We start from the raw sequence: 41679 nt of genomic DNA, 5'->3' as shown, positions 1-41679 counted from the left end.
GAGAAGTCCGGCCAGCGCACCTTCACCGTCACGGTCCGGGCGAACAGTCCTGCCTTCTCCAGGCGCTCCACCACCTGGGCGGCCTGACGCTCCAGCACCCCGTCCAGCACCGCAAGGTCGGCGATGTCGTGCTCGAAGGTGTCCTCCACCGAGATCGACTTCGTCTCACGTTCGGGTTCGACCGGACGGTCGTCGCGTCCGTATGCGAGGTCGGCGAGGGTCTCGCCGGCCGCCTTGCCGAGTTCGCGTACCAACTCGGCCGGCGACAGCCGCTGCAAGTCGGACACTGTGGAGACCCCCAGCCTGGTCAGCCGTTCCATCGTGGCCGGGCCAACCCCGGGAATCGCGCGGGCGGACAGGCCGGCGATGGTCGCCACCTCGTCGCCGGGCGGCACCAGCCGGACACCGTCCGGCTTGGCCAGCTCGCTGGCGACCTTCGCGATGAACTTGGACGACCCCAGCCCCACCGAGGCGGTCAGTCCGCCCGTCCGCTCGACCACCTGCGAGCGGAGGTCCGCGACCAGGTCCAGCAGGTCATCCGGCGCCAGCGAGCGGTCCGGTCCGGCCGCCAGGTCGACGAAGGCCTCGTCCAGGCTGAGCGGCTCGACCAGCGGCGACAGTTCATGCAGCAGTTCCATCACGATGCCGCTGGCCTGGCGGTAGGCGCCGAACCGTCCGGCCAGGAAGGCCGCGTGCGGACAGCGCCGCCGGGCCTCGTGCATCGGCATTGCCGAGTGCACGCCGAACACCCGAGCCTCGTAGGAGGCCGTTGACACCACCCCACGCTGGCCGAGACCGCCGACGATCACCGGCTTGCCGCGCAACGACGGCTTGTCCCGCTGCTCGACGGCGGCGAAGAACGCGTCCAGGTCGAGGTGCAGGACGCTGGCCGTGGTGCGCACCCGCTAGTCCGTTGCGGTTGACACGGTCCGCCGCAGGTAGCGGACGAAGGCGAAGCCGTCGCGCTGCTCGCGGGAGACCTCCTGCCACTCGGTCGGCTCGACCGGAGGGAAGAACACCGTCCCGGTGGCCTCGGCCTCCACCTCGGTCAGATCGAGTTCGGTCAGTTCGGGCCAGGCCGCGCGGTAGATGCTGCCGCCGCCGGCGACGTAGATCTCCTCGTCCAGCGAGCGCGCCAGGTCGAGCGCCTCAGCCAGGGACGAGACGGCGAAGCCACGGGCGGTTCCACCGGACGGAAGCTCGATGTTGTCGGGGTCATGGGTCACCACGATGGTGGTACGCCCGGGCAGCCAGCGTCCGATCGCCTGGTGGGTGCGGCGTCCCAGGATCATCGGGTGCCCCATGGTCACCCGCTTGTAGCGCTCCCAGTCCTCGGCGATCTGGAAAGGCTGGCTGTCGCCGTCCCCGATCACCCCGTTGGCGCCGACGATCGCGATGCCGATGATTCGCATCCCGCGATGCTACCGCCCGCCCGGGGGCGGCTGGTCGTCAGCGGTTGGTGGTGATCTTCAGCGGGCCGTAGAGCGGGCAGACCGCGGTGGCAGAGGTCAACACCATCATGGCTGCCAGCACCAGCAGGACGATCCCGCCGACACTGCCAAAGCCGATCAGGCCGGCCGCCACCACCAGCAGCACGGCCAGAACTGCACGCACGATCCGGTCGATCGTGCCGACATTGCGTTTCATCGAGGTCTCCTTCATCAGCAGGTATTGAGGCTCGTGGCGCGACGCAGCACCCCGAAGGCCAGCAGGACCAGCGCCACGGTTGCGGTGAACGGCGTCACTCCAGGAGCGAACAGGACGCCGGCGGCCAGCATCATGGCGACCGGCATCACAAAGCAGGGCCCGAGCTTCTCCCGCGGCTGTCCGCGTAGCGGCAGGTAGAAGGCCACCAGGACGCCGGCGAGCAGGCCGGCGGCGGCCAGAACGAGGTACCAGCCCCACCCCACCGCCGCCCCACCGGCCGCGCCACGGTAGACACCGAACATCACCGGGGCGGCCGCCGCTGCCAGCAGGGTATGGCGGACCGTCCAGCCGGCACGGACGGCCGCGATCCCAGCAGGCGCGGCCAAGCCGGCATCCACGACCGGGATCCGGCCACCGGGGCCGGACAGGGGACGCTCATCGACCTGGTGTCCATCCATGGTCGGAATAATACCCCCTGGGGTATATTCCTGTCACGCCACCGCGCTTCCCCGGGTTGCCGAACGAAAGATCGCTGATCCTTCGCCACGCTCGGCAATCACCGGCACACGGGCCGCTGATGGACGGCCATCCGGCGCTGGTGTTCGGTCAGGTCGGAACCCCTAGCTCACGACCCGGACGAAGCTCATGGTGTTCTCGCCGGATTCCATCGCCAGCGTGCCGTCAGCCAGCGTGATCGGACCGTCCTCCCCGTCGGGCTGAGGCCGCGGCCTGTGCACCCTCGTGAAGGCGAGAAACCCCGGTAGGTTCAGACCGCTATCGGGGCTTTGATGCCGGGGTGCGGGTCGTAGTCGACCACCTCGATATCGGCCAGCGTCCAGGCGTCGATTGCGGTGACGGCCGGGTTGAGGACCAGGCGGGGCAACGGGCGAGGCTCCCGGGTGAGCTGCAGCCGGGCCTGCTCCAGATGGTTGCTGTACAGGTGGGCATCACCCAGGGTGTGGACGAAGTCGCCGACGTCCAGCCCCGTGGCGCGGGCGACCAGGTGGGTCAGCAGCGCGTAGGAGGCGATATTGAACGGCACCCCGAGGAAGATGTCGGCCGAGCGCTGGTAGAGCTGGCAGGAGAGCCGCCCGTCGGCCACGTAGAACTGGAAGAAGGCGTGGCAGGGCGGCAGCGCCATCTGGTCGAGCTGGCCGACGTTCCAGGCCGAGACGATGTGGCGGCGGGAATCGGGGTTGCTCTGCAGGGACGCGATCACGCCCTTGATCTGGTCGATGTGGCGGCCGTCGGGAGTCGGCCAGGAGCGCCACTGGTAGCCGTAGATCGGGCCCAGATCGCCGTTGGCGTCGGCCCACTCGTCCCAGATGGTGATGTTGTTGTCGTGCAGCCAGCCCACATTGGTGTCGCCACGCAGGAACCACAGCAGCTCCCCGAAGATCGAGCGGGTGTGCAGCCGCTTGGTGGTCAGCAGCGGAAACCCCTCGGACAGGTCGAACCGCATCTGGTAACCGAAGACACTCCGCGTCCCGGTACCGGTGCGATCGGACTTCGCCACGCCGTGATCGAGCACATGGCGCATCAGATCCAGGTATTGCTTCACTGCTCCTCCTTCGCGGTCGGGTGGTTCCCGGGTCAGCCGGCGGTCTCCCGCAGCACCTCGCGGAGCAGCGGCAGCATCGACCGGACCGCCTTGCCGCGGTGGCTGATCGCGTCCTTCTCGGCAGGGGTCAACTCGGCATTGGTCCGGCTCTGGCCGTTGGCGACGAACATCGGGTCGTAGCCGAACCCGTTGCTGCCCCGCGGTTGCAGCACGAGCCGGCCGAGCATCTCGCCCCGCACCACCCATTCTCGTCCGTCGGGGGCAACCAGCGCCATGGCGCAGACGAACCGGGCGGTGCGCTGCTCCTCGTCGGTGTCGGCCAGTTGCCGCAGCAGCAGGTTGAGGTTGTCGGCATCGGACGCGTCCGGCCCCGACCAGCGGGCCGACCGCACTCCCGGCATGCCGTTCAGCAGGTCGACTGCCAGCCCGGAGTCGTCGGCGACAGCGAGGTAGCCGGTGATCCCCGCTGCTGCCCGGGCCTTGATCAGCGCATTGCCCTCGAAGCTGGTCTCGGTCTCGGCAGGTTCGGGATAGGCCGGAAGTTCGTCCAGCCCAAGAACCTCGGCCTGGAGACCCTCGGCCGCGATCACCCGCTGCAGTTCGGTGGACTTCTTGTGGTTGTGGGTGGCGACGACGACCGTCCTCATCGGGCCAGCGCCTCCTGCTGCAATTGGGCGAGCCGGTCGCAGCCGGCCAGCCCCAGGTCGAGCAATTGGTTGAGGACGGCACGGTCGAAGGGCTGCCCCTCAGCGGTGCCCTGTACCTCGACGAACTCCCCCGAACCGGTGACGACCACGTTCAGGTCGACCTCGGCGGTGGAGTCCTCGCCGTAGTTCAGGTCGAGCAGGGGCACGCCGTCGACCACGCCGACCGACACCGCCGCCACCGAGCCGAGCAGCGGCTCGCCGGCCAGGGCGCCCCGCTCGCGCAGCCAGGTCACGGCATCGACCAGCGCCACGTACGCCCCGGTGATGGAGGCGGTGCGCGTCCCGCCGTCGGCCTGCAACACGTCGCAGTCAAGCACGATGGTGTTCTCGCCCAGCGCCGCGTAGTCGATCACGGCCCGCAACGAGCGGCCGATCAGCCGGCTGATCTCGTGGGTGCGGCCCCCGATCCGGCCCTTCACCGACTCCCGGTCGCTGCGGGTGTGGGTGGCGCGTGGCAGCATGGCGTACTCGCTGGTCACCCAGCCCAGCCCGGAGCCCTTCCGCCAGCGCGGCACGCCCTCGGTGACCGACGCAGCGACCAGCACCCGGGTGGCTCCGAACTCGACCAGCACCGAGCCTTCGGCGTGGTCGAGCCACTGCCTCGTGATGCGCACCGGGCGCAGTTCGTCAGGGGCACGTCCGTCGGCTCTGGTCATGGCCCCAACCCTAGCCGTCCGGACCGACAACGGCCGACACCCAGACGCGGGACGGGACGCCGGCGCGATCCGTCCCGGCACACCTCACACCAGCGCGTAAACCTGCTCGACCTGGGTCACAAAGCCCCCCAGCAGGCGGCGCCCGACCCCCTCGAAGAGTTCCGGGCTCCCGGTGGTCAGGAACCGACGCAGCGGCTCGTGCGGCACGGTGCGCAACAGACCGAGATCGGTCAGCGTCGCGTAGGTCTGGCGCGCGCACTCCTCCGCCGAGGAGACCAGCGTCACGTCCTCCCCCATCACGTAGGAGATCACGCCGGACAACAGCGGGTAGTGGGTGCAACCCAGGATCAGGGTGTCGATGTCCGCCTCCCGCAGCGGCAGCAGGTACCCGCGCGCCGCCTCGAGCAACTCGGTGCCACTGGTCACGCCCGCCTCGACGAAATCGACGAAGGCCGGGCAGGGCTGTGTGACCAGGTCGATCCGCGGCACTGCGGCCAGTGCGTCGTCGTAGCTGCCCGAGGCAGCTGTCGCCGTGGTGCAGATCAGGCCGATCCGGCCGTTCCTGGTGGTGCTGACCGAGCGCCGGGCGGCTGGCAGGATGACGTCGATCACCGGGACGTCGTAGCGCTCCCGGGCATCCCGCAACACCGCCGAGGACGCCGAGTTGCACGCGATGACCAGGGCTTTCACGCCCTGCTCCGCGAGATAGTCGAGGCACTCCAGGGCGTACTCGCGCACCTCGGGAATGGTCTTGGTGCCGTACGGCGCCCGGGCGGTGTCGCCGAGATAGACCATGTCCTCGTCGGGCAACTGGTCGACCAGCGCGCGAGCGACGGTGAGCCCGCCGAAGCCGGAATCGAAGACCCCGATCGGGGCGTCAGACGTTGCCACGTCCACTGACTGTAGCCTCCCTCGGTCGGTGTCCGCCCGGCCGGGCGCTCGCCACGGGCTTTCGTGGTTCGGCATGATGGAAACGGCAGCAAGGAGGAGCCATGCAGATCCCGCCGATCGACGTCACTCGCTGGACCCTGCGCGCCCTGAAGCTGCTGGACCAGACCTGGCGGACCATCGTCCCCCAGCCCAGCAAGCAGTCACCGCCCAGCCCGCCCGACCGGCGCCGTCCGGACATCTGGTAGCCGGGCGCCGGTCTGTTACGCCGCGGACGACAGCGGGCAGCCCCTGGCCGCGCAGTCCCGGCAGCCGGTGGGCGCACACTCCGAGGACGCCACCCACTTCTGCACCCGGCCGGTCCGGGTCAGCCGGTCGACCACGGCACGCACCAGATCGGGGGTGAGCCCGGTGCGTGCGACGAGGCCGGGGACCGAGGAGACCCCGTCCTCGATCTCGGCCAGGATGATCGTCATCGGGCTGGCAGCAACACTGAGGGTGGTCACCAGAACAACCGTCCGATCTGGAACACCAGCACCGCCAGCGACCAGGCGACCACCAACTGCATCGCCACCCCGAACAACGTCCACTTCGGCCCGATCTCGCGCCACTGGGTGGCCACCGTCGCCATGCAGGCGGTGTAGGACATCATGAACACCAGGAAGGCCAGCGCCGCAGGCACCGGGTGCCCGCCGGAGGACTCGGTGAAGTCAGCGACGATCCGGTCGCCGAGCGGCCCGGCCTCGCCCTCCTCGGGCTCGTCGAGGGCATAGGTCTGCGCCCAGGAGGAGATCACCGCCTCCTTGGCGACGAAGCCCACCACCAGCGCCGAGGTGGTCTGCCACTTGGCGAAGCCGGCTGGGGCGAAGACCGGGGTGATCGCCTGGGCGGCGACCCCGTAGGCGGAGTCCTCGACGGGGGTGTCGGCGAAGCCGCCGTCGCCCCGCACCGGCACCGACTGCAGCAGCCACACCGCGGCGACGGTGACGACGATGATGCCGGTGGCGGTCTGCAGGAAGCCCTTCAGCCGCACCCAGGTCACCGAGGCGGTCAGCCGCAGGGTCGGCACCTGGTAGGGCGGCAGGTCGATCACCAGTGGCTCGACCTTCTGGCCACGCCACAAGGTGTGTCGCAGGATCAGCCCGACGCCGATCACCACCAGCACCGAGGCGACGTACATGGCGAACACCACCGTGCCGGCTCCGGAGCCGAAGAAGGCCACACCGACCATCACGAACACCGCCAGCCGCGCGGTGCAGGCGGTGAACGGCACCAGCAACGCGGTCAGGATGCGCTGACCCGCGACCGGGAGCACCCGGGTGGCCGAGACCGCCGGGACGTTGCAGCCGTAGCCGACGATCAGCGGGATGAACGCCCGGCCGGGCAGGCCAATCGCCCGCATCACCCGGTCGGTGACGACAGCGGCGCGGGCCATGTAGCCCGAGTCCTCCAGCAGGGCGAGCAGGACGAACATCAGCGCCATCAGCGGGACGAAGGTCAACAGGGCGCCGACGCCTGCGATCAACCCGTCGACGATCAGCGCCTCGAACCAGCCGCCACCCCAGCCGACTGCCGCCAGCAGAGCCTTGGTGCCGTCCGAGACCGGACCGGAGATCAGCGCGTCCAGGCCGTCCTGCATCGGGGCGGCGACGGTGGTGGTGATCTGGAAGACCACCCACATCACGGCCAGGAAGATCAGCGGCCCGATCACCGGTGCGGTCACCCAGCGGTCGATCCGGTCCGAACGGGTGCCGCCGTCCCGGCCCGGCGTCACCGTGGCCGCCTCGACGGCGGCGGCAACCCAGTTGAATCGATCGTTGTCCAGTGCCCACTCGTCGTTCTCGTCGAGGTAGAGCGGTTCTCGTGGGGTGGGGACGGGCAGCCGCAGCGCTTCGCGGACGGCCTCCGATAGCTCGGGCAGTCCGGTCCGCCGGCGGGGATCGAGCGCGACCACCGGAACCCCGGTCAGGGTGGCCAGGGCGGCCAGGTCGAGGTCGATGCCCTGCTTGCCGGCGATGTCCAGCATGGTCAGCGCGATCACCAGCCGGGTGGGGTGTTCTCGTACCTGGGCGGCCAGGAACAGGCTCTGGGAGAGCCGGGAGGCATCGGTGAGCAGCACGCACACGTCCGGGCGTTCCTGGGACGGCCCCTCCAGCAGCAGTTCGCGGGTGAGCGCCTCGTCCGGGGACTCGGGGTCGAGAGAGTAGGCACCGGGCAGGTCGACCAGGGTGAAGTCGATCCGGCCGGCGTAGCAGGAACAACCCTCGCAGCTGCACTCGGCCTCGCCACAGCAACTGCAGGGTGCGCCATCGCTGTGCCACACGCCGCGGGACACCTCGACTGTGGTACCGGGCCAGTTGCCCATCGTCACCCGGGAACCGGTGAGCGCATTGAACAGCGTCGACTTGCCGGTGTTCGGGGCACCGACCAGCGCCACCACCGCAGCGTCCGGACCGGCCGAGACCATCGAGCCGCCGCTGTGGCAGGTCGCCTTGACCGACGGCGGACGGGCGCCGGCCGGTGCCCCGGCCTGACTGGTGGACAGCTTCATGAGGCCACCGCAACCTGGATGTGCTTCAGGACGCCCGGACCGAGCGCCAGCCGGGTGCCGCCGACCATCGCGATCCGGCCACCGCCACAGGTGCGCTGCAACAGCGTCACCTCGACCCCACGACGCAGCCCGAGCGCCGCCAGCCGGCGGGTGGTGCCCACGCCGACAGCATCCTGCAACACCAGGCGATGCCCCAACGGAGCCCGGTCAAGAGTCATGTCCCGCACAGAGGTTAGCCTACGCTTAATTGCGTAGGCTGATTGCCACCCCGGAAGGCCACTCAGCAGGTGCCCGAACCGCACTCCGGCTGTGTCCTCACCGTACTGGCAGGCCCGCCTGCTCCCGAAGTTCACGCAGTCTCGCCCCGACCCCCGCCCGGAGCGAGAACAACGAGGCCAGCCGGGGCGAACCGAGAGCGCGACCGTCCACGGTGAGGAACAGTGCCGCCACCCCGAGCTGCTCTGCCAGTCCCATCCCGCGCTCCAGGCCCAGCACCAGACAGGCGGTCGACAATGCCTCGCTGAGCATCCCGTCCTCACTCAGCACCCCTGCCGCGCAGACGTCGGTTCGCGCCCAGGTCCCGGTTCGCGGATCCCGGACGTGCCCGGCTACCACCTCGCCGGCCCGGATCCGCTGGCCGCGCAACCCGGACACCGAGAACGAGCCGCGGCCGACCTCCAGATAGCCCAGCGTCTCGGTCAGCGGTTCCCAGGGCGAGCTGACCGCAATCCGCCAGCGGTCCCGGACGAGTGGCCAACCGGCCACCGAGATCGACGAGGTACCCAGCGAGACCAGCACCCCGGACGCAGTGGCCCGGTCGCGGACCAGATCGGCCGCATAGCCCTTGGCGATCGCCCCCAGATCAAGGCTGCCTCCCGGGCCGAGCCGGGCCTGCCAGCCGTCCCCGGACCTGGCCCGCAGCTCCAGTCCCGACCCACCGCCGACCGGGTTGAAGACGCCGCCGGTGAGTTCCCGGTAGCGCACCGCTGCCCGGGCCACCGCCACCAGATGGGGCCCGACCGGGAGCCAGCGGCCGGGGGCCGCGTTCAACCGTCCCACATCGCTGTCGGCCCGGAAACGAGAGAGCGCGGCATCCACCTCGGCGACCAGGGCGTGCAGTTCCCCGGCCTGGTCGGCGCGGACATCGTCCGGCTCCTCGCCGACCAGGCAGAGCTGGACGGTGGTGCCCATCGCGGTGGACTCCGACCACCTCTCGTGGCCGGACTCCCCGGCCACTGCGGGTGTCATGCGGTGTGGCTCAGCGCGTCGGTGATCGCCTCGACGAACTGCCGGTGGGACAGCGAGGCGCCGGCGATGACATCGACCTCGTCGGCGTCGCCCACCTCCCGGAATTGCGCAACGTAGGCCTGCTCGGCGGTCACCGCCGCCTGCGCGCGTTGGTAGAAGGCCTGGTCGACCGGCTTCCCGGTGGCCTTGGAGAGGCCGTAGTTCTCGTCGTGCGGGGTACCGTCCGGGTCGGTGACGACGAACGCTGCCTGCGTCACACGCCCGCCGGAGATGCTGAACTCGACCGTTCCGATCGCACCCTGGTCGTCCGGCGCGCTCGAGCCCCGGTAGTCGCCGTCAGGATAGTCGGCGATCTTCATGCTCTGGGTGCAGCCGGCGAAGGCGACCAGGGCCACGGCGGCGGCGAACGCTGCCACCCTGGTCCGTCCCGGGCCGCTCATCGCAGCACTCCCCCGCCCGCCGGCGCCGCCTCGCCCGCCGCGGAACCGTAGCAGCGAATGTAGTCCTCGGTCTCGACCACCCGGGAGATCCGGCCGTGGTTCAGGATGATCTGCCGCTGCCCCTGCGCCGCCACGGTCGCGTCGTGGGTGACCACCACCAGCGTGGTGCCGTCGTCGTGCAGCTGGTGGAACAACTCCAGCACGATCTGCTCGTTGGCCTCGTCAAGGTTGCCGGTGGGCTCATCGGCCAGGACCACCGAGGGCGAGTTGATCAGCGCCCGGGCGACGCACACCCGCTGCTGCTCGCCGCCGGACATCTGCCGCGGCAGGTGGTTGGCCCGGGCGCCCATGCCGACCCGCTCCAGCGCCGCGCGGGCCTCCGCCTCGTCCGGCAGGGAGTGGTAGTACTGGGCGACCATCACGTTCTCCACCGCTGTCAGGTGCTTGACCAGGTGGAACTTCTGGAAGATCAGCCCGATCCGCCGCCGGCGGATGTTCGCCAGTTCGCGTTCGCCCTGTCGGTCGAGGTGCTCCCCGTCCAGCAGAACGGTGCCCGAGGTGGCGGTGTCCATGCAGCCCAGGATGTTCATCAGCGTGGTCTTGCCCGAGCCGGACGGGCCGACGATGGACAGCCACTCCCCTTTGTGGATCGTGAGGTCGACGCTGTCCAGCGCCGCCACCTCGCCGTAGAGCCGGCTGACCCCGCTCAGGCTGTAGACCGTCTGCGATTCCATGTCACTCTCCCCCCAGCACTGCTGCCGGATTGATGCCGATGATGCGTCGGACGGTGAGGAAGCTGCCCAGCCCGCTGACCAGCGCGGCCACCACCATGGTCAACGGCACCACCCACCAGCTTGCCTGCAGGTTGAGGTTGAACACCTCCTGGGTGACCAGGCCGCCCACGGCGATCCCGGCCACGGCGCCGAGCAGACCGCCGAACAACCCCAGGATGACGCCCTCGCCGATGAACTCCCCGACCAGTTCCCGGCTGGAGGCGCCCAGCGCCTTCTTGAGGGCCAGTTCGGTGGCCCGCTCACCCACCACGGCGTTCATCGTGGTGGTCACACTGATCAGGGTCAGCGCGCCGATGATCACGCTGACGATCCAGATCAGGGCCCGTAGGGTGAGCAGCACGCCCGACTCCGACTTCGTGATCCGCTTCACCACCTGGGCGTGAGCGGCCGTATCAGTGGCGTCGATCAGCTGGGCAATGGTCTCCAGTTCGCCCTGATCGGCCAGCACCGAGTACTCGATCATGTCGATCCGGCCGTCCGCCGGGAGGATGGACTCCAGGTCCGCCAGCGAGAGCAGCAGCATGGCGTCCTCGGGGCCACCGGTGCGCAGCAGCCCCGAGACGGTCACGGTGACCGGCTGTGAGTCGACCCCGGCCTCGGCCCGGGCGACAAGGCTGAGTTGGTCGCCGACCTCGAAGCCGTACCGCTTCACCAGGTCGCGGCCGACCAGCAACTCGCCGGGCTGCGCGGGCAACTCCCCGTCGATGCTCCAGTAGGGCCGCATCGCGGTGGCCAGGCCGAAGTCGGTGGCCATCACCGAGAGCGGCTGCTGGTTGTAGAGCAGGTTGTCCTGGCGGTAGGGGGCGTGGCCGACCAACGAGGCACCGGTGCCGGTCAGCGCGTCGTTGATCGTCTCCATGTCGCTGACCCGCAGGGTCTGGGTTCCGGCGGCGGACACCACCAGGTTGGCGCCGTAGGAGCGCAGTTCCCGTGCCATCTGCTCGGGGACGGTGTAGGTGATGATCCCCAGCGCCGACAGCGTGGTCGCCCCGACGACGATCGCCAGCGAGGCGATCACCACCCGGGACAGCCGGCGCACGAAGGCGCGGGTGATCATCCGCAGGTACATCCTGGCGCGGGTCATCGACTCACTTCCCGTGCAGGACGTTGGCGGGCTCCAGCTTCATCAGCGCCCGCAGCGACGGCAGGGTGCCGACCAGGATCATCGAGGTGATCAGCGCCACCATCACCGGGAGCACCAGTGGACGCAGCGTGATCCAGGAGGAGAACACCACCTGCCCGATCACCTGCGCGAGACCGATACCCAGGACGAAGCCGACCGCCCCGCCGACCAGCCCGACCACCATCGTCTCGGCGATGATCAGGCCGACCACCGACGCGTTGCGTGCCCCGATCGCCTTCAGCAGGCCGATCTCGGGAGCACGTTCCATCACCCCGGCGGTGACCAGGTTGGCGATCCCCAGCGCCGAACCGACCATCGCCAGGACGGCGATCAGCACCATGATGAGCTGGGTCTTCTCCAGGATGACGCCCTCGCTGTCGGCGATCTGCCGGACCGGCTTGGCCACCGCGTCGGTGAGCGCCTCCTCGATCTGGTACGAGATCGACGACACATAGGCGGTGCAGTACCAGGTCTCCCAGTCGGCCACCGAGAGGCTGGTGGGATCCCGCTCGGCGCGCTGGGAGAGTTCGTTCTCCGGGGTGGTGATCGCCCGTACCTCGATCCGGTCGACCTCACCGGGACGTCCGGTCAACTGCTGCGCCGTGGCCAGCGGGACGTAGAGCACGTCGTCCTCGTCGCTGCCGGCGTGGAAGACGCCGGCCACCCGGAGTTCTGCGTCCCCGTCCGTCCCGGCGACGGGCACGGTGTCACCGACCGACCAGCCGTGGGCGGCGGCCAGGTTCGCCCCGACCATCGCCTGCTGCGGGTCGGCGTCCTGGGCCCACCCCCCCTCGACATCCCACCAGCCGCGCAACCGGAGCAGACCGGTCTGCACCGGCTCGCCGATGTCGAGGGTGAGGGTGTGGTCGAACCAGGTGCCGTAGAGGGTGACCGGGGCGGAATCGCCGCTGGCGCCGACCTGGACGGTGGTCTTCAGGTAGGGCGCGAAATCCTCCAGGTTGTAGGCCCAGAAGATCGACTTCAGCTTGGGCAACTCGTCCTCGCGCAGCGCGCCGGCTGGTTCGTCGTCGGTGCCGTAGACCTCGGAGACGACCGAGGCACCCTTCGAGGTCACCTCGATGTTGGCGCCGTAGGAGCTCAGCTCCTGCTTGACCTTGTCGCCGACGTCGAGCATGACGGCCATCATCGACGTGGTCAGGGCAGCGCCCAGGCAGATCGTGACGGCGATCATCACCCGCTTGCCGAGCTGCTGGCGCAGCGCCCGGGAGATCATGCGGAAGAAGAACATCAGGCGAACACCCTGGCTTTCTCCTCCAATTCGGCGACCTGGAAGAGCAGTTGCCCGCCCGCCAGCTCGTACTGGATCGGGATCGGGTTGCAGCCCCCGGGGAAGCCGATGGTCTGGGTGTTCATGATGACGTCACACTCCCGGCACACCACTTTGCCGTCCCGTTCGTAGTAACCACTGGGCCCGCAGATCTCGCAGGCGTCCAGGCCGGTGCCGTAGGCGGTCGGGTTCTTCTGGATCACGATGAACCGCACCAGGGTGCCGCCGGTCGCCTGGTAGCCGAAGCGGTGCAGGTGCCCGTCGCTGACCAGCTCCAGGCTCACCTCGACAGTGGGGCCGTTCACCGTGGACGGTTCGATCGCGGACAGCTCCGGGACGGCCTCGGCCACCCGCTTGCCCACCGTGAAGGTGGCCACCAGGCCCACCCCGAGCGCCGCCGACCAGCCCAGCACCCGGCGCCGGGAGACCCCCTCGGCCTTCACCAGGCGGTGTTCGGCCGGTACCGCGTCGGCCGGGGCGCTACGACGGCGGACCAGGTAGGCGATCACCGCCGCGACCACCACCAGGGTGGCCAGGGTCAGCAGGATCGCCACATTGTGGCGCTGCACCCACAGCAGCGTCTGGAAGTTCAGCGAACTCTTCGGCAGCAGCTTCGCGGTGGAGAACTGCTGGTACAGCGGCGGCCAGCCGGTGAGGATCGCGATCCCGATCACCACGGTAGTCAGGATGCGACGGGCCAGACCGGGCATCCGTCCCAGGCTCACCGTCAGCACCACGCCCACCGTCGCCATCGCGGCGATGCCCAGCAGGTAGCCGATCAGGTTGATCAGGGAGTCGCTGGCGAACAGCACCCCGCCCATCGGCACCACCCGGTCACTGGCCAGGTAGAGCGGGATGCCATAGAACAGGTTGACCAGCGACAGCGCGGCCAGGCTCGTTCCCGTGAGCAGTCGGCTGAGCAGCCCCCCACTCTCGTCGGCGACCAGCGGCCGGCGGCCGATCGCCCACAACATCACCAGGAAGGCGATCAGGGCCAGCAACAAGAAGATGCCCGCCCACAGATTGATCATGGGCAGCCGGATCAGCTTGGTGTTCAGCCGCAGGCCCGCGATCGTGGCCGCAGCGAGGGCACCGAGCGCCAGGGCGGCGACCGTCCACCGGCCTACCCGCTGGCGCTGGGCCGGCGGGTAGGCGCGGTTGGCGATCAGGACGGCGGAGAACACGCACAGAGGGAGCGCGAGTTCCGCCGCGGCAACGAACAGTTTGAGCATGGAGTACTGGCCTGGTCAGCTCGTCAGAGCAGCTGGCCGTCCCACTCGAAGTTGTCGAAGGTGACCTTCAGCGGCTCGGTCCAGAACCGGCCCTTCACCCCGCTGGTGTCCTTGCCGGTGTGCAGCATGAAGTCGTCGGCCGGCGACTGGATGGACAACTCGACGGTGTAGAGGCCCGGCTCCAGCTTGATGTTGTTGCCGTAGTGCGGGCCGTCCGAGGCGATCATCGGCATCAGCGTGCCGAGCTCGACCACCTTGCCGGTGTTCTTCTCGGTCAGCTTCGGGGTGATCTTCAGGTAGGGCATGAACTGCTCGGCCTCGAAGCCGATGTCCTTGGCCTTCTCGGTGGTCTTGATGTCGATCTCGAAGTGCATGTCGGATTCCGAGGCCGGCGGCATGGCCATGGTGCCGTGCTCCATGTCGATCGCCTGGAAGTAGACCGCGTTCACCTCGAGGTAGTCGCCGGCCTGCTGCGGGCCGGAGTCGCCCACCGGCAACTCGTTGATGCCCACCACGTTGGGGTCGTCGGTGGTTTCCGGTTCGGTGGATTCGGCTGGGGCCGAGGCGGTGCTGCCCGCCGCGACGGAAGGCGATTCGGCCGGAGCCGCCGAACAGCCGGCGAGCAGCAGCGCGAGCGCGCTGGCGGCGATGGCTGCCTGCTGGATGATCTTCACTTGGTTTCTACCCTTTCCTCGGTGTTTTCATTGGCTGCGGACGCCGCAGACTTCCGGAACTGCCAGACCATCAGGCCCAGCACGATGGCGGTGACGATGCCCTGGACGGTCAGGGTCTCGACGGTGGGGTACAGGCCGAGCCACTCGATCTGCGGGACGCCCGCGACCGGCGTGGCGTCCAGGATCATGGCGTCCTGCAACTCCTTGGCGGCACCGCCGGCGATGGTGATCGCCAGGAAGGCGAGCAGGACCGACGTCCAGCGGAAGAACGGACGCAGCGGCAGCCGGACGCCGAAGTACCGCACCGCCACGAACAGCAGGGCAAGGATGACGACGGCGGTGGCCATGCCCGCCCAGATCAGCAGGTGGTCGGTGGCGGTCTGGGCAGCACCGAAGATCGGGATGAAGAACAAGATGGTCTCGAAGCCCTCCCGTGCCACCGCCAGGAAGACCACCGTGAACAGCGCCCAGCGGCCACCGGATTCGGCGTGCTGGTCGACCGTGCCGCTGATGTAGCGGTGCCAGGCGTCGCCTTCGGACTTGGAGAGGATCCAGCTGCTGATGTAGATCAGCATCACCGCTGCCAACGCGCCGGCGACGCCCTCGATCAGCTCCTGGGCCAGGCCGAGGTCGGCACTGCTGGTGAGCGAGTTGAACAGCACGGCCAGGACGATGCTGAGCGCGATCGCCGCGCCGATTCCGAGGTAGACCCCGCGGAGCTGGTCGCGCCGGCCGGTCTTGACTACGTAGGTGATCACGGCCGCGACCACCAGCAGCGCCTCGACGCCCTCGCGGACCAGAATCAGCAGCGCAGCGACGAAACCGCCCCAGCCGACCGCCTCATCGGCACCGAGCGCGTCCAGCGCGGCTGCGTCCTCTGTCACCATCTGGCTGAGCGTGGCAACGTGGCCGCGGACCTCCTCCAGCGGTGCGCCGTCGCGGATCCCGACCCGGATCTCGCGGAACTCGGCCTCGACCGCTGCCGCCCGGCCGTTGCTGAGGTAGGACAGGGTCGCCTTTTCCAGGCCGTCGGCCTCGTAGTGCTGCAGGTAGGCCCGGGTGGCCTCCTTCAGACCCTCATCAGGTTGGCCCTGCTCGTACAGCGTCAGGGCGTGCTCGACGGCTTCGACGATGCTCTGCGCCACCCGGCTCCAGCGGTCGGTCAGTTCGGGGGCGTCACGCAGTTCGGTGACGTCGGTGGCCAGCTGGGTCACCAGCTGGGCGGTTCGCTGCTCGACCTGCGCCTGCGGAGCCTGGTCGCGGGCAAGGTTGCGGAGCTCGACGACGCCGGTCTGGAAGGCCTTCGCCCGCTCGGCACCCAGCCGGTGCTTGATCTCGTCCTCCAGTCCACTGGCCTGGTAGTGCTCGTAGTAGGCCTTGCGGATGGTGGCCTCGACCGTCTTCAGGTCGCCGTCGCGGTAGTGCCCGGGCACGGCGTCGAGCAGCGCGGTCACAGTGTCGGCCACGGTCTGCCAGCGCTCCTCGGCCGAGGCGGGTGCCGCAGTGACCCAGCCGATCGCGCAGACCAGCCAGGCGGCACACAGCCAGGTGACGACCCGCCGCACCGGGGACCAGTCCCGGCCCCGGGTCACGGATCGGGCGGGCTCACGCAGCTCCGCGTCACCCCGCGGCGATGGCGGGCCGATTAACGCAACTGATTCGTGAGTTATTCCCGGCACGTAGGTAAGGCTACGCTAAATTGCGTAGGGCGTTGACCATTTTCGCAAAAAGGTCAGACCGAATTTCCTGGACGGTCAGGAGCGGCTGAGCAACGCCTCGGTGAGGTAGCCGAGCCACTCATAGACCTGGTAGGTGTAGCGGCGGGGATCGTCGTCGTCCAGCCGGTCCAGGGCCTCAGCATCCTCGGCGTGTTCGATACCGAGCCGTACCGCCAGGCTGAGCCGCAGCGCGGTCAGTCCCTTCAGCCACTGGTCGAGATCGACCACCCGGATCTGGACCGGCCGCCGGCCGCCGTTCGACTCGCGCAGCGCATCCATCACCAGTCCGGCCTGTTCGACCCGTGCCCGGCGCTGCCCGGTCTCGGTGAACCGCCGGAACTCGGCCGAGGCGGCCGGATCCTCCGGATAGGCCTGCGGGAAGAGCCGCTCGATGACCGGGTCGCTGCGATCCAGGGGCGCGGTCTCGGAGAACTCGGCCTGCCAGCGCTCGAAGGGGTCGTCGGCCGGCGGCAGCTCGGCCTCGGTGTCCAGCAGTTCGCTCAACTGGTCCATCAGGGATTCCAGCAGGGTGGCCTCGTACTCGGTCAGCCGCAGCTTGATCACCGGTCCCTTGCGGACGACGTCACTCACGAGGCCTTCTCCAGGGTCGCCCACAGCCCGTAGGAGTGCATCGCGTCCACGTCGGACTCCATCTGCTCCCGGGTGCCGTGCGACACCACTGCCCTGCCCTCGGTGTGCACCTGCATCATCAGCTTGCTGGCCTTGGGTTCGGGGTAGCCGAAATAGGTGGCGAAGACGTGGGTGACGTAGCTCATCAGGTTGACCGGGTCGTCCCAGACGATGGTCACCCAGCCGGCGTCGAGCTGATCCTGCTCGGCAGGCAGTTCGGTGACGGCGGTGCCGCCGGCCGGCTGGCCGGGTGCGTCCGGGGTGGTCATGGGCCCCATTCTGGCACGCGAGCCGAAGCACTACGCTGGCCAGTATGGCCACTGCCTCTGCGTCCGGCGCCAGCACAGCGCTGCTGACCGATCACTACGAACTCACGATGGTCCAGGCGGCCATCGGCTCCGGCACCGCGGCGCGGCGCAGCGTCTTCGAACTCTTCGCCCGGCGGCTGCCCACCGGGCGCCGCTACGGTGTGGTGGCCGGCACCGGCCGTGTCCTGGACGCGATCGAGGCCTTCCGGTTCGAGCCGGAGCAACTCGACTTCCTGCTGACCACGAAGGTGATCACCGCCGAGCTTGCCGAGTGGCTGGCGCAGTACCGATTCTCCGGCGATATCTGGGGCTACCCCGAGGGCGAGGCCTACTTCCCGGGCTCGCCGCTGCTGATCGTGGAGGGCAGCTTCGCCGAGGCGGTGATGCTGGAGACCGTCCTGCTGTCGATCTACAACTACGACTGCGCGGTCGCCTCGGCGGCGTCCCGGATGATCACCACCGCCGCCGGACGGCCCTGCATCGAAATGGGCTCCCGCCGGGCCAACGAGTCGGCGGCCGTGGCCGCTGCCCGGGCGGCCTGGATCGCCGGCTTCTCCGCCACGTCCAACCTCGAGGCGGGACGGCGTTACGGCATCCCGACCACCGGCACCGCCGCCCATTCCTTCACCCTGCTGCACGACAGCGAGGAGGACGCCTTCGCCGCCCAGCTGGCCTCGCTGGGCGAGAGCACGACACTGCTGGTCGACACCTATGACGTGGAGACCGCCGTCCGCACCGGTGTCCGGCTCACCGAGGGCAGGCTGGGCGCCGTCCGGCTGGACTCCGGGGACCTGGCCGACCAGGCCAGCGACGTCCGTGACCTGCTCGACTCGCTGGGTGCCACCAGCACCCGGATCATCGTCACCTCCGACCTGGACGAGTACCAGATCGCCGCGCTGCGCAGCGCCCCGGTGGACGGCTACGGCGTCGGCACCTCACTGGTCACCGGCTCCGGCGCCCCCACCTGCGGCATGGTCTACAAGCTGGTCGCCCGGGCCGCCGACGACCGCGAGGGCTCGCCACTGGTGCCGGTGGCCAAGAAGAGCCGGGAGAAGACCTCGATCGGCGGACGGAAGTACGCCCTGCGCCGGCTCGATGAGAACGGCCGGGCCGAGCACGAGGTGATCGGTATCGGCACCCCGCCGGTGGGCGACGGCAACGACCGTCCACTGCTGGTTCGCCTGGTCGACCATGGCCGGATGGTCGGACGCGAGCCGCTGCAGGCCGCGCGTGACCGCCACCACCGGGCACTCGCCGAACTACCGATGACCGCCCACCAGATGTCCCGCGGTGAACCCGTGATCGACACCATCATGATCGAGAACGACGGCGGGCAGGCCGTCAACCCGTACGCGAAGCAGGTGACCCCGTGAGCAGTGCGCTGATCGTCGTCGACGTCCAGAACGACTTCTGCGAGGGTGGCTCGCTGGCAGTGGCCGGCGGAGCTGCCGTCGCCACCGCGATCTCGGACCTGCTGGGGGCAGGCCACGGCTACGACCATGTCGTGGCGACCCAGGACCACCACATCGACCCGGGCCCGCATTTCTCCGACCACCCCGACTACGTCGACTCCTGGCCGGTGCACTGCGTGGCCGGCACCCCGGGCGCCGACTTCCATCCCAACCTGGTCAACCGTCCGTTCGAGGCGGTGTTCACCAAGGGCGAGTACGCGGCCGCCTACTCCGGCTTCGAGGGCGCCGCCGATGGCCAGCCGCTGGCCGACTGGCTGGCCGCTCACGAGATCACCGAGGTGGACGTGGTGGGGATCGCCACCGACTACTGCGTCCGCGCCACCGCCCTGGACGCCGCCGCAGCCGGGCTGGCCACCCGGGTACTGCTCGACCTCACCGCCGCTGTCGCGCCCGAGCGGCTCCAGACCACCCTGGAGGACTTCGCCGCCGCCGGCGTCCAACTCCCCTGACACCGGAACCGTCCCCTGGCCCGGGAGTCAATCGGCGGCGAGGCGTTCGACCTCGAAGCGGGGTTCGACAGGGGGGACGGCGAAGCCGTTCATGACGCCGGCCAGGCGCAGGGCGCGCTCGTCGGTGTAGAGCTCTTCCATGGTCATCGGGTGACCGTCGGGGTGGCTGAGCGGCACCCGCCAGTTGGGGTACTCGTCGACCGTGCCGGGCTGGTTCTCGGTGCGGCGGTCGCCCACCGCGTCCGGCAGCGTGGCGCACAGCACCCGGGCCGGGGTGGCGAGCAGGTAGCGGTGCAGCGCGAGCACGATGTCCTCGGTGCTCGGCTCGTCCTCGGTCAGGAAACCTCCGCGGCGCAGCGCCGCGATGAACGCCTGCTGCTCCCGCTCGGCCTGCGCAAGCTCGGTCTCCAACGACTCGGTGAGCAGACCGAGCCGGTGCTGCAGCCGGATGTGATCCTTGGCCAGGTAGCCGGCCGTCGGGGGCAGGTCATGGGTGGTCACCGAGGCCAGGCAGTACTCCCGCCACTGCTCGGGTGGCAGCGGCTCCCCCGCGCCGTCAGTCTCGAACCAGGCGATCGAGGTGCCGAGGATGCCCCGCTCGCGCAGGTAGTCACGCACCCAGGGCTCCACCACCCCGAGATCCTCGCCGACGATCAGCGCGCCGGCCCGGTATGCCTCCAGCGCCAGGATGCCGACCATCGCCTCGTGGTTGTAACGGACGTAGGTGCCCTTGGTCGCCGGCATCCCGGCCGGGATCCACCACAGCCGGAACAGCCCCATGATGTGGTCCACCCGCATCCCGCCGGAGTGCCGCAACAGCCCGGCGACCATGGTCCGGAAGGGGGCGTAGGCCAGGTCGTCCAGCCGGTCCGGACGCCAGGGCAACTGGCCCCAGTCCTGACCGGTCTGGTTGAAGTGGTCGGGCGGCGCACCGACGCTGACCCCCTGGGCGAAGGTGTTGCCGTAGGTCCACGCCTCCGCACTCCAGTCGCTCACCCCCACCGCGAGGTCGCTCACCACCCCGACCCGCATCCCGGCGTCCCGGGCGCCCGACTGCGCCGCCCGCAACTGGTTGTCGGCGATCCACTGGATCCAGGCGTGGAACTCGATCTCCTCGGCGTTGTCCTGCGCGAAGGCTGCAACCTCCGGTGAGCTGGGTCGCTGCAATTCTGCCGGCCACTCCCGCCAGTTCACCCCGTGGACGTTCACCAGCGCGCACCAGGTGGCGAACTGGGTGAGCGCGCGGCCCTCGCGCCGCAGGAAGTCGTTGAACGCCATCCGCCGGGCCGGTCGCAGCCCGTGACCGAAGATGATCCGCAGGGCCGCCAGCTTGGCCGGCCAGATCAGGTTCCGCATGATCAGCGGCTCACCGGCCAGGGTCTCCAGCAGCTGCTGCTTCACCGTCCCGATCCGCTGCCGGTCGGTCTCGGAGAGCTGGGAGTACTCGAAGATGTGCTCCGGCCGGACGTACAGCGGGTTCACGAACCGCCGGCTGGCCGGCAGGTACGGGGACGGCTCGATCGGCGGCATCGGCTGCGCGGCGTGCAGTGGGTTGATCAGGAGGAAGCTGGCGAACTGCTCGGCGCCCGACCAGATCGCCAGGTCGGCCAGGTCGACCAGGTCGCCGATCCCCCAGGAGTCCTCCGACCGGACGCTGTACAGCTGGGTGGCGTACCCCCAGACCCGCTTCTCCCCCATCGCGGGCGGGAAGCCGAGAAAGGACGGGCTGACCACCAGGGTGACCTCTTCGGTGCCGTGCTCGGTGGTCGCCTGCAGCCGGTGGTAGCCCAGCGGCAGGTCACCGGGCAGCTGAAAGGCCGCCTCCCCGATCTCGACGTCATCGATCAGTCGTGGCGCGACGTTGTGCTCGATCTGCGGCACCTCGCGGTGGCCGCCGTCCTCCAGCCGCACCGCCAGCCTGACCCAGGCTCCATGCGGGACGTGGGCGAGCACCACCTGCTCGGCTCCCGAGCGCATCACCACACAGGGCGGCAGCAGCCTGGTCCACGGCCGGTCGTGCAGCGTCCGCAGTGCCGCCTGGGCCCGGTCGGCGTCGGTGGCGTCGACGTCCATGCTCCCCAGGATCGCGATCATGGTGTCGTCGTCGATCTCGGTGTGACGACCCTTCCAGTCCCAGAACTCGGTGGCGATGCCGAAGGCCTCCGCCAGCTCGTAGAGCACGGGGTTCGACAGTGCCATGGTGCTACGTCCCTTCCTTGCAAACCCCGATCATTCCAGCCGCCAGACCCCGACCGCCGGACCCTCGCCCGATATGGACAGGGCGTCTTCGACCGTCAGCGTCGGCGTCGCGGCGGCGCTGCCGCCGTACAGCAACTCGGGCGTGGCCCCGTCCGCCAGCAGCCACCGCGGCAGCCGCGTTCCCTGCCAGGGGGCTCTGGCCAGCACGACCAGCAGGCGTTCTCCGGCGGTCTCGCGCAGGTAGGCCACCGCATCCGGCGTGATCACCGCCCAGCGCAGCCCGCCGTCCTGCAGGGCGGTGCTCGCCCGCCGCAGCCGAATCAGGCTGCGGTAGCGCTGGAAGGCGGCACCGTCCCAGCGCGGGCCGCCGCCGGCGTCGATCTGGTCCCAGGGCATCGTGGTGCGGGAGTTCTCCCCGTTCACCCCGACCGCGCCGCCCTCGTCGCCGGCGAACAGCGCCGGAATGCCCGGGTAGGTGAACAGCCACGCCGCCCCGACCTCCACCAGTCGCGGGTCGGCGGTGACCGTGGCGATCCTGGCGGTGTCGTGCGAGCCGAGCATGTTCCACTGCCGGGAGGACAGTCGCCACGGCACCGAGCCGTCGAAGTCGCGCATCGTGGCCACCACGTCGGTCGCCGGACGGCGCGGGATCGGCACCGGCAGGTCGGCGAACCGCAGATCGCTGTCCGGCCTGGTCAGCCACGACCACAGTGGCTTGATGAAGCCCTGATAGTTCATCACCGACTGCCAGCCGTCGCCGAGCTGGTCGTTGTAGACGTCGTAGAAGTGCTCGCCGACCAGCAATCCGCCGGTGGCGTCGATGGTCGCCCGGATCGCGCGGGCCACGGCATCGTGGTAGTCGTCGGCGGCGAACCGGCCGGTCATGTGCGCCACGTCGATCCGCCAGCCGTCCAGGCCGAAGGGTGGGCGCAGGTACCTGCCCACCACCGAGCCGGGACCGCGGAGCATCCGGTCCCACAACTCCTGCGACCCCCAGTTGAGCTTCGGCAGCGACGCCACCCCGAGCCAGGTGACGTAGTCCACCGGCTCGACCCAGCCGGCACTGGCGACCTCGCCGCCCCACTGGTCGGCCAGCGACTGCTGCCAGCGGTGCAGGTCGAACGGCACGTCGTCGGCCCAGTAGTAGAAGCCGGCCGTCACGCTGCCGCGATCGGCCTGCGCCGCCCGGAACCACTCGTGGGCGTCGCCGGTGTGGTTGGTGGTCAGGTCGCCGATCACCCGCATCCCGCGGGCATGGGCTGCCCGGGTGAGAACGCCGAGGGCCTGGTCGCCGCCCAGCGAGTCGTCCACGTGGTCGAAGGTGGCGGCGTCGTAGCGGTGGGAACTGCGGGCCGGGAAGAACGGCGTCAGGTAGAGCAGGTTCACCCCAAGATCGTCGAGGTAGTCCAGGTGCTCGGCGATCCCGGCCAGGTCGCCGCCGAAGAACTGCCGGACGGCGGCGTCGCCCTGCTCGGCCGGGGCGTCGTCCCAGCCGGCCGGCAGCGCCCAGTCGGGAGGCCGGCGCCGCCCGGCCTCCCGGGACCGGGCGAACCGGTCAGGGAAGATCTGGTAGCCGACCGCCCCGGCCGCCCACGCCGGCGCCCCGCCGTAGCTGGTCACCCGGAAGTCCCCGGCGTCGGCGACATCGCGAGCAAACAGCCCCCGGCCGGTGAGCCACAGGTAGCCGTCACCCCGGGTGAGCAGCCAGCGGTAGCCGACCACCGGATTGTCGACCGGCAGGTCGGCCTCGTACCAGCGCTCGTGCTCGTCCTGCGCCACCACTCGCGCGGGCAGCTTGAGCGGGTCGCCGTCCCGGGTCACCCGCAGCACCACCCGTTGTTCGCCGAACCCGCGCGGGACCCGGAGCCGGACCCTGCCGACCTCACCGAGGCTGAACTCCGTCCGGTCCAGGTAGAGCGCGGAGCCGTCGTGGTGCGGCCGGTCCAGCAGGTGCGGGGCGCTCACCACTGCTAGCCCTTCACCGCGCCGCCGGTCAGGCCGGAGACGATGTACTTCTGCAGGAACAGGAACAGCAGCAGGACGGGAAGCGCCGCGATCACCGCCCCGGCGGAGAACAGCGTCAGCTCCGGCGCCCGGCTGTCGCCCACCAGCAGGTAGAGACCCATCGGCAGGGTCCAGGTCTCCTGCCCGCCACCACCGAGCACCACGCTGGCCAGGATGTACTCGCCGAAGGTGCCGATGAAGCTGAGCAGGGCGGTCACCGCGAGGATCGGGATCACCAGCGGGATGATCACCAGCCAGAAGGTCTGGGCATGGCTGGCCCCATCGATCTTCGCCGCCTCGTCCAGTGACTTTGGGATCGTGTTGAAGAAGCCGTACATCAGGAAGGTGTTCGCCCCGAGGGCTCCACCGAGGTAGACGGCGACCAGTCCGATCGCCGACCCGGTGCCCAGGATCGGGACCACGTCGCCGAGCGTGGTCATCAGGATCAGGATCGCCACGAAGGCCAGCATCTGCGGGAACATCTGGATCACCATCAGGGCACTGAGGCCAAACCTTCTCCCGGTGAACCGGAACCGGGAGAAGGCATAGGCCGCCGCCGCCCCCATCAGCACGGTCCCGACCGCGGTCACCGCGGCGATCCACAGCGAGTTGCCGAACCACAGGTAGAAGTTCGACACCTTCGCGCACCGGTTCACGTCCTCGGCAACCGCGGGATCGCAGGCGAGCATGGCGTAGTTGTCGAGGGTGAAGGTGGCGAACAGGTTGTTGGCGTCGGTCATCGTGTTCTTGCTGGACACCGAGGCCGACAGCACGTAGACGATCGGGAAGGCCGAGAACAGCACGGCGACCACGCCGACCAGATGCCGCGACCCGACGCTGGCCAGCCAGCGGCCCGGGCTGGTCCGGTGCCTGGCCGGGATCACCGGGGCCGACTGCACCGGAGCTGACTGCACCGCCATCTAGACCATCTCCTCGAGTTTGCGGGTCTGGCGGAAGCCGAGCACCGAGATCACCGCGACCACGATGAAGATCACGATCGACAGCGCGGCGGCCAGGCCGAGGTCTGCCCGCGCGGCTCCGCCACCGACCCCGGAGATCCGGTACACCATGGAGATCAGGATGTCGGTGGCCCCGATCGGCTCGGTGGCGCCGAAGGACGGGCCGCCCTTGGTGAGCATGTAGATCAGGGTGAAGTTGTTGAAGTTGAAGGCGAACGACGAGATCAGCACCGGTGCGGTCGAGATCAGCAGCAGCGGGCCGGTCACCGACAGCCACATCCGGACCGGGCCGGCGCCGTCCACCACCGCTGCCTCCTTCATCTCGCCCGACAACGACTGCAGCGCACCGGTGGAGATCAGGAACATGTACGGGAACCCGAGCCAGGTCTGCACCAGCAGCAGAGCGCCGCGGGCCAGCCAGTATCCGCCCTCGGTCTGGGTCTGCAGCCAGTCGATCGCCGCCCCGCCGAGGAAGGCCTGGTTGACGAACCCGTCCACGTTCAACATGTTGCGCCAGACCAGCGCCCCCAGGAAGGACGGGAACGCGTAGGGCAGCAGCAGCAGGGTTCGGTAGAGCTTGCGTCCTTTCACTCGTTCGTCGTTCAGCACGATGGCAAGGAAGGTGCCGACGATGAAGGTGAGCAGCACCGAGAGCAGCGCGAAGGCAAAGGTCCACGCGGTCACCGAGAGGAAGTATTTACCGTAGTCGGAACTGGAGAAAAAGGCGGTGCGGAAGTTGTTGAACCCGACGTTGACCTGCCAGCCGGTCCGGAACCGCAGGTTCGAGGGACTCTCACCGTCGGCCATGAAGTAGCCCCGGTCGGTGGCCTTGTAGACGGTGCCGCTGGTGGTGTCGGTGATCGACTGGGTCGCCGGGTCCCAGGTCAGGGTGGAGTGTGCCTCGCAGGCGAACAGACCGGCGCTCATCCGGATCACCGCCCCGGGCGGATCGTCGATCGGCGAGTTGATCGCGAGCAGGGCGGTCTGGGTGGCACCGTCCAGCCTGGTCACCACCTCGTAGCCCGGTACCTGGGCGACCTGGCCGCCCTGGATGGTGGCGCCCTCGACCTGCACCATCGGGTTGCCGGTATTGCCGACCCAGACCGTCTGGTCGGGTTTGGCGATCGCGATGAAGAGTTCGCCGTCGCGGGTCACCGGACGGACCGGGTAGCTGGGCCCGCCCTCGATACAGGACGTGTCCTGCCGCAGCGCGAAGGTCGCAGCCTCCTGCGGTGAGCTCAGCCGGTGACCGTCACCGTAGTTGGTGAACGCGATATAGGCGTTGAAGCAGACGGTGAACACCTGGAAGACCAGCAGGAACACCACGCCGGGGAGCAGGTACTTCGCCGGCAGGGTGCGCTTGGTCGTGAAGTAGGTGTAGTTGACGGCGATCAGGATCAGCACCATCGCGCCCAGCACCCACCAGGACTGCCGCAGCCAGGCCGCGTAGACGATGTAGACGCCGAAGGCGTCCACCAGACACATCAGCACCAGCTTCACCACGAAGCCGGCCGAGAAGGTTCTCGAGTTCCACGCCGCGGGCGTGGCTGGTTTCGTCTGCGTTGACATCACCACCCGTTTCTGTCGTCAGTGCCGGTGGCGGCCGGCAGTACCGGAGCCCACGAAGCTGAGCCCGTCACCGCCGGCCGCCGGTCAGCTACTTGGTGAGGTCCTTCTGGATCGCGGCGATCATGTCGTCCCAGGCCTTGTCGGGATCGGTCGCCTTGCCCGAGATGATCTCCACCTCGGTCTTGCCCCAGTAGGTCCACACCGCGCTCATCTCGGGGATGGACGGCATCGGCACCGCGTCCTTGGCCACGGCGGCGAAGCCCTGCGCGATCGGATCGTCGGCCAGGGCCGCCGTGGCGGCGGAGGTCAGCGCCGGGGTCCGGTTGCCCACCTCGAAGAGTTGGGTCTGCACCTCGTCGGTGGCGATGTAGTTCACCAGGAAGTCGGTCGCCGCGATCGGGTTCGCGCTCTTGGAGGAGACGTAGAAGCCCTGCACCCCGGAGAACGGCGCAGCGGTCTGGCCGCCGGCGGACGGGATCGGGTCGACGGCGATGTCCAGCTTCGCCTTCTCGATGTCGGCGATGCTCCACGGACCGGTGATGTAGAACGGGGTGTTGCCGTTGATGAAGGCGGACTTGGCCTTGTCCCCGTCCATCGACACGACCAGGTTCTTCGCCTTGCCCTGGGCGGCCAGCCATTCGGCGAACTTGTGCCCCGGGTCGCCGCCCATGGCCAGCTCGGCGGTGTAGGAACCGGTGTCGTCCTGCTGGAACACCGGTGCACCGAAGGAGGTCTGCAACGGGTAGAAGTGGTACGGGTCGCCGTTCTCACTGACCTGGAGCGCGACCGGCACCTTCGAACCCTTCGCGGCGGCGATCAGGTCGTCCCAGGTCGCCGGTGCGGTGGCGGCCAGCTTGGTGTTGCGGACCAGAGCGATGTTCTCGATCGCGTACGGCACGCCGTAGGTCTGGCCGTTGTAGGTGAACGCCTCGACGGCCACCTTCTCGAACGCGGCGGCCTTGTCGCCGAGCGGGACGGGGGCGACGACCCCGTTCTGGATCAGCCCGCCCAGCCAGTCGTGGGCGCCGGCCATGATGTCGGGTCCCTTGCCGGTGGGGACGGCAGTGGTGAACTCGTCCCGCATCTTGCCGTTGTCCTTGGTCACCAGCTTGATGGTGGCGTGGGTGTCGGTCTGGAACTGTTTCGCCGCAGCCTCGACCGCCTTGTAGCGATCCTGGTCGACCCACACGGTCAGGGTGACGCCGGTGTAGTCGTTGGCCGGGGCAGCAGTCGGGCTGCTGGCCGTCGCGGTGGGCTCGGTCGAGCCCGTGCTGGACGGGGCCGGGGTCGAACTCGGGCTCGAACAGGCAACGAGGGTGGCTGCCAGCAGTGCCCCAACTCCGACGGTGATGATGCTCCTTCGCATCGTTCTCTCTTTCCTGGAACGATCGGTGTGCCGGTGTCTCCGGCAAATGGCTGGCACGAGCGTAGAGCACCCTTGCGTAACTACGCAATGAGTTGCTTATATGTTTCGCAACGTCAGCTTGAAAGGGGTGGCGGGAACCGCGATCATTCTTCCCGGGGGCTACAACAATCGGAGGTCAGAGGTGACCAGTACTCGCGGGTCGCGAGCACCGAAGCCGCGGCTGCGCGACATCGCCGACGTCGCCAAGGTGAGCACGGCCACAGTGTCGCGGGTGCTCAACGACAAGCCGGGGGCGTCCGACGAGGTCCGGGAGGCCGTCCTGGCCGCGATGGACATGCTGGGCTACGAACGCCCGGCGATCCTGCGGGCGAAGGCGCAGGGGCTGGTCGGGGTCGTCCTGCCGGAACTGGTCAACCCGGTCTTCGGCTGGTTCGCGCAGAGCCTGGAGTCCCGGCTCGCCGCGCGCGGCTATACCGCCTTGCTGTGCACCCAATCCCCCGGCGGCACCACCGAACAGCAGTGCGTCGACATGCTGCTGGGGCAGAGCGTGTCGGGGATCATCTTCGTCTCGGGGCTGCACGCCGACGCCATCGCCGACCACCAGCACTACCTCGACCTGGCAGCCCGCGGGATCGCCGCCACCTACATCAACGGTTTCGCCCCGGAGATCGACGGCACCTTCATCTCGGTGGACGACGGCTCGGCGATGGACGCCTCGGTCAAGCACCTGGTCTCGCTGGGCCACTCCCGGATCGGGCTGGCGATCGGCCCGGACCGGTTCGTTCCCAGCCGGAGCAAGATCGATGCCTTCCGCAACGCCCTGCAACAGCATCTGGGTATCGAGGACGCCGCGGGGCACATCTCCCCCACCCTCTACACCGTCGAAGGTGGCCACGCCGCGTCGGCCGCCCTGATCGAGAGCGGCCACACCGCCATCATCTGCGGCTCCGACCTGATGGCGCTCGGCGCGATCCGGGCCGCCCGTTCTGCCGGCCTCGACGTCCCCGACGACCTCTCGGTGGTCGGCTACGACGACTCCTCGCTGATCGCGTTCACCGATCCGCCACTGACCACCATCCACCAGCCGGTCACCCAGATGAGCGCGGCAGCCGTCGCCACCCTGATCGACGAACTGGACGGCCATCCCGGCCCGCGGACAGACCTGCTGTTCCGCGCCGAGCTGATCGTCCGCGGTTCCACCGGGACGGCGCCGGCCAGGGAGCACAAGTAGGCCGGCCCACCCTACAGCTGGGCCGATTCCTGCAGGAGTCGTATGCCGATAAATGCAGCACCCCTCAGCCGTGAAAAGCAGAATCTCGCCGAGTCGGCATGCCACCTCACATCAGGGCAAGAGCGCCAACTCATGCAAAGAGCAGCCATACCCGCTGCCGCGCACCCGCCATAACGCCGAGCCGAGAGTGCCCGGAGCCGGGGGTTCAGCGACTCTCGAAGGGCAGCAGCAGGTCGCGCAGCGCGTCGGACAACCCGGCACGGGTGGCTTCGTCCAGCACGCCGAGGATCTCCCGTTCGGAGGCCAGCAGGTCTGCCAGCGCCGCGCTGGCCCGCTCGGCGCCCTCGGGCGTGAGCCGAACCCGGACGCCCCTGCGGTCGTCGGCGTTGGGCTGGCGCACCACCAGCCCCTTGGCCTCCAGCCGGTCGATCCGGTTGGTGGTGGTTCCGGAGGTGGACAGGGTCAGCCGGGTCAGCTCCCCCGGCGACAGCTCGTAGGGCGGACCCTCACGGCGCAGTGCCGCGAGCACGTCGAACTCCCAGACCTCCAGGTCGTGGCTGGCGAAGGCCTGCCGGCGGGCGAGGTCGAGATGACGGGCGAGCCGGCTGACCCGCGAGAGCACCTCCATCGGCGCGACGTCCAGCCCGGGCATCTCCGAACGCCAGGCCGCGACGATGCCGTCCACCTCGTCCTGCATCGCACCTCCCCGGTCGCCGCGTCCCGATCCTGCTGCCCCACAATATCTCGACGTCAAGATTGCGTCCCAGCCTGAGAACCCTCCGGGAACACCCGGGTGCGGTGGCTGTTCCGGTCACACCGAGGGCGTGTCCCCCTCCCGGTGGATAGGGACGCGCGCCCTACCCCGCCGCCGAGTGGTTCTCGACCGGGCCGATCCGGCGGGCGGCCGCCACCGACAACCCGGCCAGGACGGTCATCGCCGCCATCACCAGGCCGAAGGAGAGATTGCCCAGGCCGAGGGTCACGGCATAGATCGTCCCCGCCAGACCGCCCACCAGCGCATTGCCCAGCGCCTCGCCGACCTGCAGCGAGGAGGTGGCTCGGCCCAGCTCGCCCGGCTCGGCCAGTTGCATCACCACCAGGGCGCTGGAGGTGTGCGACAGCCCCATGCCGATACCGCCGACCGCCCAGCCCGCGATCACCAGCCAGAGCGGCGCACCGTCGACCAGAGCCGCGGCGGCGATCACCGCGATGCCGGTGGCGGTGACCAGGGCGCCGAGGGTGACGATCGCGTCCCGGCGTAGCCGCAGCCAGCGTTGCGACTGCACCCAACTGCCGGTCGTCCAGCCGATCGAGCCGACCAGGATGCAGGCCGCAGCGGTCTGCAGCGGCAGCCTCCAGGCAGTCACCAGCATCAGCGAGAGGAAGGCCTCCACACCGTAATAGCCACCCGAGCTCAGCGCCCGAACCCCGACCACCGCCGACAGCCCCCGCCCCCAGGGACGGTAGCCGCGCGGCATCAGCGCGGGAAGTGCCCAGACCAGCACGCCCACCCCGAGCGCCGCCCACAGCAACGACCAGGGCTCCAGGTGCTGGCCTGCCCACTGCAGGGCGGCGGCGCCGAGGGCAACCAGCGCCGCCCGGCCCAGGTTGCCGAGCGAGCCCGCGGTCGGGTCCGGGTCGGGCAGCCGCAGCCGCAGCGTGGCCGGCAACAGCAACACCGCCGCGAGCCCGAGCAACGGCAGCACCGACCAGAACACCCAGTGCCAGGAGAAGTTCTCCGCGATCCAGGCCGCCACCACCGGCCCGACCAGGGTGGGGGCCATCCAGGCGATCGAGAGACCGGTCATCATCCGGGCACGGGCGTGCGGCTCGAAGGCCTGCCCGACCAGGAACATCACTGTGACGTTGGCAGCTCCCGCACCCAGCCCCTGGACGAACCGGGCCAGCACCAGCAGGGCCATCGACGGCGCGGTCGCCGCCAGCACCAGCCCGAGAGCGAAGACCACCATCCCTGCCAGCAGCGGCCGCACCGGCCCGATCCGGTCGGCGGCCATCCCGGCAGCGACCACGGTGAAGATCTGGGCGATCATGAAGGCGGTGAACGCCCAGGCGTAGAACTCCGGATGGCCGAGGTCGTCGCGGGCCGCCGGCATCACCGCCAGGACTGCCATGTACTCGAAGGCGGTGGTGGCCTGGCTCAGCAGCAGCCCTGCCTTCAACGCTGTGAGGTTGCCGGACGGAGCCGAGCGCGCGAAGCCGTCCATACCTCTGCCTTTCGGGTCGCGGTGGCCTTCGCCGGTCTGGACCGGCTCGACCGGTGAGATCCCCACCGATCGGTTCACAGCGCCGGGTTCGATTCTTCCACGAAGGCTCCCGGGGTGCGGCCCGGTGGGTGACGGGCGGGGCGGCGAAGTATCGTGTGGGTACCACAGCCGACGGCCATCACAGGGAGGGACGAGCCGGTGACCCAGCAGGACACGTCCACCACCACGATTCTCGACGAGCGCACCGAGTACCGGCTCGACGAGGGCGACCACGAACGGTTCTCGCACTACGTCGAGAAGGCCAAGCTCACCGAGGCGATGGTGATGGGCACCCCGGTGATCGCACTCTGCGGCAAGGTGTGGGTGCCGTCGCGTAACCCCGACCGTTACCCGGTCTGCCCGGAGTGCAAGGAGATCTGGGAGTCGCTGCAGCCGGGCGCCTGACTCCCGGACGGCGGTCAGCGCAGGTTGGAGCCCTCCGGAAGAATCTCGAGCTTCGGGTACTCCGGCTTCCACATCCGCTGGTAGAGGTCGTTGACCGGATCGGTCATCGGACGCCGGGCCAGCCCCTGCGCTTCGGCGGTCTTGGCGACTGCCATGCCGACCGTGGCCGAGACCAACCGCAGATCGTTCATCGACGGCAGCAGCGAGGCTCCCGGCCGGTACTCGTTGACCAGCCCGGCCAGCGCGTCGGCGGCGGCATAGATCATCTCGTCGCTCACCCGGCTGGCCGCGACGGTCGAGACCCCCAGTCCCAGGCCGGGGAAGATCAGCGCGTTGTTGGCCTGCGCGATGGTGTGGTAGACGTCGCCGTGCTTGATGGTGCCGAACGGGCTGCCGGTGGCGATCAGGGCGCGTCCGTCGGTCCACTCCAGCAGGTCGGCCGGCTGGGCCTCGATCCGGCTGGTCGGGTTGGACAGCGGCATGATGATCGGCCGCTCGCAGCCCTCGGCCATGGCGGTGACCACCTGTTCGGTGAACGCCCCGTGCACCGCCGAGGTGCCGATCAGGATGGTGGGCTGCACCGCCCGGACGGCCTCCAGCAGGCTGATCCGCGAGGGGTCGGCCACCTCCCAGGACGCGACCTCCGCCCGGCTGCGAGCGTAGGGCTGCTGGAAGTCGCGCATGCCGGCGGAGTCCTCGACGATCAGGCCGCGGCTGTTGAATGCGTAGAACCGCGAGTACCCCTGGTCGGCGGGCAGCCCGGAGCGGGTCATCGCCTCCCGGATGATGTCGGCGATCCCCGCCCCTGCCGTCCCGGCGCCGTAGATCATCACCCGGTGCTCGGGCAGCGGCTCGCCGGTCAGCCGGACGGCGGCCAGCACCGCCGCCAGCACCACTGCCGCGGTGCCCTGGATATCGTCGTTGAAGGTGCAGATCTCGTTCTTGTAGCGGTTCAGGATGCGGTGGGCGTTGGCGGCGCCGAAGTCCTCCCAGTGCAGCATCGCGTTCGGGAACAGTCGGGTGACCGCCTGCACGAAGGTCTCGATGAAAGCGTCGTAGCGTTCGCCGCGCACCCGCGCGTGCCGCTCGCCGAGGTAGACGTCGCTGTTGAGCAGGCCGAGGTTGTCGGTGCCGACGTCCAGCACCACGGGGACCGCCCGGCGCGGGTGGATGCCGGCGGCGGCGGTGTAGAGGCCCAGCTTGCCGACCGCGATCTGGATACCGCCGATCCCCTGGTCGCCGATCCCGAGGATGCCCTCGGCGTCGGTGGCCACCACCAGGTCGACGTCGTCGGCGTCCAGTTCGAAGTCGCGCAGCGACTCCTCGACCAGGTCAGGGTGGTCGATCGAGAGGAAGACCGCCCGGGCGCCGTGGTACTCGTGGCTGAACCGCTCGATCGCCTCGCCGATGGTCGGGGTGTAGATGATCGGCATCATCTCCTCCAGGTGCTCGCTCAGCAGGCGGTAGAAGAGCACCTCATTGCGGTCGCGCAGTTGGGAGAGCTGGATGAACTTGGCCAGGGGGGAGGGCGAGCGGTCGTACTGGGCGTAGACCCGGCGCATCTGCTCCTCGATGGTGGTGACCCGGTTGGGCAGCAGGCCGGACAGCCCCAGCGCGCGACGCTCCTCGAAGGTGAAGGCGGTGCCGCGGTTGGCCATCGGATGGACCAGAATCAACCGGCCGCGGGCGCCCACCCTCAGCACGGTCTCTCGTGAACTGGTATCAAGGTCGAAATCGCGCTGCCGCATCTGGATCCTTCCGGTCGCCCGCAGGATAGTCCCCTCACCCGACCACCACCCAAACCGAGGACGATGGACGACAAGAACGTCAGTTCTTGATCGGACCGAGGACGACGGTTGCCGAGCAAAGCGAGGCAGTAACCGAGGACGAGGGACGACAAGAGCGCGAGACAGCAACCGGGCCGGCCCAGTTTCGGGACGCGGGCGGCCTCCCGCCCGTACGATGGGCGCCATGGCCACCAAGACGCTGATCATCCTGCGGCATGCCAAGTCGTCGTGGAAGACGCCGGAAGCCGACATCCGCCGTCCGCTCTCGGACCGCGGTCAGCGAGACGCCGAGGCGGCCGGGGCGATCCTGGCCTCCTACCCGCTGGACGTGGTGTTGTGCTCGGATGCCACCCGCGCCCGTCAGACCTGGGAGCAGGCGGTGGCGGGCGGCGCCCGGTGCGACGACGTCCGCTACTCCGAGGCGGTCTACCATGCCTGGCCGGAAGAGCTGCTCGGCGAGCTGCGGGAACTCGACGACGCGGTCGACTCGGCGATGGTGATCGGCCACCAGCCCACGCTGAGCGACCTGATCGTGGAGATCGCCAAACCGTCGAAAAAGGCGGCGGCAGTGCAGGAGCGGTTCCCGACCTGCTCGCTGGTGGTGCTGAGCATCACCGGCTCCTGGCGCAAGCTCGGCAAGGGCAAGGCGTCAATCAAGCGGTTCGAGATTCCGCGCGGTTGAGCCGGCGGCGGGCGGTCCCGGCCCATCGGACTGGGCACGGTCGCGGCTCGTCCGGGTGTTGGTCCGTCCAGGCGTTGGTCCTCCTGACGCTCCGGCCTGACAGACCGGCGAGCACCCCTCAGTCGGCAGTCCGCAGGATGACGGCCAGTTTCCGTCCTCTGGCCAGTTCATCGACCAGCTTGTCCAGGTAGCGGATCCGCTGCATCAGCGGATCCTCGATCTCCTCCACCCGATAGCCGCAGATCAGGCCGGTGATCAGCGAGGCGTTCGGGTTGAACGCGGGTGCCTGACCGAAGAAGGTCTGGATATCGACCTCCTCGGCGATGACCCGCGCCAACCCGTCGGCGTCGTAGCCGGTGAGCCAGCAGATCACCTCGTCCACCTCGGCCTTCGTCCGACCCTTCCGCTCGGCCTTGGCGAGATAGTGCGGGTAGACGCTGGCGAAGCTGGTGGTGAAGATCCGGTGACCCGCCATCTGCTGCTCCCTCGGTCGCGATGCTGGCGAACGGCGGCCAGGCCGCACGCTGGCAGCCTACGAGGCCTGGCCGGCCGGGACCAGCTGCGGTTCAAGTGCCGCGCGGCCGGCAAGGCACCGCCGACACCCCAGACCAGTCGCAGAGCATTGTGATCCCCAGCAGAACTGGCTATCGTTTCACGATAGGTACATATCGAATGTCGATGCATACGGAGGTATCAGATGCGCCACCCGACGATTGCCCTCCTGCGGGTGCTGCTGGCAGGACTCATGCTCGGCACCCTGGCCGCGCAGCTGTGGTTCTTCCCGGTCCTGGCGGCTGAGCAGGCCAGGGCGTTTCCCGAGCTCGACTGGCTGCGCTGGCCGATGCTGACGCTGGTGATCCTGGTGCTGATCGGGGTCCAGACAGCACTCGTGGCGATCTGGGTCCTGCTGTCGATGGTCGAGGACGACAGCGTCTTCTCCCCCGCCGCGTTCCGGTGGGTCGACCTCATCGTTGCGATGGCCATCGCCGACACCGTCCTGGTGCTGGCAACGGATGCCCTGCTGTCCTTCGGCGCCCACGCCAACCCGCCGGCGCTGCACCTGGGGTTGCTCGCCCTGGCGGTCTGCGGAACGGCCTTCGCGCTCCTGATGGGTGTGATGAAGGGGCTGCTGCGGAAGGCCTCGACGCTCACTGCCGAGCTGAGCGAGGTGATCTAGTGGGCATCGAAGTGAACCTCGACATCGAGCTGGTCCGGCGGCGGATGACCCTGACCGAACTGGCCGAACGGGTCGGGATCACGCCGGTGAACCTGTCCATCCTGAAGAACAACCGGGCCAAGGCAATCCGGTTCTCCACCCTGGACGCGATCTGCCGCGAGCTCGGCTGCCAGCCCGGGGACATCCTCGTCCACGTTCCCGACGATGCGGGCACCCTGGCCGACCGCACCACACGGACCGGCTGAGATGGCTGCCTTCAGCGCCCGCATGCCCAGGTCGTTCCCGGCGAGGCGGCTTGGGAGTGTCGCCTGACCGACTGGCCACGGGTGGAATCGGTCAGTTTCGAGTGGTCGGACAACCAGGCGGCCGGCGGGATGGTCGTCTACAGCTGAGCGGCGATAGCCACCCAACGGGAGGCCCGACCTGCGAGGGCGCGACGCGCTCGCAGCAACTGAGGAGTCAGTAGCGGTAGGAATCGGGCTTGAACGGCCCCTCGACCGGGACGCCGATGTAGGCCGCCTGCTCGGGCCGGAGCTCGGTGAGCTTCACACCCAGAGCGTCCAGATGCAGCCGGGCGACCTCCTCGTCCAGGTGCTTGGGCAACACGTAGACGCCGATCGGGTACTGCTCGGGCTTGGTGAACAGCTCGATCTGGGCGAGCACCTGGTTGGTGAAGGAGTTGCTCATCACGAAGCTGGGGTGCCCGGTGGCGTTGCCCAGATTCATCAGCCGGCCCTCGCTCAGCACGATGATGGAGCGACCGTCCGGCATCGTCCACTGGTCGACCTGCGGCTTGACGTTGGAGGTGGTCACGCCCGGAAGCGTGGCCAGCCCGGCCAGGTCAAGTTCGTTGTCGAAGTGGCCGATATTGCCCACCACCGCCAGGTGCTTCATCCGGGACAGTTGGTCGGCGGTGATCACGTTCACGTTGCCGGTACAGGTGACGTAGAGGTCGGCGAACGGCAGGACGTCCTCGACGGTGGTGACCTGGTAACCGTCCATGGACGCCTGCAGGGCACAGATCGGATCCACCTCGGCGACCACCACCCGGGCCCCCTGCCCTGCCAGCGCTGCCGCCGCACCCTTGCCGACATCGCCGTAGCCGACCACCATGGCGACCTTGCCGCCGATCAGCACGTCGGTGCCGCGGTTGATGCCGTCGATCACCGAGTGCCGGATGCCGTACTTGTTGTCGAACTTGGACTTGGTCACCGAGTCGTTGACGTTGATCGCCGGGAACAGCAGCGAGTGGTTGGCGGCCATCTCGTAGAGCCGGTGGACGCCGGTGGTGGTCTCCTCGGTCACGCCGTAGATGCTGTTCGCGACCCTGACCCAGTCGACGGTCGAGCTGCGCAGGGCCTGCAACACCACCTGGTACTCCGCGGAATCGCCCGGGCCGGCCTCGGGCACCGCTCCGGCCTTGGCGAACTCGACCCCCTTGTGTACCAGCAGGGTGGCGTCGCCGCCGTCGTCCAGGATCATGTTCGGCGGCTCGCCATCGAAGTCGAACAACTGCTCGGTGCACCACCAGTACTCCGGCAGGCTCTCGCCCTTCCAGGCGAACACCGGCACACCCTGCGGATCCTCCGGAGTACCGTCGCCGACCACGATCGCGGCGGCGGCATGATCCTGGGTGGAGAAGATGTTGCAGGACGCCCAGCGCACCTCGGCACCGAGCGTGACCAGGGTCTCGATCAGCACCGCGGTCTGGATGGTCATGTGCAGCGAGCCGGCGATCCGGGCCCCCGCCAGGGGCTTCGACTCCCCGTACCGGGCGCGCATGGCCATCAGGCCGGGCATCTCGTGCTCGGCGAGGGTGATCTCCTTGCGGCCGAACTCGGCCAGGTTCAGGTCAGCGACGCGGTAGTCCACAAGGGGACATCCTACCGGCCTGCTCCCTGGCGGGTTCACCGCAAGGTCCAGGCGCACAATGACCCCTCCGTCCGGCCGGAAGCAGCCCCGTCCCCCTACCGTTTGTGCGGGGTTGAGCGGGGAACGGGGGCTCTCTTTTCCGGCGGAAGTCCGCACAAACGGTGGGGGGAGGAGGGCGTCAGTCAGTTGGCGAGGGGTGCCGCATCGATGTCGGGCTCGAGGTACAGCAGGGTCACTTGCGGATCGGCGGCGCGGACTGCGGCTTCGGCAGTGTTGATCACCTCGGCCACCCGGGCGGCCAAAGCAGTCGGCTCCACCGCGATCTTGGCCGCAACCAGCACCTCGTCCGGTCCCAGGTGCAGAGTCTTGAGATGAATCACCCGCTTCACACCGTCGGTCGACTCCAGCGCCGCCCGGATCCGGGCGACCGCCTCGGGCGTGGCCGCCTCACCCACCAGCAGGCTCTTGGTCTCGATCGCGAGGGTGACTGCCACCAGGATCAGTAGCACGCCGATCAGCCCGGTCCCCACCACGTCCCAGAGTCCATTGTGGGTGAGCAGCGTCATGCCAACGCCCATCAGCGCGAAGGCCAGGCCGAGCAGGGCAGCGGAATCCTCCAGCAGGATCACCGGCAGTTCAGGCGACTTGGCGGTTCTGATGAACCTCAGCCAACTCTTGCTGCCCTTCGCCGGCGCCGCCTCCCGGGTCGCGGTCCGGAAAGAGAATCCCTCGGCGATCATGGCCGCCACCAGGACCACCAGCGGCACCCACCACCAGCTCCCCTCCAGCAACTCGTTCGGCTCGCCGCTGGCCACCTCTTCGTACTTGTGGAAGGCCTCGTACAGCGCGAACAGACCACCCAGGCTGAACAGGATGATCGAAACCAGGAAGGCGCTGATGTAGCGCTCGCGGCCGTAGCCGAAGGGGTGTTCCTCGGTAGCCTCCCGCCTGGCCTGCCGTCCGCCGAACAGCAGCAGTACCTGATTGCCGGTATCGGCGATCGAGTGGACACCCTCGGCCAGCATCGAGGACGCACCGGTCAGCGCCCAGGCCGCGAACTTCGTCAGCGCGATGAAGCCGTTGGCCGCCATCGCGGCGATGACCGCCCTGGTTCCACCCTCAGTACTCACGCGACGGATCCTCCCCGCCCGCCACCGGGCCACGTCCCAGTCCGATCCGCAGGTAGGCGGCGGCGAACAGTCCTTGCTGCAGCACCGCGGCATACCGTTCGACCGCAGTGCCCTCGGTCCGGGACAGGCGACAGACGGTCACCTCGCGGACGTCGGCGGTCTCCTCCAGCCGATACCGGCCCTCGGCCGCCGACTCGTCGTCCAACCCGTCGTCCAGCAGCACCAGACCCGGACGGGTGGCCGGTGCAACATCATCGAAGGGGTCGGCGAACAGGTCACGGGGAGCCACCTCGTCCAGCAGCGGCAGCAGCGCTCCGGCGTCGGCGGAGAGCACCACCCGGCCGCTGGCCGAGCGCAGCGCCTCGGCGATCCGCCGGCTGGCGCGAGCGGCCAGGATCGTCCCGCCCCAGACCAGAGGTTGCGCGTCGGCCAGTTGCAGCGCCACCTGTTTGGCGGGATTGCGGGTGACGTCGAGGGCGAAGGAGGACGCCAGGGCGATCTCGTCCAGGATGGCGGCGATCCGGCCGGCGTCCACGGCCGGGCCGAGACCGAGCCGGTGCAGCGCGTCCAGCACAACGACCGCCGCTGCCTGCGGGTCGGGTGTGGCGGTGGGGAGCAGGGTGGTGGCCGGGGAGGCCGACTGCCGGGCGAGGGCGGAGTCCGCGGGGCAGGCCACCACCAGTCGGCAACCGCGCCGGACCGCCTCGAAGGCCGCCGCCAGCGAGGCCCGGCTGCCGCCGCCCATCACCACGACGATGTCCAGCGGGCCCACCCAGCCGGGCAGACCGAGGCTCGGCCATGCCATGAACGGCACCGGGCAGACCGGTTCGAGGACGGCCCGCAGCAGGCGCGCCTCGGGGCCGAAAGCGATCACCGCCCGCGGCCGGTCGGCGTCGTCGAGGGCGGCCAGAGCGGGCTCGGCGAGGGCGAACTCCCGTCGCACCCGCGCGCCGGCCTCGGCGATCGGACGCAGCACGGGGTCGGCGGCCCGCAGCACCGCCGGGTCGTCCAGCCGGGAGTCGTCGAAGTCGCTCACTGCCGGCTCACCGGGGGCCGCCGGGGTGGCGGGCCTCGTCGATCAGCAGCACCGGGATACCCTCGCGCACCGGGTAGGCCAGCCCGCACTCGGCCGAGGTGCACTGCAGTTCAGCAGCCTCGTAGTCCCAGGCCAGCTTGGTGTGGCAGGACGGGCAGACCAGGATCTCCAGGACGTCGGCAGGCAGTTCAGTCATTGCTCTCCTCGATGATCGCCAGCGCACGATCGCGCATCCGTGTCATGGTCCCGATGTCCCCGGCCTCGACGTTCAGTCGCAGCAACGGCTCGGTATTGGACGCCCGCACGCTCACCCACCAGCCATCGCCCCGGACCATCAGGCCGTCCTCGTAGCTCACGGCGCCCTCGCCTGCGAACTCTGCCGCCACCTGCCGCATCACCGCCTGCGGGTCGGCAACGGCGGCATTCAGCTCACCCGAGCCGGGGTAGTGCGGCACCGTCCGGGCCAGGGCCGACATCGGCTCGGCGCCGTGCCCGACCAGGGACAGGACGTGCAGCGCTGCGAGCATGCCGCTGTCGGCCCCCCACAGCTCGCGGAAGTAGTAGTGGCCGGAGTGCTCGCCGCCGAAGATCGCGTGGTAGCGGCCCATCAGCGCCTTGAGGTGGGTGTGACCGACCGGGCCGACCACCAGCCGTCCGCCGGCCTCCTCGATCACCTCCGCCACACCGGTGGAGGTGATGGTGTTGACCACCACCACCGCTCCGGGCTCGCGGGCCAGTTCGGCGCGAGCGATCAGCGCGGTGAGCACCGACGGGCTCACCACCTCGCCGGCCTGGTCGATGATGAAGCAGCGGTCGGCGTCGCCGTCGAAGACCAGGCCGAGGTCGGCGCGGTGCTCACGAACCGCCGCCTGGGCGTCCACCAGGTTGGCCGGCTCCAGCGGGTTGGGCGGATGGTTGGGGAAGTCGCCGTCCAGGTCGAGGTAGAGGCCGATCACCTCCACCGGCAGGCCGGCGAACACCGCGGGCGTGATCAGCCCGGCCATGCCGTTGCCGGCGTCCACGACGACCCTGAGCGGACGGATCCCCGACAGGTCGACCAGACCGTGCAGGTGCGCGACATAGCCGGCCAGCATGTCGGCCTGACGCGGGGTTCCCGGGATCGGCGCGGACGGGAGGCCGGTGAAGCTGAGCTGTTTGATCCGGGCCATCAGTTCCGGCGTGATCGGCGCGGCCTGCGGCAGACAGAACTTGATCCCGTTGTAGGCCGACGGGTTGTGGGAGGCAGTGAACTGCACCCCGGCCAACCCGGTGGCGCCCGAGGCGTACCAGAGTTCGTCGGTGCTGACCAGACCGACCTCGACCGGGTTGGCGCCCAGCCGCATCGCACCCTCGGCGAACGCCCGGCTCAGCTCGCGGCCGCCGGCGCGCATGTCGCGACCGAGCACGAACTCCTGACCGGCCAGGTCGAGGGCGCGGGCGAAGGCGGCGCCGATCGCGCGCGCGCCGTCGGCGTCCCACTCCGGGTGTTCGCCGCGAACCAGACCCCGAAGGTCGTTCGCCTTGAATACCTGCGGCTCGATCACGGGGGTCAGCCTACGGCCTACTCGGGGTCGGCGACGATCGCGAGATGTCCCTTGCGGCGGGCCAGGTTCGGCTCCGGAGAGGAGGGCTGGTCGGTGCCGAGCCCGACCTGACGGACGGCGTCGGCCAGCGCCATCAGGTCGTCGGTCGAGGCACGCGCCGCCCCGGCGTCGGCGGGCAGCCGGATCATCTCCCAGCCGCGAGGTGCGCTCAGGTTCGTGGCGTGCGCGCGGCACAGGTCGTAGCAGCCCGGCTCGGCGCGCAGCGCCAGCGGCCCGAGCACCGCGGTGGAGTCGGCGTAGACGTAGGTCAGGGTCGCCACCGCAGGCGCTCCGCACGTCGAACGCGAGCAGCGTCGGTTGGTCACGGGGTCACGCTACTCGCGCCAGGTCGTCCGGCCCGGCAACCCGGCACGGGTGTCGCGCTGCTGGCCGGGCCAGCCGGCGGCAGCGTCTCGCGCGTGTCTCCCCCCTCCCAGCTGGCCTGCTGCGTGTCGCCCGCCGGGCGGCACATCGCCACGTCGGCGGGCGGCGATCCACCAGCGCCGCCTCCCGCTGCTGCCGCGCAAGGCCGCTCCGGTCGGACCCCGCTCGCGGTGGCCACCGATGCCAAGACACAAGCTCTAGGCTGGTGGCATGAAGCGACGGGAACGCCACGGACGCGGGCTGCGCGGTGCCCTGGCCGGTCCGAACCCGCTCACCGGCGCTCCGATGCCGGTGCGCTACCGCACCCGGGCGAGCGACTTCTTCACCAGCTGCCTGCGCACGACCGTCGCCCGCATTGGCGAGGCCTGCCCCAGGGCGCTGGTGGGGGTCGACATCGGCTTCGAGGACGTCCCCACCCTCACCGCCGCCTGGTACGACCGGGTGCCGCTGGCTGCCGCGGTGGCCGCCCGGCCCGGCCAGCACGCCCAGGTGGTGCTGTACCGGCGCCCGATCGAGCACCGCTCCAACGATCGCCGTGAACTGGCCTCGCTGGTGCAGCGCACGGTGGTCGAGCAGCTGTCGGCGATCACCGGCATCGATGCCGCCGAGCTCGACCCGTCCGGCTTCCGGGACGACCAGGACTAG

At 69.5% G+C, this 41679-nt stretch carries 45 protein-coding genes; 9 read left to right on the top strand and 36 right to left on the bottom strand.

Annotated features, from left to right (window positions below; translation table 11 throughout):
• The 8 genes from VB080_RS04275 to murI all read right to left on the bottom strand — a co-directional run.
• The coding region (locus VB080_RS04275; RefSeq protein WP_323417192.1) for a DNA polymerase IV at positions 1-902 on the bottom strand (902 nt) is incomplete at its 3' end.
• Positions 903-905: 3 nt separating this feature from the next.
• Positions 906-1412 carry a dihydrofolate reductase gene (locus VB080_RS04270; RefSeq protein WP_323417191.1) on the bottom strand — a complete coding sequence of 169 codons (507 nt, stop codon included), beginning with the start codon at positions 1410-1412 and terminating at the stop codon, positions 906-908.
• 37 nt (positions 1413-1449) lie between these two features.
• A complete protein-coding gene (locus tag VB080_RS04265) occupies positions 1450-1647 on the bottom strand; it encodes a DUF2892 domain-containing protein (protein WP_323417190.1) in 198 nt (65 codons plus the stop codon).
• Positions 1648-1661: 14 nt separating this feature from the next.
• A complete protein-coding gene (locus VB080_RS04260) occupies positions 1662-2105 on the bottom strand; it encodes a hypothetical protein (protein ID WP_323417189.1) in 444 nt (147 codons plus the stop codon).
• A 308-nt stretch (positions 2106-2413) separates the two neighbouring features.
• On the bottom strand, positions 2414-3208 hold the full coding sequence (locus VB080_RS04255) for a thymidylate synthase (RefSeq protein ID WP_323417188.1): 795 nt from the start codon (positions 3206-3208) through the stop codon (positions 2414-2416).
• Positions 3209-3240: 32 nt separating this feature from the next.
• On the bottom strand, positions 3241-3855 hold the full coding sequence (gene rdgB, locus VB080_RS04250; protein ID WP_323417187.1) for an RdgB/HAM1 family non-canonical purine NTP pyrophosphatase: 615 nt from the start codon (positions 3853-3855) through the stop codon (positions 3241-3243).
• Positions 3852-4571 (bottom strand): ribonuclease PH, encoded by a 720-nt coding sequence (rph, locus tag VB080_RS04245; protein ID WP_323417186.1) that lies wholly within the window; start codon positions 4569-4571, stop codon positions 3852-3854. The genes rdgB and rph overlap by 4 nt, the downstream gene beginning before the upstream one ends.
• Positions 4572-4655: 84 nt before the next feature.
• Positions 4656-5468, bottom strand: coding sequence for a glutamate racemase (gene murI, locus VB080_RS04240; protein ID WP_416339597.1), 813 nt, complete (start codon positions 5466-5468; stop codon positions 4656-4658).
• 95 nt (positions 5469-5563) lie between these two features.
• On the opposite strand from murI, the gene VB080_RS04235 reads away from it, so the two are divergent.
• The gene (locus VB080_RS04235; protein WP_323417184.1) at positions 5564-5707 is read left to right on the top strand and encodes a hypothetical protein; all 144 of its coding nucleotides are present in this window, start codon (positions 5564-5566) and stop codon (positions 5705-5707) included.
• Between the two features lie 15 nt (positions 5708-5722).
• On the opposite strand, the gene VB080_RS04230 is transcribed toward VB080_RS04235, so the two are convergent.
• The 13 genes from VB080_RS04230 to clpS form a co-directional block, all read right to left on the bottom strand.
• Complete coding sequence (locus tag VB080_RS04230) at positions 5723-5965, bottom strand: hypothetical protein (protein ID WP_323417183.1); 243 nt, start codon at positions 5963-5965, stop codon at positions 5723-5725.
• Positions 5962-8010 (bottom strand): ferrous iron transport protein B, encoded by a 2049-nt coding sequence (feoB, locus tag VB080_RS04225; protein ID WP_323417182.1) that lies wholly within the window; start codon positions 8008-8010, stop codon positions 5962-5964. Before feoB ends, VB080_RS04230 begins: the two co-directional genes overlap by 4 nt.
• A complete protein-coding gene (locus tag VB080_RS04220; RefSeq protein ID WP_323417181.1) occupies positions 8007-8228 on the bottom strand; it encodes a FeoA family protein in 222 nt (73 codons plus the stop codon). The genes feoB and VB080_RS04220 overlap by 4 nt, the downstream gene beginning before the upstream one ends.
• Before the next feature lie 97 nt (positions 8229-8325).
• Entirely contained in the window at positions 8326-9258 is a 933-nt protein-coding gene (locus VB080_RS04215) for an FAD:protein FMN transferase (RefSeq protein WP_323417180.1), read from the bottom strand.
• On the bottom strand, positions 9255-9698 hold the full coding sequence (locus VB080_RS04210; RefSeq protein WP_323417179.1) for an FMN-binding protein: 444 nt from the start codon (positions 9696-9698) through the stop codon (positions 9255-9257). Before VB080_RS04210 ends, VB080_RS04215 begins: the two co-directional genes overlap by 4 nt.
• Positions 9695-10432: an ABC transporter ATP-binding protein gene (locus VB080_RS04205; protein WP_323417178.1), complete on the bottom strand. Its 738-nt coding sequence runs from the start codon at positions 10430-10432 to the stop codon at positions 9695-9697. The genes VB080_RS04210 and VB080_RS04205 overlap by 4 nt, the downstream gene beginning before the upstream one ends.
• 1 nt (position 10433) lies before the next feature.
• Positions 10434-11576, bottom strand: a complete 1143-nt coding sequence (locus tag VB080_RS04200) for an ABC transporter permease (RefSeq protein WP_323417177.1) — start codon at positions 11574-11576, stop codon at positions 10434-10436.
• A gap of 4 nt (positions 11577-11580) precedes the next feature.
• Entirely contained in the window at positions 11581-12864 is a 1284-nt protein-coding gene (locus VB080_RS04195; protein ID WP_323417176.1) for an ABC transporter permease, read from the bottom strand.
• Positions 12864-14135: a DUF2318 domain-containing protein gene (locus VB080_RS04190; protein ID WP_323417175.1), complete on the bottom strand. Its 1272-nt coding sequence runs from the start codon at positions 14133-14135 to the stop codon at positions 12864-12866. The genes VB080_RS04195 and VB080_RS04190 overlap by 1 nt, the downstream gene beginning before the upstream one ends.
• A gap of 23 nt (positions 14136-14158) precedes the next feature.
• Entirely contained in the window at positions 14159-14809 is a 651-nt protein-coding gene (locus VB080_RS04185; RefSeq protein ID WP_323417174.1) for an iron transporter, read from the bottom strand.
• On the bottom strand, positions 14806-16374 hold the full coding sequence (locus VB080_RS04180; protein WP_323417173.1) for an FTR1 family protein: 1569 nt from the start codon (positions 16372-16374) through the stop codon (positions 14806-14808). Before VB080_RS04180 ends, VB080_RS04185 begins: the two co-directional genes overlap by 4 nt.
• Positions 16375-16563: 189 nt before the next feature.
• Positions 16564-17118, bottom strand: coding sequence for a DUF2017 family protein (locus tag VB080_RS04175; protein ID WP_323417172.1), 555 nt, complete (start codon positions 17116-17118; stop codon positions 16564-16566).
• Entirely contained in the window at positions 17115-17435 is a 321-nt protein-coding gene (gene clpS / locus VB080_RS04170; protein ID WP_416339596.1) for an ATP-dependent Clp protease adapter ClpS, read from the bottom strand. Before clpS ends, VB080_RS04175 begins: the two co-directional genes overlap by 4 nt.
• 35 nt (positions 17436-17470) lie before the next feature.
• On the opposite strand from clpS, the gene VB080_RS04165 reads away from it, so the two are divergent.
• Together VB080_RS04165 and VB080_RS04160 are read left to right on the top strand one after the other, a co-directional pair.
• On the top strand, positions 17471-18838 hold the full coding sequence (locus VB080_RS04165) for a nicotinate phosphoribosyltransferase (protein WP_323417170.1): 1368 nt from the start codon (positions 17471-17473) through the stop codon (positions 18836-18838).
• Positions 18835-19386: an isochorismatase family protein gene (locus VB080_RS04160; RefSeq protein WP_323417169.1), complete on the top strand. Its 552-nt coding sequence runs from the start codon at positions 18835-18837 to the stop codon at positions 19384-19386. Before VB080_RS04165 ends, VB080_RS04160 begins: the two co-directional genes overlap by 4 nt.
• Positions 19387-19413: 27 nt before the next feature.
• Here the strand turns inward: VB080_RS04160 and malQ are convergent, their stop codons facing one another.
• The 5 genes from malQ to VB080_RS04135 form a co-directional block, all read right to left on the bottom strand.
• Complete coding sequence (gene malQ / locus VB080_RS04155; RefSeq protein WP_323417168.1) at positions 19414-21585, bottom strand: 4-alpha-glucanotransferase; 2172 nt, start codon at positions 21583-21585, stop codon at positions 19414-19416.
• A 30-nt stretch (positions 21586-21615) separates the two neighbouring features.
• Positions 21616-23550, bottom strand: a complete 1935-nt coding sequence (locus tag VB080_RS04150) for a glycoside hydrolase family 13 protein (protein ID WP_323417167.1) — start codon at positions 23548-23550, stop codon at positions 21616-21618.
• Positions 23551-23555: 5 nt separating this feature from the next.
• A complete protein-coding gene (locus VB080_RS04145; protein ID WP_323417166.1) occupies positions 23556-24509 on the bottom strand; it encodes a sugar ABC transporter permease in 954 nt (317 codons plus the stop codon).
• Positions 24510-26117: an ABC transporter permease subunit gene (locus VB080_RS04140; protein ID WP_323417165.1), complete on the bottom strand. Its 1608-nt coding sequence runs from the start codon at positions 26115-26117 to the stop codon at positions 24510-24512.
• Between the two features lie 88 nt (positions 26118-26205).
• On the bottom strand, positions 26206-27483 hold the full coding sequence (locus VB080_RS04135) for a maltose ABC transporter substrate-binding protein (protein WP_323417164.1): 1278 nt from the start codon (positions 27481-27483) through the stop codon (positions 26206-26208).
• Positions 27484-27664: 181 nt separating this feature from the next.
• Here VB080_RS04135 and VB080_RS04130 point away from each other — a divergent pair, with 181 nt between their 5' ends.
• The gene (locus VB080_RS04130; protein ID WP_323417163.1) at positions 27665-28714 is read left to right on the top strand and encodes a LacI family DNA-binding transcriptional regulator; all 1050 of its coding nucleotides are present in this window, start codon (positions 27665-27667) and stop codon (positions 28712-28714) included.
• 205 nt (positions 28715-28919) lie between these two features.
• Here VB080_RS04130 and VB080_RS04125 read toward each other — a convergent pair whose 3' ends face one another.
• Complete coding sequence (locus VB080_RS04125) at positions 28920-29411, bottom strand: MarR family winged helix-turn-helix transcriptional regulator (protein WP_323417162.1); 492 nt, start codon at positions 29409-29411, stop codon at positions 28920-28922.
• A 160-nt stretch (positions 29412-29571) separates the two neighbouring features.
• Positions 29572-31017 (bottom strand): MFS transporter, encoded by a 1446-nt coding sequence (locus tag VB080_RS04120; RefSeq protein ID WP_323417161.1) that lies wholly within the window; start codon positions 31015-31017, stop codon positions 29572-29574.
• Positions 31018-31137: 120 nt separating this feature from the next.
• On the opposite strand from VB080_RS04120, the gene VB080_RS04115 reads away from it, so the two are divergent.
• On the top strand, positions 31138-31383 hold the full coding sequence (locus VB080_RS04115) for a DUF3039 domain-containing protein (RefSeq protein ID WP_323417160.1): 246 nt from the start codon (positions 31138-31140) through the stop codon (positions 31381-31383).
• Between the two features lie 14 nt (positions 31384-31397).
• Here the strand turns inward: VB080_RS04115 and VB080_RS04110 are convergent, their stop codons facing one another.
• The gene (locus VB080_RS04110; RefSeq protein WP_323417159.1) at positions 31398-33131 is read right to left on the bottom strand and encodes an NAD-dependent malic enzyme; all 1734 of its coding nucleotides are present in this window, start codon (positions 33129-33131) and stop codon (positions 31398-31400) included.
• Positions 33132-33354: 223 nt separating this feature from the next.
• On the opposite strand from VB080_RS04110, the gene VB080_RS04105 reads away from it, so the two are divergent.
• Complete coding sequence (locus VB080_RS04105) at positions 33355-33852, top strand: SixA phosphatase family protein (RefSeq protein WP_323417158.1); 498 nt, start codon at positions 33355-33357, stop codon at positions 33850-33852.
• Positions 33853-33970: 118 nt separating this feature from the next.
• On the opposite strand, the gene VB080_RS04100 is transcribed toward VB080_RS04105, so the two are convergent.
• A complete protein-coding gene (locus VB080_RS04100; protein WP_323417157.1) occupies positions 33971-34327 on the bottom strand; it encodes a DUF2200 domain-containing protein in 357 nt (118 codons plus the stop codon).
• Positions 34328-34549: 222 nt separating this feature from the next.
• Between VB080_RS04100 and VB080_RS04095 the strand changes: the two genes are divergently transcribed.
• Both VB080_RS04095 and VB080_RS04090 read left to right on the top strand, forming a co-directional pair.
• Positions 34550-35029, top strand: coding sequence for a DUF2975 domain-containing protein (locus VB080_RS04095; RefSeq protein ID WP_323417156.1), 480 nt, complete (start codon positions 34550-34552; stop codon positions 35027-35029).
• Complete coding sequence (locus tag VB080_RS04090; RefSeq protein WP_323417155.1) at positions 35029-35274, top strand: helix-turn-helix transcriptional regulator; 246 nt, start codon at positions 35029-35031, stop codon at positions 35272-35274. The genes VB080_RS04095 and VB080_RS04090 overlap by 1 nt, the downstream gene beginning before the upstream one ends.
• A 214-nt stretch (positions 35275-35488) precedes the next feature.
• On the opposite strand, the gene ahcY is transcribed toward VB080_RS04090, so the two are convergent.
• The 6 genes from ahcY to VB080_RS04060 form a co-directional block, all read right to left on the bottom strand.
• Positions 35489-36901, bottom strand: a complete 1413-nt coding sequence (ahcY, locus tag VB080_RS04085; protein ID WP_323417154.1) for an adenosylhomocysteinase — start codon at positions 36899-36901, stop codon at positions 35489-35491.
• Positions 36902-37083: 182 nt separating this feature from the next.
• Positions 37084-38031, bottom strand: coding sequence for a cation diffusion facilitator family transporter (locus VB080_RS04080; protein ID WP_323417153.1), 948 nt, complete (start codon positions 38029-38031; stop codon positions 37084-37086).
• A complete protein-coding gene (locus VB080_RS04075; RefSeq protein WP_323417152.1) occupies positions 38021-39067 on the bottom strand; it encodes a hypothetical protein in 1047 nt (348 codons plus the stop codon). Before VB080_RS04075 ends, VB080_RS04080 begins: the two co-directional genes overlap by 11 nt.
• Positions 39068-39074: 7 nt before the next feature.
• On the bottom strand, positions 39075-39263 hold the full coding sequence (locus VB080_RS04070) for a Trm112 family protein (RefSeq protein ID WP_323417151.1): 189 nt from the start codon (positions 39261-39263) through the stop codon (positions 39075-39077).
• Positions 39256-40611, bottom strand: a complete 1356-nt coding sequence (gene manB, locus VB080_RS04065) for a phosphomannomutase/phosphoglucomutase (protein WP_323417150.1) — start codon at positions 40609-40611, stop codon at positions 39256-39258. The genes VB080_RS04070 and manB overlap by 8 nt, the downstream gene beginning before the upstream one ends.
• Positions 40612-40628: 17 nt before the next feature.
• On the bottom strand, positions 40629-40976 hold the full coding sequence (locus tag VB080_RS04060; protein WP_323417149.1) for a DUF3499 domain-containing protein: 348 nt from the start codon (positions 40974-40976) through the stop codon (positions 40629-40631).
• A 268-nt stretch (positions 40977-41244) separates the two neighbouring features.
• Between VB080_RS04060 and VB080_RS04055 the strand changes: the two genes are divergently transcribed.
• Positions 41245-41679, top strand: coding sequence for a metallopeptidase family protein (locus tag VB080_RS04055; protein WP_323417148.1), 435 nt, complete (start codon positions 41245-41247; stop codon positions 41677-41679).

The sequence above is a fragment of the Propionicimonas sp. genome (genome assembly GCF_034927565.1).
Classification (GTDB): domain Bacteria; phylum Actinomycetota; class Actinomycetes; order Propionibacteriales; family Propionibacteriaceae; genus Propionicimonas.
This window is presented reverse-complemented; position numbering and strand designations above follow the sequence as displayed.

What these genes read in the sequence shown, in the direction of transcription:
- VB080_RS04070 (WP_323417151.1), bottom strand. Translation starts at nt 39,263, where the DNA reads ATGACTGAACTGCCTGCCGACGTCCTGGAGATCCTGGTCTGCCCGTCC.
- VB080_RS04095 (WP_323417156.1), top strand. Translation starts at nt 34,550, where the DNA reads ATGCGCCACCCGACGATTGCCCTCCTGCGGGTGCTGCTGGCAGGACTC.
- VB080_RS04190 (WP_323417175.1), bottom strand. Translation starts at nt 14,135, where the DNA reads ATGCTCAAACTGTTCGTTGCCGCGGCGGAACTCGCGCTCCCTCTGTGC.
- VB080_RS04220 (WP_323417181.1), bottom strand. Translation starts at nt 8,228, where the DNA reads ATGACTCTTGACCGGGCTCCGTTGGGGCATCGCCTGGTGTTGCAGGAT.
- VB080_RS04125 (WP_323417162.1), bottom strand. Translation starts at nt 29,411, where the DNA reads ATGCAGGACGAGGTGGACGGCATCGTCGCGGCCTGGCGTTCGGAGATG.
- VB080_RS04210 (WP_323417179.1), bottom strand. Translation starts at nt 9,698, where the DNA reads ATGAGCGGCCCGGGACGGACCAGGGTGGCAGCGTTCGCCGCCGCCGTG.
- VB080_RS04235 (WP_323417184.1), top strand. Translation starts at nt 5,564, where the DNA reads ATGCAGATCCCGCCGATCGACGTCACTCGCTGGACCCTGCGCGCCCTG.
- VB080_RS04215 (WP_323417180.1), bottom strand. Translation starts at nt 9,258, where the DNA reads ATGACACCCGCAGTGGCCGGGGAGTCCGGCCACGAGAGGTGGTCGGAG.
- VB080_RS04100 (WP_323417157.1), bottom strand. Translation starts at nt 34,327, where the DNA reads ATGGCGGGTCACCGGATCTTCACCACCAGCTTCGCCAGCGTCTACCCG.
- VB080_RS04205 (WP_323417178.1), bottom strand. Translation starts at nt 10,432, where the DNA reads ATGGAATCGCAGACGGTCTACAGCCTGAGCGGGGTCAGCCGGCTCTAC.
- VB080_RS04260 (WP_323417189.1), bottom strand. Translation starts at nt 2,105, where the DNA reads ATGGATGGACACCAGGTCGATGAGCGTCCCCTGTCCGGCCCCGGTGGC.
- feoB (WP_323417182.1), bottom strand. Translation starts at nt 8,010, where the DNA reads ATGAAGCTGTCCACCAGTCAGGCCGGGGCACCGGCCGGCGCCCGTCCG.
- VB080_RS04110 (WP_323417159.1), bottom strand. Translation starts at nt 33,131, where the DNA reads ATGCGGCAGCGCGATTTCGACCTTGATACCAGTTCACGAGAGACCGTG.
- VB080_RS04270 (WP_323417191.1), bottom strand. Translation starts at nt 1,412, where the DNA reads ATGCGAATCATCGGCATCGCGATCGTCGGCGCCAACGGGGTGATCGGG.
- VB080_RS04200 (WP_323417177.1), bottom strand. Translation starts at nt 11,576, where the DNA reads ATGACCCGCGCCAGGATGTACCTGCGGATGATCACCCGCGCCTTCGTG.
- malQ (WP_323417168.1), bottom strand. Translation starts at nt 21,585, where the DNA reads ATGGCACTGTCGAACCCCGTGCTCTACGAGCTGGCGGAGGCCTTCGGC.
- VB080_RS04105 (WP_323417158.1), top strand. Translation starts at nt 33,355, where the DNA reads ATGGCCACCAAGACGCTGATCATCCTGCGGCATGCCAAGTCGTCGTGG.
- VB080_RS04265 (WP_323417190.1), bottom strand. Translation starts at nt 1,647, where the DNA reads ATGAAACGCAATGTCGGCACGATCGACCGGATCGTGCGTGCAGTTCTG.
- VB080_RS04195 (WP_323417176.1), bottom strand. Translation starts at nt 12,864, where the DNA reads ATGTTCTTCTTCCGCATGATCTCCCGGGCGCTGCGCCAGCAGCTCGGC.
- rdgB (WP_323417187.1), bottom strand. Translation starts at nt 3,855, where the DNA reads ATGAGGACGGTCGTCGTCGCCACCCACAACCACAAGAAGTCCACCGAA.
- VB080_RS04145 (WP_323417166.1), bottom strand. Translation starts at nt 24,509, where the DNA reads ATGGCGGTGCAGTCAGCTCCGGTGCAGTCGGCCCCGGTGATCCCGGCC.
- VB080_RS04135 (WP_323417164.1), bottom strand. Translation starts at nt 27,483, where the DNA reads ATGCGAAGGAGCATCATCACCGTCGGAGTTGGGGCACTGCTGGCAGCC.
- VB080_RS04165 (WP_323417170.1), top strand. Translation starts at nt 17,471, where the DNA reads ATGGCCACTGCCTCTGCGTCCGGCGCCAGCACAGCGCTGCTGACCGAT.
- VB080_RS04055 (WP_323417148.1), top strand. Translation starts at nt 41,245, where the DNA reads ATGAAGCGACGGGAACGCCACGGACGCGGGCTGCGCGGTGCCCTGGCC.
- VB080_RS04140 (WP_323417165.1), bottom strand. Translation starts at nt 26,117, where the DNA reads ATGTCAACGCAGACGAAACCAGCCACGCCCGCGGCGTGGAACTCGAGA.
- clpS (WP_416339596.1), bottom strand. Translation starts at nt 17,435, where the DNA reads ATGGGGCCCATGACCACCCCGGACGCACCCGGCCAGCCGGCCGGCGGC.
- rph (WP_323417186.1), bottom strand. Translation starts at nt 4,571, where the DNA reads ATGACCAGAGCCGACGGACGTGCCCCTGACGAACTGCGCCCGGTGCGC.